60 protein-coding genes, 4 tRNA genes and 1 pseudogene (2 of these 65 cut by a window edge) are annotated in these 54475 nt (G+C 70.6%); 22 read left to right on the forward strand and 43 right to left on the reverse strand.

Annotated features, from left to right (window positions below; genetic code table 11):
- From ABZ622_RS01815 to ABZ622_RS01840, 6 genes are all read right to left on the reverse strand, one after another.
- Positions 1-285, reverse strand: partial view of a hypothetical protein gene (locus tag ABZ622_RS01815; RefSeq protein ID WP_360539322.1) — the start only. Its footprint begins 618 nt before the window's first position; only the first 285 of its 903 coding nucleotides appear in the window; it begins with the start codon at positions 283-285; its stop codon lies off the left edge, out of view.
- Between the two features lie 162 nt (positions 286-447).
- Positions 448-1170, reverse strand: a complete 723-nt coding sequence (rplA, locus tag ABZ622_RS01820) for a 50S ribosomal protein L1 (RefSeq protein WP_266913369.1) — start codon at positions 1168-1170, stop codon at positions 448-450.
- A gap of 79 nt (positions 1171-1249) precedes the next feature.
- Positions 1250-1684: a 50S ribosomal protein L11 gene (rplK, locus tag ABZ622_RS01825; RefSeq protein WP_003967000.1), complete on the reverse strand. Its 435-nt coding sequence runs from the start codon at positions 1682-1684 to the stop codon at positions 1250-1252.
- Positions 1685-1860: 176 nt separating this feature from the next.
- Positions 1861-2736 (reverse strand): transcription termination/antitermination protein NusG, encoded by an 876-nt coding sequence (gene nusG, locus ABZ622_RS01830; RefSeq protein ID WP_360539325.1) that lies wholly within the window; start codon positions 2734-2736, stop codon positions 1861-1863.
- Positions 2737-2809: 73 nt separating this feature from the next.
- Positions 2810-3097: a preprotein translocase subunit SecE gene (secE, locus tag ABZ622_RS01835; RefSeq protein WP_093540775.1), complete on the reverse strand. Its 288-nt coding sequence runs from the start codon at positions 3095-3097 to the stop codon at positions 2810-2812.
- 106 nt (positions 3098-3203) lie between these two features.
- Positions 3204-3276 (reverse strand) — tRNA-Trp (locus ABZ622_RS01840).
- A 225-nt stretch (positions 3277-3501) separates the two neighbouring features.
- Here ABZ622_RS01840 and ABZ622_RS01845 point away from each other — a divergent pair.
- Entirely contained in the window at positions 3502-4728 is a 1227-nt protein-coding gene (locus tag ABZ622_RS01845) for a pyridoxal phosphate-dependent aminotransferase (RefSeq protein WP_360539327.1), read from the forward strand.
- A 124-nt stretch (positions 4729-4852) separates the two neighbouring features.
- A complete protein-coding gene (locus ABZ622_RS01850; protein ID WP_266913377.1) occupies positions 4853-5875 on the forward strand; it encodes an adenosine deaminase in 1023 nt (340 codons plus the stop codon).
- 8 nt (positions 5876-5883) lie between these two features.
- On the opposite strand, the gene ABZ622_RS01855 is transcribed toward ABZ622_RS01850, so the two are convergent.
- Positions 5884-6489, reverse strand: a complete 606-nt coding sequence (locus ABZ622_RS01855) for a TetR/AcrR family transcriptional regulator (RefSeq protein ID WP_124716954.1) — start codon at positions 6487-6489, stop codon at positions 5884-5886.
- 87 nt (positions 6490-6576) lie between these two features.
- Here ABZ622_RS01855 and ABZ622_RS01860 point away from each other — a divergent pair, with 87 nt between their 5' ends.
- A complete protein-coding gene (locus ABZ622_RS01860; protein ID WP_360539329.1) occupies positions 6577-7212 on the forward strand; it encodes an NAD(P)-binding oxidoreductase in 636 nt (211 codons plus the stop codon).
- A gap of 45 nt (positions 7213-7257) precedes the next feature.
- Here ABZ622_RS01860 and ABZ622_RS01865 read toward each other — a convergent pair whose 3' ends face one another.
- The 8 genes from ABZ622_RS01865 to ABZ622_RS01900 all read right to left on the reverse strand — a co-directional run bounded on the left by ABZ622_RS01865 (position 7258) and on the right by ABZ622_RS01900 (position 12008).
- Positions 7258-8313: a UDP-N-acetylmuramate dehydrogenase gene (locus ABZ622_RS01865; RefSeq protein WP_360539331.1), complete on the reverse strand. Its 1056-nt coding sequence runs from the start codon at positions 8311-8313 to the stop codon at positions 7258-7260.
- 70 nt (positions 8314-8383) lie between these two features.
- Positions 8384-9814: an MFS transporter gene (locus ABZ622_RS01870; protein ID WP_360539333.1), complete on the reverse strand. Its 1431-nt coding sequence runs from the start codon at positions 9812-9814 to the stop codon at positions 8384-8386.
- 75 nt (positions 9815-9889) lie between these two features.
- Positions 9890-10438, reverse strand: a complete 549-nt coding sequence (locus tag ABZ622_RS01875) for a TetR/AcrR family transcriptional regulator (RefSeq protein WP_360540232.1) — start codon at positions 10436-10438, stop codon at positions 9890-9892.
- Between the two features lie 120 nt (positions 10439-10558).
- A complete protein-coding gene (locus tag ABZ622_RS01880) occupies positions 10559-10987 on the reverse strand; it encodes a MaoC family dehydratase (RefSeq protein WP_360539335.1) in 429 nt (142 codons plus the stop codon).
- The gene (locus tag ABZ622_RS01885; RefSeq protein WP_124716960.1) at positions 10987-11439 is read right to left on the reverse strand and encodes a MaoC family dehydratase N-terminal domain-containing protein; all 453 of its coding nucleotides are present in this window, start codon (positions 11437-11439) and stop codon (positions 10987-10989) included. Before ABZ622_RS01885 ends, ABZ622_RS01880 begins: the two co-directional genes overlap by 1 nt.
- A gap of 123 nt (positions 11440-11562) precedes the next feature.
- Positions 11563-11727: a 50S ribosomal protein L33 gene (rpmG, locus tag ABZ622_RS01890; RefSeq protein ID WP_003956487.1), complete on the reverse strand. Its 165-nt coding sequence runs from the start codon at positions 11725-11727 to the stop codon at positions 11563-11565.
- Positions 11728-11816: 89 nt separating this feature from the next.
- Positions 11817-11889, reverse strand: a tRNA-Met gene (locus ABZ622_RS01895).
- Positions 11890-11935: 46 nt separating this feature from the next.
- A tRNA-Thr gene (locus tag ABZ622_RS01900) sits at positions 11936-12008 on the reverse strand.
- Between the two features lie 301 nt (positions 12009-12309).
- Between ABZ622_RS01900 and ABZ622_RS01905 the strand changes: the two genes are divergently transcribed.
- Together ABZ622_RS01905 and ABZ622_RS01910 are read left to right on the forward strand one after the other, a co-directional pair.
- Positions 12310-13605, forward strand: a complete 1296-nt coding sequence (locus tag ABZ622_RS01905; RefSeq protein ID WP_360539337.1) for an amidohydrolase family protein — start codon at positions 12310-12312, stop codon at positions 13603-13605.
- Between the two features lie 34 nt (positions 13606-13639).
- Positions 13640-14296 (forward strand): SDR family oxidoreductase, encoded by a 657-nt coding sequence (locus tag ABZ622_RS01910; RefSeq protein WP_360539339.1) that lies wholly within the window; start codon positions 13640-13642, stop codon positions 14294-14296.
- A gap of 128 nt (positions 14297-14424) precedes the next feature.
- Here ABZ622_RS01910 and ABZ622_RS01915 read toward each other — a convergent pair whose 3' ends face one another.
- Complete coding sequence (locus ABZ622_RS01915) at positions 14425-14874, reverse strand: DUF523 domain-containing protein (protein ID WP_360539341.1); 450 nt, start codon at positions 14872-14874, stop codon at positions 14425-14427.
- Between the two features lie 64 nt (positions 14875-14938).
- Positions 14939-15020 (reverse strand) — tRNA-Tyr (locus ABZ622_RS01920).
- A 213-nt stretch (positions 15021-15233) separates the two neighbouring features.
- Here ABZ622_RS01920 and ABZ622_RS01925 point away from each other — a divergent pair.
- The 3 genes from ABZ622_RS01925 to ABZ622_RS01935 all read left to right on the forward strand — a co-directional run bounded on the left by ABZ622_RS01925 (position 15234) and on the right by ABZ622_RS01935 (position 17099).
- Positions 15234-15722: a YajQ family cyclic di-GMP-binding protein gene (locus tag ABZ622_RS01925; protein ID WP_030926258.1), complete on the forward strand. Its 489-nt coding sequence runs from the start codon at positions 15234-15236 to the stop codon at positions 15720-15722.
- A 161-nt stretch (positions 15723-15883) separates the two neighbouring features.
- On the forward strand, positions 15884-16384 hold the full coding sequence (locus ABZ622_RS01930) for a methylated-DNA--[protein]-cysteine S-methyltransferase (protein WP_360539344.1): 501 nt from the start codon (positions 15884-15886) through the stop codon (positions 16382-16384).
- 1 nt (position 16385) lies between these two features.
- Positions 16386-17099 carry an alpha-ketoglutarate-dependent dioxygenase AlkB gene (locus ABZ622_RS01935; protein ID WP_360539346.1) on the forward strand — a complete coding sequence of 238 codons (714 nt, stop codon included), beginning with the start codon at positions 16386-16388 and terminating at the stop codon, positions 17097-17099.
- On the opposite strand, the gene ABZ622_RS01940 is transcribed toward ABZ622_RS01935, so the two are convergent.
- Positions 17060-17332: a GlsB/YeaQ/YmgE family stress response membrane protein gene (locus ABZ622_RS01940; protein WP_124716966.1), complete on the reverse strand. Its 273-nt coding sequence runs from the start codon at positions 17330-17332 to the stop codon at positions 17060-17062. The genes ABZ622_RS01935 and ABZ622_RS01940 overlap by 40 nt on opposite strands.
- A 288-nt stretch (positions 17333-17620) precedes the next feature.
- Between ABZ622_RS01940 and ABZ622_RS01945 the strand changes: the two genes are divergently transcribed.
- Positions 17621-18022, forward strand: a complete 402-nt coding sequence (locus ABZ622_RS01945) for a YccF domain-containing protein (RefSeq protein ID WP_266621377.1) — start codon at positions 17621-17623, stop codon at positions 18020-18022.
- Positions 18023-18064: 42 nt separating this feature from the next.
- Here the strand turns inward: ABZ622_RS01945 and htpX are convergent, their stop codons facing one another.
- The 12 genes from htpX to ABZ622_RS02005 all read right to left on the reverse strand — a co-directional run bounded on the left by htpX (position 18065) and on the right by ABZ622_RS02005 (position 30050).
- Positions 18065-18928 (reverse strand): zinc metalloprotease HtpX, encoded by an 864-nt coding sequence (gene htpX, locus ABZ622_RS01950; RefSeq protein ID WP_360539349.1) that lies wholly within the window; start codon positions 18926-18928, stop codon positions 18065-18067.
- Between the two features lie 215 nt (positions 18929-19143).
- Positions 19144-19599: an MscL family protein gene (locus tag ABZ622_RS01955; RefSeq protein ID WP_360539351.1), complete on the reverse strand. Its 456-nt coding sequence runs from the start codon at positions 19597-19599 to the stop codon at positions 19144-19146.
- 94 nt (positions 19600-19693) lie between these two features.
- Entirely contained in the window at positions 19694-21346 is a 1653-nt protein-coding gene (locus ABZ622_RS01960) for an NADH-quinone oxidoreductase subunit N (protein WP_360539353.1), read from the reverse strand.
- Complete coding sequence (locus tag ABZ622_RS01965) at positions 21343-22890, reverse strand: NADH-quinone oxidoreductase subunit M (protein WP_360540234.1); 1548 nt, start codon at positions 22888-22890, stop codon at positions 21343-21345. Before ABZ622_RS01965 ends, ABZ622_RS01960 begins: the two co-directional genes overlap by 4 nt.
- A 27-nt stretch (positions 22891-22917) precedes the next feature.
- The gene (locus tag ABZ622_RS01970; protein WP_360539355.1) at positions 22918-24918 is read right to left on the reverse strand and encodes an NADH-quinone oxidoreductase subunit L; all 2001 of its coding nucleotides are present in this window, start codon (positions 24916-24918) and stop codon (positions 22918-22920) included.
- Positions 24915-25322 (reverse strand): NADH-quinone oxidoreductase subunit NuoK, encoded by a 408-nt coding sequence (gene nuoK / locus ABZ622_RS01975; RefSeq protein WP_360539357.1) that lies wholly within the window; start codon positions 25320-25322, stop codon positions 24915-24917. The genes ABZ622_RS01970 and nuoK overlap by 4 nt, the downstream gene beginning before the upstream one ends.
- Positions 25322-25933: an NADH-quinone oxidoreductase subunit J gene (locus tag ABZ622_RS01980; RefSeq protein ID WP_360539359.1), complete on the reverse strand. Its 612-nt coding sequence runs from the start codon at positions 25931-25933 to the stop codon at positions 25322-25324. The genes nuoK and ABZ622_RS01980 overlap by 1 nt, the downstream gene beginning before the upstream one ends.
- Positions 25930-26583, reverse strand: coding sequence for an NADH-quinone oxidoreductase subunit I (locus tag ABZ622_RS01985; protein ID WP_360539361.1), 654 nt, complete (start codon positions 26581-26583; stop codon positions 25930-25932). The genes ABZ622_RS01980 and ABZ622_RS01985 overlap by 4 nt, the downstream gene beginning before the upstream one ends.
- The gene (locus ABZ622_RS01990; protein ID WP_072485588.1) at positions 26583-27551 is read right to left on the reverse strand and encodes a complex I subunit 1 family protein; all 969 of its coding nucleotides are present in this window, start codon (positions 27549-27551) and stop codon (positions 26583-26585) included. The genes ABZ622_RS01985 and ABZ622_RS01990 overlap by 1 nt, the downstream gene beginning before the upstream one ends.
- A complete protein-coding gene (locus tag ABZ622_RS01995) occupies positions 27548-29029 on the reverse strand; it encodes an NADH-quinone oxidoreductase subunit C (protein ID WP_360539364.1) in 1482 nt (493 codons plus the stop codon). Before ABZ622_RS01995 ends, ABZ622_RS01990 begins: the two co-directional genes overlap by 4 nt.
- A complete protein-coding gene (locus ABZ622_RS02000) occupies positions 29026-29658 on the reverse strand; it encodes an NADH-quinone oxidoreductase subunit B family protein (protein WP_360539366.1) in 633 nt (210 codons plus the stop codon). Before ABZ622_RS02000 ends, ABZ622_RS01995 begins: the two co-directional genes overlap by 4 nt.
- The gene (locus tag ABZ622_RS02005) at positions 29649-30050 is read right to left on the reverse strand and encodes an NADH-quinone oxidoreductase subunit A (protein ID WP_360539368.1); all 402 of its coding nucleotides are present in this window, start codon (positions 30048-30050) and stop codon (positions 29649-29651) included. Before ABZ622_RS02005 ends, ABZ622_RS02000 begins: the two co-directional genes overlap by 10 nt.
- A gap of 169 nt (positions 30051-30219) precedes the next feature.
- Between ABZ622_RS02005 and ABZ622_RS02010 the strand changes: the two genes are divergently transcribed.
- From ABZ622_RS02010 to ABZ622_RS02035, 6 genes are all read left to right on the forward strand, one after another.
- A complete protein-coding gene (locus ABZ622_RS02010) occupies positions 30220-31503 on the forward strand; it encodes a sensor domain-containing protein (RefSeq protein WP_360539370.1) in 1284 nt (427 codons plus the stop codon).
- Between the two features lie 195 nt (positions 31504-31698).
- Positions 31699-33054 carry a sensor domain-containing protein gene (locus ABZ622_RS02015; RefSeq protein WP_360539372.1) on the forward strand — a complete coding sequence of 452 codons (1356 nt, stop codon included), beginning with the start codon at positions 31699-31701 and terminating at the stop codon, positions 33052-33054.
- Between the two features lie 331 nt (positions 33055-33385).
- A complete protein-coding gene (locus ABZ622_RS02020) occupies positions 33386-34045 on the forward strand; it encodes a response regulator transcription factor (RefSeq protein WP_360539374.1) in 660 nt (219 codons plus the stop codon).
- Between the two features lie 318 nt (positions 34046-34363).
- Positions 34364-36319, forward strand: coding sequence for a 2-oxoacid:acceptor oxidoreductase subunit alpha (locus ABZ622_RS02025; RefSeq protein ID WP_360539376.1), 1956 nt, complete (start codon positions 34364-34366; stop codon positions 36317-36319).
- Positions 36312-37370 carry a 2-oxoacid:ferredoxin oxidoreductase subunit beta gene (locus ABZ622_RS02030; RefSeq protein ID WP_360539378.1) on the forward strand — a complete coding sequence of 353 codons (1059 nt, stop codon included), beginning with the start codon at positions 36312-36314 and terminating at the stop codon, positions 37368-37370. Before ABZ622_RS02025 ends, ABZ622_RS02030 begins: the two co-directional genes overlap by 8 nt.
- 112 nt (positions 37371-37482) lie before the next feature.
- The gene (locus tag ABZ622_RS02035; RefSeq protein ID WP_360539380.1) at positions 37483-39438 is read left to right on the forward strand and encodes an APC family permease; all 1956 of its coding nucleotides are present in this window, start codon (positions 37483-37485) and stop codon (positions 39436-39438) included.
- On the opposite strand, the gene ABZ622_RS02040 is transcribed toward ABZ622_RS02035, so the two are convergent.
- Positions 39426-39866, reverse strand: a complete 441-nt coding sequence (locus tag ABZ622_RS02040) for a helix-turn-helix domain-containing protein (RefSeq protein ID WP_360539382.1) — start codon at positions 39864-39866, stop codon at positions 39426-39428. The genes ABZ622_RS02035 and ABZ622_RS02040 overlap by 13 nt on opposite strands.
- 120 nt (positions 39867-39986) lie before the next feature.
- On the opposite strand from ABZ622_RS02040, the gene ABZ622_RS02045 reads away from it, so the two are divergent.
- The 3 genes from ABZ622_RS02045 (at position 39987) to ABZ622_RS02055 (ending at position 43625) form a co-directional block, all read left to right on the forward strand.
- A complete protein-coding gene (locus tag ABZ622_RS02045; RefSeq protein WP_360539384.1) occupies positions 39987-40847 on the forward strand; it encodes an SDR family oxidoreductase in 861 nt (286 codons plus the stop codon).
- 134 nt (positions 40848-40981) lie between these two features.
- Positions 40982-41962, forward strand: coding sequence for an EamA family transporter RarD (gene rarD / locus ABZ622_RS02050; protein ID WP_360539386.1), 981 nt, complete (start codon positions 40982-40984; stop codon positions 41960-41962).
- Positions 41963-42032: 70 nt separating this feature from the next.
- Complete coding sequence (locus ABZ622_RS02055) at positions 42033-43625, forward strand: FAD-dependent monooxygenase (RefSeq protein ID WP_360539388.1); 1593 nt, start codon at positions 42033-42035, stop codon at positions 43623-43625.
- A 13-nt stretch (positions 43626-43638) separates the two neighbouring features.
- Here ABZ622_RS02055 and ABZ622_RS02060 read toward each other — a convergent pair.
- Together ABZ622_RS02060 and ABZ622_RS02065 are read right to left on the reverse strand one after the other, a co-directional pair.
- A pseudogene (locus ABZ622_RS02060) lies at positions 43639-43807 on the reverse strand (GNAT family N-acetyltransferase); the annotation flags it as partial.
- Between the two features lie 23 nt (positions 43808-43830).
- On the reverse strand, positions 43831-44445 hold the full coding sequence (locus tag ABZ622_RS02065) for an ABATE domain-containing protein (protein WP_360539390.1): 615 nt from the start codon (positions 44443-44445) through the stop codon (positions 43831-43833).
- A gap of 22 nt (positions 44446-44467) precedes the next feature.
- On the opposite strand from ABZ622_RS02065, the gene ABZ622_RS02070 reads away from it, so the two are divergent.
- Complete coding sequence (locus ABZ622_RS02070; RefSeq protein ID WP_360539392.1) at positions 44468-44917, forward strand: VOC family protein; 450 nt, start codon at positions 44468-44470, stop codon at positions 44915-44917.
- Here ABZ622_RS02070 and ABZ622_RS02075 read toward each other — a convergent pair.
- Together ABZ622_RS02075 and ABZ622_RS02080 are read right to left on the reverse strand one after the other, a co-directional pair.
- Complete coding sequence (locus ABZ622_RS02075) at positions 44880-45260, reverse strand: hypothetical protein (RefSeq protein WP_360539394.1); 381 nt, start codon at positions 45258-45260, stop codon at positions 44880-44882. The two genes, ABZ622_RS02070 and ABZ622_RS02075, sit on opposite strands and share 38 nt — an antisense overlap.
- Positions 45257-45517 (reverse strand): hypothetical protein, encoded by a 261-nt coding sequence (locus ABZ622_RS02080; RefSeq protein ID WP_360539396.1) that lies wholly within the window; start codon positions 45515-45517, stop codon positions 45257-45259. Before ABZ622_RS02080 ends, ABZ622_RS02075 begins: the two co-directional genes overlap by 4 nt.
- Before the next feature lie 94 nt (positions 45518-45611).
- Here ABZ622_RS02080 and ABZ622_RS02085 point away from each other — a divergent pair, with 94 nt between their 5' ends.
- Together ABZ622_RS02085 and ABZ622_RS02090 are read left to right on the forward strand one after the other, a co-directional pair.
- Positions 45612-46451, forward strand: a complete 840-nt coding sequence (locus ABZ622_RS02085) for a helix-turn-helix transcriptional regulator (RefSeq protein ID WP_360539398.1) — start codon at positions 45612-45614, stop codon at positions 46449-46451.
- Positions 46448-46657, forward strand: coding sequence for a DUF397 domain-containing protein (locus ABZ622_RS02090; protein WP_360539400.1), 210 nt, complete (start codon positions 46448-46450; stop codon positions 46655-46657). The genes ABZ622_RS02085 and ABZ622_RS02090 overlap by 4 nt, the downstream gene beginning before the upstream one ends.
- A 112-nt stretch (positions 46658-46769) precedes the next feature.
- On the opposite strand, the gene ABZ622_RS02095 is transcribed toward ABZ622_RS02090, so the two are convergent.
- The 3 genes from ABZ622_RS02095 to ABZ622_RS02105 form a co-directional block, all read right to left on the reverse strand.
- Complete coding sequence (locus tag ABZ622_RS02095; RefSeq protein WP_360539402.1) at positions 46770-47177, reverse strand: hypothetical protein; 408 nt, start codon at positions 47175-47177, stop codon at positions 46770-46772.
- A 289-nt stretch (positions 47178-47466) separates the two neighbouring features.
- Entirely contained in the window at positions 47467-47874 is a 408-nt protein-coding gene (locus ABZ622_RS02100; RefSeq protein WP_360539404.1) for a VOC family protein, read from the reverse strand.
- An 11-nt stretch (positions 47875-47885) separates the two neighbouring features.
- Positions 47886-48827, reverse strand: coding sequence for a nitroreductase/quinone reductase family protein (locus ABZ622_RS02105; RefSeq protein WP_360539406.1), 942 nt, complete (start codon positions 48825-48827; stop codon positions 47886-47888).
- Between the two features lie 291 nt (positions 48828-49118).
- Here ABZ622_RS02105 and ABZ622_RS02110 point away from each other — a divergent pair, with 291 nt between their 5' ends.
- Positions 49119-49979, forward strand: a complete 861-nt coding sequence (locus ABZ622_RS02110) for an HAD family hydrolase (RefSeq protein ID WP_360539408.1) — start codon at positions 49119-49121, stop codon at positions 49977-49979.
- Here the strand turns inward: ABZ622_RS02110 and ABZ622_RS02115 are convergent.
- From ABZ622_RS02115 to ABZ622_RS02135, 5 genes are all read right to left on the reverse strand, one after another.
- Complete coding sequence (locus tag ABZ622_RS02115; RefSeq protein WP_360539410.1) at positions 49958-50404, reverse strand: hypothetical protein; 447 nt, start codon at positions 50402-50404, stop codon at positions 49958-49960. The two genes, ABZ622_RS02110 and ABZ622_RS02115, sit on opposite strands and share 22 nt — an antisense overlap.
- Positions 50405-50444: 40 nt before the next feature.
- Positions 50445-51038 carry a TetR/AcrR family transcriptional regulator gene (locus ABZ622_RS02120; protein WP_360539412.1) on the reverse strand — a complete coding sequence of 198 codons (594 nt, stop codon included), beginning with the start codon at positions 51036-51038 and terminating at the stop codon, positions 50445-50447.
- A gap of 215 nt (positions 51039-51253) precedes the next feature.
- The gene (locus tag ABZ622_RS02125) at positions 51254-52141 is read right to left on the reverse strand and encodes an ABC transporter permease (RefSeq protein ID WP_360539414.1); all 888 of its coding nucleotides are present in this window, start codon (positions 52139-52141) and stop codon (positions 51254-51256) included.
- Between the two features lie 16 nt (positions 52142-52157).
- A complete protein-coding gene (locus ABZ622_RS02130; protein ID WP_360539416.1) occupies positions 52158-53141 on the reverse strand; it encodes an ABC transporter ATP-binding protein in 984 nt (327 codons plus the stop codon).
- 122 nt (positions 53142-53263) lie between these two features.
- Positions 53264-54475, reverse strand: the 3' portion of a protein-coding gene (locus ABZ622_RS02135) for a DUF2092 domain-containing protein (RefSeq protein WP_360539418.1). 69 nt of this gene lie beyond the right edge of the window; only the last 1212 of its 1281 coding nucleotides appear in the window; its start codon lies beyond the right edge, outside the window; its stop codon occupies positions 53264-53266.

Raw genomic sequence — 54475 nt, forward strand, 5'->3', positions numbered from 1 at the left:
CGTGATCTCCATGGTGCCGGTGAGACCGTCGGTCCAGTCGATGGCACCGGTCTGCTCCATGGACATGGTGGTGCCCATCTGAGTGGTGCCCTCGACCTTCGCGGAATTCTCCCCGCCGGTCTTCTTCTGCACGTCGAGCAGCGCGGCTATCGGGTCGGCCTTGACGACGCCGCTGCCCTGCTTGTCGCTCTTGCCGCTGTCCGATCCGCTGCAGGCCGCGACCGACGTCAGCGCCGCTGCCGCCGCCACCGACAGACACACGCGTCGCACGGTACTGGTCCTCATGTCAGCTTCCACCCCTCGTTCGGCTCTCTCGGGGCCTCACGCTAACGCACGGGTCCGACAGAGCCTCCGGCAATACGGATACAAGGACGGGCCCCGCACCTCGAAAGGTTGCGGGGCCCGTCAATGTCACACGTGACGCGGCTTGCTGCCGAGCGCTGGGGCTCAGACGGCGGCCGGGTCCTCCTCGACGAGGAGGTTACGGGTGCGGTTGGCGTCCAGCGGGATGCCGGGGCCCATCGTGGTGGCCAGCGTGGCCTTCTTGATGTAGCGGCCCTTGGCGGCGGACGGCTTCAGACGGAGGATCTCCTCCAGCGCCGCCGCGTAGTTCTCCACCAGCTTGGTGTCGTCGAACGACGTCTTGCCGATGATGAAGTGCAGGTTCGAGTGCTTGTCGACGCGGAACTCGATCTTGCCGCCCTTGATGTCGTTGACAGCCTTCACGACGTCGGGGGTGACGGTGCCGGTCTTCGGGTTCGGCATCAGACCACGCGGACCGAGCACGCGGCCGAGGCGGCCGACCTTGCCCATGAGGTCCGGGGTGGCGACGACGGCGTCGAAGTCCAGACGGCCCTTCGCCACCTCGTCGATGAGCTCGTCGGCGCCGACGATGTCGGCTCCAGCGGCTTCCGCGGCCGCAGCACGGTCACCGGTCGCGAAGACCAGGACCCGGGCGGTCTTGCCGGTGCCGTGCGGGAGGTTCACGGTGCCACGGACCATCTGGTCGGCCTTGCGAGGGTCAACACCCAGGGCAAACGCGACCTCGACGGTGCTGTCGAACTTCGTGGAGGCGGTGTCCTTGGCGATACGGACGGCCTCGAGCGGGGCGTAGTTGCGCGCCCGGTCGATCTTCGCGTCCGCAGCGCGGAGGTTCTTGCTGCGCTTCACTTCTACTCCTGTGGTTTCAGAGTGTGGAGTCGTGGTGCGGACCAGCGCTTGGTCCTACCACTGAGGGGGTGGGGCTGAATCAGCCTTCGACCGTGATGCCCATGGAACGGGCGGTGCCGGCGATGATCTTCGACGCGGCGTCGAGGTCATTGGCGTTCAGGTCGGGGAGCTTCGTCGTGGCGATCTCGCGGACCTGGGCGGCCGTCAGCTTGGCAACCTTGGTCTTGTGCGGCTCGCCGGAGCCCTTGTCCACACCCGCGGCCTTGAGGATCAGCTTGGCGGCCGGCGGAGTCTTGGTCACGAAGGTGAAGGAACGGTCTTCGTAGACCGTGATCTCCACCGGCACGACCATGCCACGCTGCGACTCGGTCGCGGCGTTGTAGGCCTTGCAGAACTCCATGATGTTGACGCCGTGCTGGCCGAGCGCGGGGCCGACCGGCGGGGCCGGGTTGGCCGCACCGGCGTTGATCTGGAGCTTGATAAGCCCCGTGACCTTCTTCTTCTTGGGAGGCATTGCTCTCTCCGGGTCCTAGTGAGAGTGTTTCGCCGCCTTCCGGTCATCCGGATGGAGGCATACCGCACAACGATAACGGGTATAGCTGCGCGACCAAAAACCGAGCAGGTCAGACGGGCTTTGCAGCCGGTCTGACCTGCTCGGTAGGCATGTGCCCAGAGACTGGCGGAAAACCGCTAGTTCTTCTGGATCTGGTCGAAGCTGAGCTCGACCGGGGTCTCGCGGCCGAAGATCTCGACGAGACCCTTGACCTTCTTCGAGTCGGCGTTGATCTCGTTGATCGTCGCCTGCAGCGTCGCGAACGGGCCGTCGGTGACGGTGACCGAGTCGCCGACCTCGAAGTCGAGCACCTGAACCTCGACCTTGCGGGCCGGAGCCGGCTTGCCCTCAGCCTCGGCGGCCTCGCGGGCGGCCTTCTCCTCGGCCTCCGGGGCGAGCATCTTGACGATCTCGTCCAGGGTCAGCGGGTACGGGTCGTAGGCGTTGCCCACGAAGCCGGTGACGCCGGGGGTGTTGCGGACGACGCCCCAGGACTCGTTCGTCAGATCCATGCGCACCAGGACGTAGCCCGGGAGCTTGTTCTGGCGGACGTTCTTGCGCTCGCCGTTCTTGATCTGGACGATCTCTTCCTCGGGCACTTCGGCCTGGTAGATGAAGTCCTCGACGTTGAGCGAGACGGCGCGCTGCTCCAGGTTGGCCTTCACACGCTTCTCGTAACCGGCGTACGTGTGGATGACGTACCACTCGCCGGGAAGGCCGCGCAGCTCGTCGCGCAGGGCGGTGACGGCGTCGACGGGCTCGGCCGGCTCGGCCTCTTCCTCGTCGTCCTCGTCGCTCTCGGATTCGGCGTCGGCCTCCGCGGCCTCTTCCTCTTCCACGTCCTCGGCGTGCAGGGCGGCCTGCTCGGCGGGCTCACCCGCGGCGGCGTCGGCAGCTTCGGCCTGGTCCGGCTCCTCGGCGTCCGCCGCCTCGACGATGTCGAGCTCGTCCTCGGCGGACTCGAAGGCGCCCGCCGTCGGCTCGACGGCGTCGTTCAGGTTCGGGTCAGACACGGTGGCTGCTTCTTCCTGGATACAAATGGGTGGAACATGCGAAAGGGGCGCCCATGAGGCGCCCTCCGCGGGATCAGCCGAAGACGTACTTGATGACCCGCTGGAATCCGAAGTCAATCACGGTAACGAGACCGATCATGACGACGACGAAGACAATCACCACAGTGGTGTAAGTCGTCAGCTGACTACGAGTCGGCCAGACGACCTTGCGCAACTCGGCGACGATCTGGCGGTAGAACAGCGCGAGGCGACCCAGAGGGCCCTTCTTTCCGCGCTTGCCGCCCTTCCGGGTCTTCTTCTTCGACTCGGGTACTTCATCCTCGGCATCAGGCATGTCGATGGAGCCCACGGCGTCCGTCACGCTTCTCACCTGATTCCGGGTCGTGGCCGTGCCGCGCCCGGTGGAGCCGCACGGCGGTGCATAGAAGTACGTACATGCGCACACATCCTGGCGAAGGAGTGTGTAGCAGGGCCGGAGGGACTTGAACCCCCAACCGCTGGTTTTGGAGACCAGTGCTCTACCAATTGAGCTACGACCCTTTGTGGTTTCCACCAACCTACCGCATCTCCCCGGATGCCCCGGGTGCAGGAACAGTGCGGCTGGTGAAGGCCAACGACAGGTGAGTGTACGTGTTCAGCGGCCCGGCGTCGAACAGATAGCTCCCGACCGCTCCTGGTCGCATGTTGTCCGCATGCTGTCCGAGTCGTGTCCGGTCCCTGAAACCGCTGTGCCGACAGGGATCACGGTCTGGAACCATGGGGGCCATGAGCGCTGCAACTTCCCCCTCCGAGCGCCGGGTCTCCGCCCGCATCGGTGCGATCTCCGAGTCCGCCACCCTCGCCGTGGACGCCAAGGCCAAGGCCCTCAAGGCCGCCGGCCGTCCGGTGATCGGCTTCGGTGCCGGTGAGCCCGACTTCCCGACCCCCGGCTACATCGTCGACGCCGCGGTCGAGGCCTGCCGCAACCCGAAGTACCACCGCTACACCCCGGCAGGAGGGCTCCCGGAGCTCAAGGCCGCCATCGCGGAGAAGACGCTGCGCGACTCCGGCTACGAGGTCGACGCCTCGCAGATCCTGGTGACCAACGGCGGGAAGCAGGCCATCTACGAGGCGTTCGCCGCGATCCTCGACCCGGGCGACGAGGTCATCGTCCCCGCCCCGTACTGGACCACCTACCCCGAGTCGATCCGGCTGGCCGGCGGTGTCCCGGTGGAGGTCGTGGCCGACGAGACCACCGGCTACCGGGTCTCCGTCGAGCAGCTGGAGGCGGCGCGCACCGAGCGCACCAAGGTCGTCCTGTTCGTCTCGCCCTCGAACCCGACCGGCGCCGTGTACAGCGAGGCGGACGCCGAGGCGATCGGCCACTGGGCCGTCGAGCACGGCCTGTGGGTGCTGACCGACGAGATCTACGAGCACCTGATCTACGGGGACGCGAAGTTCACCTCGCTGCCCGCGATCGTGCCCGAGCTGCGTGACAAGTGCATCGTGGTCAACGGCGTCGCCAAGACGTACGCGATGACCGGCTGGCGGGTGGGCTGGATCGTCGGCCCGAAGGACGTCGTCAAGGCCGCGACCAACCTCCAGTCGCACGCCACGTCCAACGTCTCCAACGTGGCCCAGGTCGCCGCGCTGGCCGCCGTATCCGGGAGCCTGGACGCGGTCGCCGAGATGCGTACCGCCTTCGACCGGCGCCGGCGGACCATCGTGCGGATGCTCAACGAGATCGACGGGGTGCTGTGCCCGGAGCCCGAGGGCGCGTTCTACGCGTACCCCTCGGTGAAGGAGCTGCTCGGCAAGGAGATCCGCGGCAGGCGCCCGGCCACCTCGGTCGAGCTGGCGGCGCTGATCCTGGACGAGGCCGAGGTCGCGGTCGTACCGGGCGAGGCCTTCGGTACGCCGGGCTATCTGCGCCTCTCGTACGCGCTGGGCGACGACGACCTCGTCGAGGGCGTCTCGCGGCTCCAGAAGCTGCTGGGCGAGGCCAAGGCCTAGTACGTCCCGCGTTCCCGCACGAGCGACCCCCCGGCCCCGGCCGGGGGTCGCTCGTGCGTTCGGGGGTCAACTCGATGGGGAAAGCGGCTACCGCTCGACCCCGGGTGTGCGGCAGGATCTTGGAATGGAGCGTGATGTACGGCTGTTGCCCAAGGCCCACCTGCACCTGCATTTCACCGGGTCGATGCGGCCGACGACCCTGCTCGAACTCGCCGACAAGTACGGCGTGCACCTGCCCGATGCCCTGACCGGCGGCGAGCCGCCGAAGCTGCGGGCCACGGACGAGCGCGGATGGTTCCGCTTCCAGCGGCTCTACGACATCGCCCGGTCCTGTCTCCGGTCCCCCGAGGACATTCAGCGGCTGGTGCGCGAGACGGCCCAGGAGGACGTCGCGGACGGCTCGGGCTGGCTGGAGATCCAGGTCGACCCCACCTCGTACGCGCCGCTGCTCGGCGGGCTGATCCCGGCGATCGAGATCATCCTGGACGCGGTGGACAGCGCCTCGCGCGGGACGGGGCTGCCGATCCGGGTGGTGATCGCGGCGAACCGGATGAAGCATCCGCTGGACGCCCGGACGCTCGCCCGGCTCGCGGTGCGGTACGCGGACCGGGGCGTGGTCGGATTCGGGCTCTCCAACGACGAGCGCCGCGGGATGGCCCGGGACTTCGACCGGGCCTTCGCCATCGCCCGCGAGGGCGGCCTGCTGGCGGCGCCGCACGGCGGTGAGCTGTCCGGCCCCTCCAGCGTCCGGGACTGCCTGGACGACCTCGACGCGGCCCGGATCGGGCACGGCGTACGCGCCGCCGAGGACCCCCGGCTGCTGCGCACGCTGGCCGAGCGCCAGGTGACCTGCGAGGTCTGCCCGGCGTCGAACGTGGCGCTGGGCGTCTACGAGAAGCCGGCCGACGTACCCCTGCGCAAACTGTTCGAGGCCGGGGTGCCGATGGCCCTGGGCGCGGACGATCCGCTGCTCTTCGGTTCCCGGCTGGCCGCGCAGTACGACCTGGTGCGGCGCCACCACGCGTTCACGGACGAGGAGCTGGCGGAACTGGCCCGGCAGTCGGTCCGGGGCTCCGCCGCACCGGCTCCGGTGCGGGCGCAGCTCCTGGCGGGCGTCGACGACTGGCTGGCGAAGCCCGCGGGGTAGATCTCCGGTTACGCGCCGACGCCGCGCATCAGCGTGCTCGCCAGGGACGCGGCGAACTCGTCGAGGGGCTGCGGCGGTTCTCCGCCCGCCGCGGCCTCGTAGGCGAAGGCGCGTTGCGCGCAGGCTCCCAGCAGCAGCGACGCGGCCGCGTAGGTGTCCGCGTCGGCGCGGACCCGGCCGGCCGCCTGTTCGGAGCGCAGATAGGCGTCCAGGCCCCTGATGGGCATGTGCGGGCCGGTGCCGAGCTCCCGCATCGCCTCGTTGTGGCGTTCCTTGAGCCTGGGCTCGGCGTACAGCGAGGCGGCGATCGGGAAGCTCTGCTCGTAGAAGAGCGCGGCCTGGCGGGCGATCTCGGTGAGGTTCTGCTCGACGGTCCGCTCCCCCGCCCCGGGTGACACGACAAGCCGTTTCAGCAGCGGGTTGAGCCTGGGAAGCCGTTCCTTGAGCACGGTCACGAACAGCTCCTCCTTGCTCGCGAAGTGCTTGTAGAGCGCGGCCTCCGAGCAGCCCGCGGCTCTGGCGATCTCCTTGGTGGTGGCGCGGGCCAGGCCGATGGTGAGCATCAGCTGATGGGCGGCGTCGATGATGCGGACGCGGGCCGGCTTCTGCTCCATGCGTACTCCAACGAGGCTTGACGACGTGGTGAGTATCCACTCACTCTAGGGGTGAGTGAATACTTACCCACCCTGGGAGGGTGCGCAATGAGGATCACGGTGTTCGGCGCCACGGGCGGCGTCGGTCAGGAGATCGTCCGCCAGGCGCTGACGGCGGGCCACGAGGTCACGGCGGTGGTCCGCGACCCGGCGCGGCTGCCCGTCCCGCTCTCCGAGGTTCAGGTCCACGCCGCGGCGCGCTTGGACGACCCGGAGGCGCTGCGCGAGGCGGTCGCGGGCCGGGACGCGGTGCTCTCCGCGCTCGGCTCGCGCGGCCGGAGGGCGGGCGGGATCGCCGAGCGGCTCACCGGCTCGGTGCTGGCGGCGATGGAGGCGGAGGGGATACGGCGGCTGCTGGTGGTCAGCGCGGCCCCGGTCGGCCCCCGGCCGGCCGACGACCCGCCGGTGGACCGGCTGGTCCGCAAGGTGGTCGGGACGATCCTCAAGGAGGTCTACGCGGACCTGACGCTGATGGAGGCCGCGCTGGCCCGGAGCGCGACGGACTGGACGTCCGTACGGCCGCCGAAGCTCACCGACGGGCCGCTGACGGGGAAGTACCGGACGGCCGTCGGCGGCACCGTGCGCAGCGGCCGGACCATCTCGCGGGCCGATGTGGCGCACGCGATGCTGGCGCTGATCGACGACCCGGCGTCGGTGAAGCAGGGGGTGGGCGTGGCGTACTGAGCGGGACGGGGCCGCCCCACCCCGCCCTGCCCTGCCCTGCCCTGCCTACAGGCTCACGCCGACCGTCACCGGTTCGTTGACGAGCGTGACGCCGAAGGCATCGCGGACTCCGGCGACGACCTCGCGGGCGAGCGCGAGGAGGTCCTCGGTGGCCGCCTCGCCGCGATTGGTGAGGGCGAGCGTGTGCTTGGTGGAGATACGGGCCGGTCCGGTGCCGTATCCCTTGGTGAAACCGGCCTTGTCGATGAGCCAGGCCGCGGAGGTCTTGACGCGCCCCCCGTCCGCGGGGAAGGCGGGGGGCGTCGTCCCCGGGCCGAGCCGGTCCGCTGCGCGGGCGAAGAACGCCTCGTACTCCGCCTCCGTCAGGATCGGGTTGGTGAAGAAGGAGCCGGCCGACCAGGTGTCGTGGTCCTCGGGGTCCAGCACCATGCCCTTGCCGGCGCGGAGCCCGAGCACCGTCTCGCGGGCGGCCGCCGCGGGCACCCGCTCGCCCTGTTCGACGCCCATGGCGCGGGCCGTCTCGGCGTACTTCAGCGGCGCGGAGAGACCGCCCGCGTCCTCCAGCTCGAAGCGGACCCGCAGCACCACGAAACGGTCGGGTTCGGCCTTGAAACGACTGTGCCGGTACGAGAACGCACACTCGGCGTTCGCAATGGTCACCGTTTCCTCGGTGCGCCGGTCGTAGGCGACGACCTCCGTGATGGTGGAGGAGACCTCCTGGCCGTACGCGCCGACGTTCTGGATCGGGGTCGCGCCCGCGGAGCCCGGGATCCCGGCCAGGCACTCGATGCCCGCGAGACCGGCTTCGACGGTACGGGCCACGGCGTCCGTCCAGATCTCACCGGCGGCGAGCTCCAGTGTCGTGCCGTCCAGCGCGAAGCCCTCGGTCGCGATGCGCAGGGCGGTGCCGTCGAAGCCCTTGTCGCCGATGACCAGGTTGCTGCCGCCGCCGATGACGAGGAGCGGGGTGCCGCTCCCGTCCGCCTCGCGCACGGCTTCGATCACCTCGGCGTCGGTCGTCGCCGTGAGGAGGCGGGTGGCGGGGCCGCCCAGCCGGAAGGTGGTCAGGGGGGCGAGGGGGGCGTCATGGAGTTCCTGCACGGGGACAAGGGTACGGTCCGTGCCCCCACCGCTCGGGCGGGGCACGGACCGCACGCGCGGGACCTGCGGCTCAGGCGGCGGCGCGGACGAGCTTCTCGGCCGCCGCGGGCTCCTGTGCCTGGGCGCTGCGGCGGCCCGGGATCAGCAGGGCGGCGAGGGCGGCCAGCGCCACCGCGCCGGAGCCGATCCACACCGCCGGAACGGTCCCGTCCGTGAAGGACTGCGCGGATTCGAAGCCGCCCTGCGAGGAGAAGACCGTGGCGAGCACGGCGATCCCGAGGGCTCCGCCGACCTCGCGCAGGGCGTTGTTGGCACCGGAGGCGATGCCCTGTTCCGCGGGGCGGACGCTGGACATCACGAGGCTGGCGGCGGGTGCGAAGTAGAGGGCCATGCCGACGCCGCCGACGATCAGACCGGGCAGCTGCGAGGTGTACGAGGCGTCGGGGCCGATGACCATCGCGAAGAGCGCGAGGCCGGCCGACTGGAGCACGAGACCGGCCACGACCACCGGGCGCCCGCCGAACCGGTCGGAGAGCATCCCCGCGACGGGTGCGACCAGCATCGGCATTCCGGTCCAGGGCAGCATCCGCAGGCCCGCCTCGGTGGGCGAGTAGCCCAGCACGCCCTGGAGGTACTGGCTGAGCAGGAAGATCGACCCGAACATGCCCAGGAACATCAGCATGCTCGCCATGTTGATCCCGAAGAACGCGCGGTCCCGGAAGAGCCGCATGGGCAGCATGGGGCGCTTCGCGCGAAACCCGTGGCGTACGAAGCCGGCGGTGAGCGCCCCGCCCACGATCAGCGCGATGAGGACGGTGGGGCTGGTCCAGCCTTCGGAGTTGGCGTTGACCAGCCCGTAGACGATGCCGAAGAGCCCGCCGCTGACCAGAAGTGTGCCGGGTATGTCGAGCCGTGCGTCCGGGGCGTACGACTCGGTCAGGCGCAGCCGGGCCAGCGGCAGCAGGGCCAGGCCGACCGGGACGTTCAGCCAGAAGATCCACTGCCAGGACAGGTGCTCGGTGAGGCTGCCGCCGATCAGGGGCCCACTGGCCACGGCCAGGCCGGTGACGGCGCTGAAGATGCCGAGCGCGGCACCCCGGCGGGCGGGCGGCACGGCGGCGGTGAGCAGGGTGAGCGTCAGTGGCATCATGACCGCCGCGCCGACGCCCTGGACCGCCCGGAAGGCGATCAGTTCGTTGATCCCGGACGAGAGGGCGGCCGCGGCGGAGGCGCCGGTGAAGACGGTGAGCCCGGCGAGGAAGAGCCGGCGGCGGCCGAACCTGTCGCCGAGGGCCGCTCCGAGCATCAGCAGGACGGCGAAGGTGAGGGTGTAGGCGTTCACCGTCCACTCCAGCTCGGCCAGCTCGCCGCCGAGGCTCTCGCGGATGGAGGGCAGGGCGGTGGTGACGACGAGGTTGTCGAGGGCCGCCATGAATCCGGCGACGCTGGTGATGACAAGGGCCCAGACCGCTCTCGAACGGCCTGCTGTGTGCTGGTTCACTGCTCCCCCTGGGGGTTAGTTATCAATGACTAACTTCTCTGGGCAGAAAACCGGGCGGAACCCGGGTCGCGCCGTTCAGGCGGTCGGCCTGGCCTCGTCGTAGACCCCCGACCAGACCCGGTGCCCGGCCGGGAAGCCGAGCGAGGCCAACGTGTTGATGAGCATGCCGAACGCCCAGAACGTCGCCGTTGCCTTGTCGTCGGCACCCAGGGCGAGATGGGTCTCGTCCCACATCTCCAGCCAGGCGGCACGCACCGCGTCACCCACCTCACGGTCCCCCGAGGCATCGGCACTCGCGACGGCCGCGTAGGCATGCATCTGCAACTGGAGCTTGTCGGGGTCCTCGACGATGAGCCGCTGATACGCGGCGGCCATCGCCCTCACCGCCGCTTCGCCCTCAAGCCCCTCGGCAGCCTCGGCGAAGACCTTGCGGGTCTCCGTGAGACATCGTTCGACGGCCGCGAGGAAGATGGCCTGCTTACCGGGGAAGAGCCGGAACAGGTACGGCTGCGAGACACCCACGCGCTTGGCGATCGCCTCGGTGGAGGTGGCGCTGTACCCGCCGCGAGCGAACTCGGTGATCGCCGCACGGATGACACTCTCTCGCCGCTCTTCCGCACTCATCCTTGCCATGCCGACAAGTTAGTACTCAATCACTAACTTGGTCAAGCGGCCTGCGTCCACCCGGCATGCGTAAGGGGCACCGCCCATTGGACGGTGCCCCTTACGCCATGCTCGACGGCCTCAGCCGAGCCGCACCACGGCACGGGACATGCCCAGCACCTTCTTGCCCTCGTTCATGGCTGTCAGGTCCACCCGCACCTGCTTGTCGTCCAGCAGGGCGGCCACCTTGGCGCTGACCTCGATCAGCGCGCCGTCCTCGTCGTTCGGCACGACGACCGGCTTGGTGAACCGCACCCCGTACTCGACGACCGCACCCGGGTCACCGGCCCAGTCCGTGACCACGCGGATCGCCTCGGCCATGGTGAACATGCCGTGCGCGATCACGTCCGGCAGGCCGACCTCGCGGGCGAACTTCTCGTTCCAGTGGATCGGATTGAAGTCGCCGGAAGCGCCCGCGTACTGCACCAGCGTCGCCCGGGTCACCTTGAAGGACTGCGCCGGCAGCTCCGTACCGACCTCGACCGACTCGTATGCGACCTTCGCCGTCATCACGCCTCCTCGGCGGCGCGCGCCACCAGCTTCGTCCACGCGGTCACGACGTGCTCACCGGACTCGTCGTGGACCTCGCCACGAACGTCCAGGATGTCGTTGCCCGCCAGGGACTTGATGGCCTCGATCGTCGAGGTGACCGTCAGCCGGTCCCCCGCCCGCACGGGACGCACATAGGCGAACTTCTGGTCGCCGTGCACCACCCGGCTGTAGTCCAGACCCAGCTGCGGGTCGTGGATCACCTGCCCGGCCGCCTTGAACGTGATGGAGAAGACGAACGTCGGCGGCGCGATCACATCGCTGTGGCCGAGCGCCTTGGCGGCCTCGGGGTCGACGTACGCCGGATTCGGGTCGCCCACCGCCTCGGCGAACTCGCGGATCTTCTCCCGGCCGACCTCGTACGGCGGGGTGGGCGGATAGGTCCGCCCCACGAAGGACTGGTCGAGCGCCATGGGCTCGCTACCTCCTGATGAAAGATGAACAGGCCGAAGAAATGATGAACAGGCCGAAGGACAGCCTTCATACAACGACACGAGGCCGCCCCCAATGGGGACGGCCTCGTGTACGAGCCTGTTTCAGCGCGTTTCGCGGTGCGCAGTGTGCGAGTTGCAGCGCGGGCAGTGCTTCTTCATCTCAAGACGGTCCGGGTTGTTACGCCGGTTCTTCTTGGTGATGTAGTTCCGCTCCTTGCACTCCACGCAGGCCAGCGTGATCTTCGGGCGGACGTCGGTGGCAGCCACGTGAGTGCTCCTTGGACGGACGGATGGACGGATGAACGCAAAAAAGAGTAGCCGATCGAAGGACCGACCCCACAATCGGCTACCGTAAGTAGCGGTGACCGGACTTGAACCGGTGACACAGCGATTATGAGCCGCTTGCTCTACCGACTGAGCTACACCGCTTTGATGAATGAGTCCCCCCGCCGAAGCGGGGTTTCCCGATCACCAGAGCCCCAATGCGGAATCGAACCGCAGACCTTCTCCTTACCATGGAGACGCTCTACCGACTGAGCTATTGGGGCGAGCGATGACGACATTACACGGTCCCTCGCCGATCGCCCAAATCCGTTTCGGGCCCCCATCCGGAGCCCTTGATCGACGCCCCGCCGATCCCTTGATCGAGAGCCCCCAGGACCGCCCACCGGCCGCCTGAGCAGCGCCTCGGTCGCCCCGTGGAGCACCACCGGCACGGTCGTGCACACCCGCCCCACGCGTCCCCGGGGCCACGCCGGTACGACTATTCCGCTCCTCCTCGAACCGGGCCGAACACGCCCCTAGGCTCGACTCACTCTGCGTGATCTTGTCCCCATTCCCAGGAGCGCGATGCCCGACAGCCAGCCGTGGCAGCCGGACGACCAGGCCGCCGACGCGGCCGGTGCGACCGGCAGCCCGGACACCGCCGCCCCGGCCGGCCTGGTGCTCTGCGGCGCCCGTCTCACCGACGGCCGCGTCGTGGACGTACGGCTCGGCGGCGGCCGCATCGAGGCCGTCGGCACGGCGGGCAGTCTGGCCGCACCCGGTCCGCGGCTGGACCTGCGCGGCTATCTGCTGCTCCCCGCCCCCGCCGAACCCCACGCCCACAGCGACACCGCGCTCACCGCCGACGGCGCGGGCCCCGGCGCCCCGGGCCCGGCGTCGCACCGCCCGGAGGACATCCGGCGCCGCGCCACCGAGGCCGCCCTGCTCCAGCTCGGCCACGGCGCCACCGCGCTGCGCTCGCACGTGCGGATCGGGGACGTCCAGGGCCTCGCCCCGCTCGAAGCCGTGCTGCAGGCGCGCCGTTCGCTGCGCGGACTGGCCGACCTGACCGCGGTCGCGGTCCCCCGGCTGCTCACCGGCGTCGCGGGCGCGGGCAACCTGGCCATGCTGCGCGACGCGGTGAAGATGGGGGCCGACGCGGTCGGCGGCTGCCCGGACCTCGATCCGGACCCGGCGGGGTACGCGGAGGCCGTGCTGGAGGTCGCCGCCGAGCAGGGCTGCCCCGTCGACCTGCACACGGACAGCGACGACCCGGCCCAGCTCGGCCGGCTGGCCGCCATGGCCGGAGGGCTGCGGCCCGGCGTCTGTCTCGGCCCGTGCGCGGGCCTCTCCCGGCTCCCCCCGCGGGCCGCGGCCCGCGCCGCCGACCAGCTGGCCGCGGCCGGGGTGACGGTGATCTGCCTCCCTCAGGGCGGCTGCTGCGGCGTGGAGGGCTGGGGCACCGCTCCCGTACGGCTGCTGCGGGCGGCCGGGGTGCGGGTCGCGGCGGGCAGCGGGGCGCTGCGGGACCTCGCGAACCCCGTGGGCCGCGGTGATCCGCTGGAGGCCGCCTACCTGCTGGCCGCGCAGCACGGGCTGCCGGCCGCGGAGGCGTACGAGGCGGTGTCCTCGGCCGCCAGGACGGCGATGGGGCTGCCCGGGGTCAGGGTCGAGGCGGGCTACCCCGCCGAACTGCTCGCGGTGCGCGGGGAGCAGCTGTCCGGGGTGCTCTCGCTCGCCTACAGCCGGGTCGTGGTGCATCGCGGCCGGGTGGTGGCGCGGACGAGCTCGGTACGCGAGTACTGCGACTCCGAGACCGTCGTCGCCCTCGATCTGCCGCGCCAGGGGAGAACGGATTCCGGTTCCTGCGGCGGGCCCTGAGCGCGGCGGCCCGCCGCGGCGTACGGTCGTGACCATGCGCATTGTCATCGCAGGTGGACATGGTCAGATCGCGCTGCGGTTGGAGCGGCTGCTCACCGCGCGCGGGCACGAGGCCGTAGGCGTCATCCGCAATCCGGACCAGGGCAAGGACCTCCGGGACGCGGGTGCCGAGCCGGTGGTCCTGGATCTCGAATCCTCCTCCGCGCAGGAGGTGGCCGAGGCGCTGCGCGGCGCCGACGCGGTGGTCTTCGCGGCCGGCGCCGGCCCGGACAGCGGCGCGGAACGCAAGGAGACGGTGGATCGCGGGGCGGCGGTGCTGTTCGCCGACGCCGCCGAACTGGCGGGCGTGCGGCGCTATGTCGTGGTCTCGTCGATGGGCGCCGACCCCGACCACCCGGGCGACGAGGTCTTCGACGCGTATCTGCGGGCCAAGGGGGCGGCGGACGCGTACGTGCGCTCCAGGACCGGGCTCGACTGGACGATCCTGCGCCCCGGCATGCTGACGAACGACGCGGGCACGGGGACGGTCCTGCTGACCGCGTCGACCGGCCGCGGTCCGGTGCCGCGCGACGACGTGGCGGCGGCGCTGCTGGAACTGCTGGAGACGCCGGCGACGGCGGGGCTGACGCTGGAACTCATCTCCGGGAACGTGCCGGTGTCGGTGGCGGTGAAGGACATCGCGGGCAACTGACGACCGGGCGGGCCGCCGTACGCGGATGCCGCGTACGGCCCCGAGCGGGCACGGCGGGCGGGTCTGCGCGGGTGCCTCAGACGGGCCCTGCGCGGTTGCCGAGGGCGGCCGTACGCGGGTGCTCCGGGTCAGTCGCGCGGTGCCGGGCGGACGGTGATGCCGTTGCGCTCCAGCAGCGCGGCGGTCACACCGTCGCCCTCGCGGAGCTCGCCGGTGAACGTACCGTCATAGACCGTTCCGCGCCCGCAGGAAGGGCTGCGCGCCATCAGCAGCGCCTCGGTGCATCCGGTCCGGCGCGCGGCCGCCAGCGCCCGCTCCGCGCCGTCCAGGAACTCGTCCGTCACGTCGTGCCCGGTGTCGTCGACGACCCGGGCCCGGCCGTCCAGCACGTCGTGGCCGTCGCCGCCGACGATCTCGGCGGGGCGGCGCGGGGTGGGCAGTCCGGCGGAGACCTCGGGGCAGAAGGCCACGGGGCGGCGGTCGCCGATGGCCGCGGTCACCGAGCCGGAGGCCTTGCCACGGCCGTCGAAACGGCAGGGCACGCCCTGCAGGCAGGCGCTGACCAGTACGGATTCCATGTCCACGGCCCCTCGCAGCAGAGAACAAAGAAGGCCCCTGTCCTGAGACAGGGGCCTTGCCATGTGGCGGCGCCAGGGTTCGAACCTGGGTAGGCTGAGCCGGCAGATTTACAGTCTGCTCCCTTTGGCCACTCGGGCACACCGCCAGGGATTGCTGCCTTCGAGAACCGCTTTTCGGCGGCGCTCCGTGGCAACGACGTAAACGATACCCGATGCCCAGGGGTGGTTCGCCACCGGATTGATCAGCGGCCCGATCGGGTGCGGGTGGCTAGGCTTTGATCGGCGTCGCGGGGCCGTCAGGCCCGTTGCCGCCCTTATGCACCGCGTTCCCGAACCCCCGATACAAGGAGCCACACGTCATGGCCGACTCCAGTTTCGACATCGTCTCGAAGGTCGAGCGGCAGGAGGTCGACAACGCCCTCAACCAGGCCGCCAAGGAAATCTCGCAGCGTTACGACTTCAAGGGCACCGGCGCCTCGATCTCCTGGTCCGGCGAGAAGATCCTCATGGAGGCGAACGGCGAGGAGCGGGTCAAGGCGATCCTCGACATCTTCCAGTCCAAGCTGATCAAGCGGGGCATCTCGCTGAAGTCGCTGGACGCGGGCGAGCCGCAGCTGTCCGGCAAGGAGTACAAGATCTTCGCCACGATCGAGGAGGGCATCTCCCAGGAGAACGCCAAGAAGGTGGCGAAGATCATTCGCGACGAGGGCCCGAAGGGCGTCAAGGCGCAGGTCCAGGGCGACGAGCTGCGGGTCAGCTCGAAGAGCCGGGACGATCTGCAGGCCGTACAGGCGCTGCTGAAGGGCCAGGACTTCGACTTCGCCGTGCAGTTCGTGAACTACCGGTAGGTCCAGCCCTTCGCCGGAGTGCGGAGCGGGACACACCGCTCCGCACCCGGGGTGCGGTGTCCGAAAACCGCCGGTCATGGCGGAGCGGGGCACGCAGACTTGTCCATGTCGGGCGACGATCCGGTCGAATCCCGGCATGAAGTGCAGGAAAGGGACGAGTCATGACCATGTACGCAACGGTCGACAGCCCGCTGGGTGAGCTGCTGCTGGTCGGCGAGGAGACCACCGGCGGGGTGGCGCTCGCCTCGCTCTCGCTGCCCGGCCAGAAGGGCGCCGCGGTCGTCCAGGACGGGTGGGTCCGCGCACCGGAGGCGTTCGCGGGGATCGCCGCTCAGCTGCGGGAGTACTTCGCGGGCCGGCTGACCCGCTTCGACATCGAGTACGCGGACGGCGTGGGCACCGACTTCCAGCGCCGGGTGTGGTCCGCCCTGGACACCGTCCCCTACGGGGAGACCGTGTCGTACGGGCAGATCGCCGAACGCGTCGGCAGCGCCGGGGCGGGCGTACGGGCCGTGGGTACGGCGATCGGGCGCAATCCGCTGCTGGTCGTGCGGCCGTGCCATCGGGTGATCGGCTCGGACGGGGCGCTGCGGGGTTACGCGGGCGGCCTGGAGCGCAAGGAGCGGCTGCTGCGGCTGGAAGGCGCCCCGGCGGTGAGCTGAGATGTCCGGACTCTTCCCGAGGCCCCGTGCCGTCGTCGCGCCGGGGGCCGTGCATGTGCCCGAGTGGCTGTCACCGGAGCGGCAGCGGGAGTTGGTGGCGACCTGCCGGGAGTGGGCGCGCGGGCCGGTGCCGCTGCGGCACACGGTCCTGCCGGGCGGCGGGGTGATGTCCGTACAGACGGTCTGTGTGGGGTGGCACTGGCAGCCGTACCGGTATTCACGCACGGCCGACGACGTGAACGGGGCGCGGGTGGCCGAATTCCCCGACTGGCTGGCCGAATTGGGCCGCGAGGCGCTGGTGGCGGCGTACGGGGACGAGAGTCCGGTACGGACGTACGCGCCGGACACCGCGCTCGTCAACTTCTACGACGGGGCGGCGCGCATGGGCATGCACCAGGACAAGGAGGAGCAGTCCGGTGCTCCGGTGGTGTCGCTCAGCATCGGCGACACCTGTGTCTTCCGCTTCGGGAACACGGAGAACCGTGGAAGGCCCTACACGGATGTGGAGTTGGCCTCCGGCGATCTGTTCGTCTTCGGCGGGCCGTCGCGTTTCGCGTTCCACGGCGTGCCGAAGGTCTGCCCCGGTACCGCCGATCCCGCGACGGGGATGAGCCGTGGCCGGCTCAATCTGACCCTGCGCGAGACCGGGTTGGGCACCTTCGGTACGGACGGGCGTCAGTGGCGTTCGCGGGAGTTCCCGAACAGCAGTCGGTAGGCGATCAGCAGGACCAGTGAACCGCCGATGGCGGCGACCCAAGTGGCCATGTCGAAGAAGTCGTTGGATATGGGGCGGTCGAGGAAGCGCGACGATATCCAGCCACCGAGAAAGGCGCCGACAATCCCGATGAGGGTGGTGCCGACCAGGCCGCCCGGGTCGCGGCCCGGCAGCAGGACCTTGGCGATGACTCCGGCCACCAGCCCGAGAATGATCCATCCGATAATGCTCATGCGTGCGAACCTACCCGTCACTCGTTCTTGGAATCCAAGACGCCCGCGCCGGTCGGGCGGTTGCTCGCGGGGCCTGTGAACGGGCTGTGCGTCCGGACGCGCGGGCCGGCTTGCGGGGCGGACTCGTGCAGGGCTTCGAGCAACTGCCCGGGGCCGTTCCTGCGTTCATGGTTGATGACGGCACTGGCGGTGGGGCGGAGTCGAAGGGGGGCGTTACTCCTGTCCGTGACCAGGGCTGATACTGACCAAGCAGGGCGATGACGGGCAACACCCGGAAGGCGAGTGACCATGAAGCTCATACAGCTGATCCTGAACATCCTGTGGGTGGTGTTCTGCGGATTCTGGATGGCCCTCGGCTACCTCCTCGCCGCGATCATCTGCTTCGTGCTGATCGTGACGATTCCGTTCGGCATCGCTTCCCTCAGAATCGCCGGTTACGTGCTGTGGCCGTTCGGGCGCACGACCGTGGAGCGGCCCGACGCGGGGGCGCCGTCCTGCGTCGGCAATGTGATCTGGCTCGTCTTCGCCGGGTGGTGGCTGGCGCTGGGGCACCTGATCACCAGCATCCCGCTGTTCGTGTCGATCATCGGGATCCCCTTCGGCTGGGCGAACCTGAAGATGATCCCGATCTCGCTCATGCCGCTGGGCCGCGAGATCGTCCCGAGCGACGAGGCCTTCGGAGCCCGCTGAGGGACACCGGCCCCCGCACCTGAGGCCCCAGGAGCGGGGGCCTCAGGTGCGGGGGCCGGCCATCTGCTCCAGCCGGGCGATGCGCTCCGCCATCGGCGGATGCGTGGAGAACAGCTTGGACATGCCCTGGCCGGGGCGGAACGGATTCGCGATCATCATGTGGCTCGCGGTCTCGATCCTCGGCTCCGGGGGCAGCGGCAGCTGTTTCGTTCCTGCGTCGAGCTTGCGCAGGGCACTGGCCAGGGCCAGTGGGTCGCCGGTCAGCTGGGCGCCGGAGGCGTCCGCCTCGTACTCGCGGGAGCGGCTGACGGCCAGCTGGATGACGGAGGCCGCGATCGGGCCGAGGATCATGATCATCAGCATCCCGAAAATCCCGGGCCCGTCGTCGTCGTTGGACCGGCCCACCGGGATCAGCCAGGCGAAGTTGACCAGGAACATGACGACGGAGGCGAGCGCCCCGGCGACGGACGAGATCAGGATGTCCCGGTTGTAGACATGGCTCAGCTCGTGTCCCAGGACGCCGCGCAGCTCCCGCTCGTCCAGGATCTGCAGGATGCCCTCCGTGCAGCAGACCGCGGCGTTGCGCGGATTGCGTCCGGTGGCGAAGGCGTTGGGGGCCTGTGTCGGGGAGATGTAGAGCCGTGGCATGGGCTGGCGGGCGGCGGTGGAGAGCTCGCGGACCATGCGGTAGAGCTGTGGCGCCTCGAATTCGCTGACGGGGCGGGCCCGCATGGCCCGGAGCGCCAGCTTGTCGCTGTTCCAGTACGCGTAGGCGTTGGTGCCGATGGCCACGAGGAGCGCGACGATCAGGCCTGTACGTCCGAAGAAGCTTCCGATGACGATGATGAGTGCGGACAGGCCCCCGAGGAGTACGGCGGTTCTCAGCCCGTTGTGCCGGCGGTGCACGGTACGCCCTCCAAGTGGTGCGGCAGGGGAACCCTTTGCTTGGTGGTCTCCACTCCCCCAGTGGAGCCTCCCGTACCGGTCAACGCCAGGCGGGAGGAGCTAGTTCCCTTGTGCGCACCACCGCAGGGCCGGACCTGTCCGGCGCTTGTGGCCGGATCAGGCTCTGGGCCGTACGGGTCAGTGGCCGTACGTGTGCCGGTCGGCCCCGGCTCTGCTCAGCGCTGGGCGGGGAGCCCGGCGACTTCGAGGGCCGTGGGGTCCGGCTTGATCTCGCTGGTGCAGTGGGCGCAGCGGGAGGCGATGGCCGGGATCTCGGTGTAGCAGCGGGGGCAGTCGCGCGTGGCGGCCTTGATGTCGAGCTTCTCCGCCTTGACGAAGCGGGCCTGGACCTTCGCCATGGGCACGACGACGCAGAAGTAGAGAACGGCGGCGGTGATCAGGAAGGCGATGGCGGCGGCGAGGAACTTCCCGTACGGGAAGATGGTGCCCTCGACCGAGAACTCCGCCGAGCTGAAGTCACCGACGGAACCGGTGGCGAGGCCGATCAGCGGGGTGATGAAGGCCGTGCTGAATCCGGTGACGACCGCGGTGAACGCCGCTCCGACGGCCAGACCGATGGCCATGGAGATGACGTTTCCGCGCAGGATGAAGTCCTTGAACCCGTTCAGCACCGCTCTTGCTCCTCTGTAATGCGTAGGTGTGGGGGGTGTGCGGGCAAGACCTTGCCCTGTACGGGCCGTTCCGGGCAAACCGATCTTCGGTATGTCAGAAGAGATTGACGGCGGCGAACCGGAGGACCGTCTGCGGAGCGCCCGAGAGCACCACGCCCGCCACGGTGGTGAGCGCGATCGCGGCGGTGAGGGATGCCGGGACTCGGTGCCTGGTGGGAGCGGGTGCGACCGCCTCCGGCCGGGTCTCGTCGTGCGGCTGTGCCGGGGCTTCTCCCGGGGCCGCTGCCGTGGACTTCTCCGGGGCGCGGAAGAGTGTCGCGGTCCACTGGAGGTAGTAGTAGAGCGCGATCACCACGTTGACGGCCATGACGACGCCGAGCCAGCCGAGTCCGGCGTCGACGGCCGCGGAGAAGACCGTGACCTTGGCGAAGAGGCCGATGATGCCGGGCGGCAGACCGGCCAGGCAGAGCAGGAAGAAGGCCATCGCCAGGGCGGCGAGGGGGCGGGTGGCGTACAGGCCGCGGTAGTCGGTGAGCCGGTTGCCGGGGCTGGTACGGGCGACCAGGGCGGCGACCGCGAAGGCCCCGAGGTTCACGACGGCGTACATGAGGGCGTACGCGACGGTGGAGCCGATGTGCTCGTCGCTGGAGTACGCGGCGGCGGCGATCGGCACCAGGAGGTAGCCGGCCTGGCCGACGGACGACCAGGCGAGGAGCCGCACGGCGCTGCGGGCCCGGCCGGCGTTCTGGCGCAGGGCAGCGACGTTGCCGATCGTCATGGTGAGCGCGGCGAGGACGGCGAGGGCCGGTCCCCAGACGTCGGCGTACGCCGGGAACGCGATCACGGTGACGAGGATGAGGCCGGAGAAGCCGACCGCCTTGCCGACGACCGAGAGGTAGGCGGCGATCGGCAGGGGGGCGCCGATGTAGGTGTCGGGGACCCAGAAGTGGAAGGGCGCGGCGGCGGTCTTGAACGCGAAGCCGACCAGGGTGAGGGCGACGCCCGCCTTGGCGAGGGTGTCCAGCTGACCGGGTACGTCGTCGAGCCGGGAGGCGATCTCGGTGAGGTGCAGGGTGCCGGTGGTCGCGTACACGAAGCTGACGCCGAGCAGCATGACGGCGGTCGAGACGACGGAGGAGAGGAAGAACTTGAGCGCCGCCTCGGAGGACCGCCGGTCGCCGCGCTTGATGCCGACGAGGGCGAACGCGGGCAGTGAGGCGACTTCGAGGGCGACGACGAGGGTGGCGAGGTCGCGGGCGGCGGGCAGGAGTGCGGCGCCGGAGGCGGAGGACAGCAGCAGGAACCAGAACTCCCCGGCGGGGAGTTTGCGGGTGTCGCCGACCGAGAGCAGGGCGGTGAGCAGGGCGCCGCCGAGCACGAGGGCCTGGATGACCAGGGCGAAGTGGTCGGCGGTGTAGCTGCAGGCACCGGCGCCGCCGGATCCGGTGGCAGCCTCGTTGAGGCAGAAGGTGGAACGGTCGCCGGCGCGCAGCGGGACGAGGAGGGCCAGGGCGGCGACCAGCCCGCCGATGGTCAGCGCGCCGAGGAGCGGCTTGCGGTGCTCGGGCAGGAAGAGGTCGGTGACCAGGACGATCAGGGCCATGGCCGCGACGACGACCGGGGGTGCGATCGCGAGCCAGTCGACGGTCTGGATGAGGCTGGTGGTGTTCTCGGCCGCGCTGGTGAGGAGGTGCGGGGTGGCGAGGTCCGTGGTGACGACACCCGGGGTGACGACGGCTGGGGTCACGACTTGCCTCCTGCGAGGAGCTTCTGCACGGCCGGATCGGTGAGGCCGAGGAGGACGGCGGGCCACAGACCGGCGAGGACGGTGAGCGCGACGAGCGGGGTCCAGGCGGCGAACTCGTATGTCTGGACGTCGGCGAGCTGCGGCTCTTCGCGCTTCTCACCCATGCAGACCCGGCGTACCACCAGGAGCATGTACGCGGCGGTGAGCAGGGTGCCGAACGCGGCGATCGACATGAAGGTGAGGAAGGCCGGGCGGCTGAGGCCGTCGGCGGGGTCGAAGGAGCCGAACAGAGCGAGCATCTCGCCCCAGAATCCGGCGAGCCCCGGCAGTCCGAGGGAGGCGACGGCGGCGAAGGCGAGGAGGCCGCCGAGGCGGGGGGCCCGGCCGTAGAGCGCGGCTCCGGTGGCTCCGGAGAGGGTGTCGAGGTCGGCGGTGCCGTACCGGTCCTTGACCGCGCCGACCAGGAAGAACAGCAGGCCGGTGATGAGGCCGTGGGCGATGTTGGCGAAGAGCGCGCCGTTGACTCCGGTGGGTGTCATGCTCGCGATGCCGAGGAGTACGAAGCCCATGTGGCCGACGGATGAGTACGCGATCAGGCGCTTGAGGTCGCCCTTGGAGCCGGGGCGGACCAGCGCCAGGCAGGCCAGCGATCCGTAGATGATGCCGACGACCGCGAAGGCGGCGAGGTACGGCGCGAAGGTGTGCATCCCGTCGGGGGTGATGGGAAGCAGGATGCGGACGAATCCGTACGTTCCCATCTTCAGCAGGACGCCCGCGAGCAAGACCGAGCCGACGGTCGGTGCCGCGGTGTGGGCGTCCGGCAGCCAGCTGTGCAGCGGCCACATCGGGGTCTTCACGGCGAGCCCGACGCCGATCGCGAGAACGGCGATGACCTGCACGGACGAGGTGAGCCCACGGCCGTTGTCAGTGGCGAGTGCCACCATGTCGAAGGTGCCGCTCTTCAGTCCGACGAGGAGCAGGCCCAGCAGCATGACGACCGAGCCGAGCAGTGTGTAGAGGATGAACTTCCAGGCGGCGGCCTGCTTCTTCGCACCGCCCCAGCGGGCGATGAGGAAGTACATCGGGATGAGGACCATCTCGAACGCCAGGAAGAACAGCAGCAGATCGAGGACGGCGAAGGTCGCGAGGGTGCCGGACTCCAGAACGAGCAGAAGTGCGACGAAGGCCTTCGGGGAGGGGCCGGCGGGCATCTTGAAGTAGCTGTACAGCGCGCAGAGGAAGGTCAGCAGCGCGGTCAGTACGAGAAGGGGGAGCGAAATGCCGTCGATGCCGAGGTGGATGCGGACGTCGAGCGCCGGGATCCAGCTGATGTCGGTGGTGGCCTGCATCTTCGACGGGTGGTCGTGGTCGAAGCCCGCGGCGAGCACGATCGCGGCGACGAGGATCGCGCCGGTGACGGTCACGCCGTGGCGGAGCACGGCCTGGTCGGGGTCCTTTCCCTTCAGTCCGGGCGGGGCCGGCAGAAGGGCGGCGACTGCGCCGATGAGCGGGATGACGACGATGAACGCGAGAAGGAACTGCATCACGGATTCACTGATATCGATCACGGCTCACGACCCGGCGTTGACGTTGGCAAAGACGACGGCGGCGATCGCCAGGACCAGCGAACCGGCGAGCAGTGCGCTGAGGTAGGTCTGCACGTTGCCGGTCTGCGCACGGCGGACGGCGGCGCCGAGCCCGCGTGCGACGGCTCCGGAGCCGCGTACGTAGGTGTCGACGACCTCGCGGTCCAGGAAGCGGACGAGCCTCGCCGCGGCCTGGACGGGGCGGACGAACAGCGCCGTGTACAGGGCGTCGAGGTGGAAGCCCGCGGCGGCCGGGCGGTGCAGCGGGCCGAGCAGCAGGCGGCCGGGGTCGGCCGGGTCGGGGGCGTCGCCGACGGCTCCGTAGGCGGCGGTGTGTGCCGTCATGGCCTGGGCCTCGACGAGGGCGGGTTCGGCGTCGGGGTGGGCGACGACGGTGCCGACGGAGGTGCGGGCGGCGAGCGCCGAGGTGTGGCGCCAGGCGCCATAGGTGACGAGGCCGCCGACGAGTCCGACACCCGTGGAGAGGACGGCGGTGGTCACGGACGGGGTGAGGGCGTGTCCGTCGAACCAGTCGGTGATCGCGCCGACGGTCAGTCCGAAGGCGATGGTGGGGACGGCCAGGACCCAGAGGACGGCGGTCATCGCGACGGGCTGCCTGCCATGGTCGGGGGCCTCGGCGCCGCGGCCCCGGAAGGCGAGGAGCCAGAGGCGGGTGGCGTAGGCGGCGGTGAGGACGGCGGCGAGCAGTCCGGCGACGAGCACGGTCCAGCCGGCGGCGGCCGGGGCGACGTGCCGGTCCCCGAACGCGGTGTGCTCGGCGGCGACGAGGACGGCTTCCTTGGAGAAGAAGCCGGCGAACGGGGGGATGGCGGCGAGCGCGAGCAGGGCGACGGTCATCGTCCAGTAGGCGTCCGGGACGCGCTTCGTCAGGCCGCCCATGCGGGACATGGCGGCCAGTGAGTTGGTCCCGGCAGCGTGGATGACGACGCCGGCCGCGAGGAAGAGGACGGCCTTGAACGCGCCGTGGGACAGGAGGTGGAAGACGGCGGCCCCGCGGTCGCCGACGGCCAGGGCACCGGCCATGTAGCCGAGCTGACCGATCGTCGAGTAGGCGAGGACCCGCTTGATGTCGTCCTGGGCGAGGGCGGCGAGCCCCGAGCCGATCATCGTGATCGCGGCCATCACGGCGAGTACGACGAGGGCGGCGCCGGACTGGGCGAAGACGGGGAGGAGCCGGGCCACGAAGTAGATGCCGGCGGCGACCATCGTCGCGGCGTGGATGAGCGCGGAGACGGGGGTGGGGCCGGCCATCGCGTCGGGCAGCCAGGTGTGCAGGGGGAACTGCGCCGACTTGCCGGCGACGCCCGCGAGGAGCAGCAGCGCGATGAGGGTGGGGTGGTCAAGGCCGCCGTGGGCGACGGCGCCCAGGATGCCGGTGATGCGGAAGGTTCCGGTGTCGGCGGCGAGCGCGAACAGGCCGATCAGGAAGGGGACGTCGCCGAGCTTGGTGACCAGGAAGGCCTTGAGGGAGGCGGCGCGGGCTTCGGGCGTCTCCCAGTAGTGGCCGACGAGGAAGTACGAGCAGATGCCCATGATCTCCCAGCCGACCAGCAGCACCATCAGGTCGCCGGAGTAGACGACGAGCAGCATCGCGGAGGTGAAGAGGGAGACGAGGGCGGCGTACGAGGGGTAGCGGGGGTCGTCGCGCAGATAGGCGGTCGAGTAGATCTGCACGCAGGTCGCGACGAGTCCGACCAGCACGGCGACGAGGACGGCGAAGCCGTCGAGGTGCAGGGCGAGGTCGATCGGGACCGAGCCGGTGGGGGTGAGCTGGGTCGCGGCGTCGATGGCCCGGCCGCCGCCCTGGCGGGCCGCGACGACGGCCGCGATGACGGCGGCGGCGAGGGTGGGCAGTACGGCGAGGGGCCGTACGAAGCCGGGGGCGGTGCGTCCGAGGAGGAGGCCGGCCGCGGCGCCCAGGAACGGGAGGAGGGGGACGAGGACGGCGAGGGTCGTGGTGGTCACGCGGTGGCCTCTGCCTTCTTTGCCTTCCCTGCCGCAGCAGTGGCCTGGTCTTCGGTGCCGGTGTCGGACTCGTCGTCCGGGAGGGCTTCGGCGGCGTCGGTCTCGGCGGTGTCGCGGAGCCGGTCGATGTCCGAGCTGCCGCGGTTGCGGTACACGGCTAGGACGATCGCCAGACCGATGCCGATCTCGGCCGCCGCGATGGCGATGGTGAAGAGGGCGAGGGCCTGGCCGGAGTGCAGGGCGTCGCGGAGCCAGACGTCGAAGGCGACCAGGTTGAGGTTGACGGCGTTGAGCATCAGCTCGACGGACATCAGCACCAGGATCGCGTTGCGGCGGGCGAGTACTCCGTACAGCCCGGTGCAGAAGAGGAGGGCGGCGAGCACGGCGGGATAGGCGAGGTGCATCAGCTCTGCTCCTTACCGCGCTTGCGGGACAGGACGATCGCGCCGACGAGGGCGGCGAGCAGCAGGACGGAGAGTGCTTCGAAGGGCAGCACCCAGTGCCGGAAGAGGAAGGAGCCGGTCGCCTCGGTCGAGCCCTGGGCCGGTCCGTCCAGGTCGATCCAGGTGGTGCGGAAGGCGTCGACGACGACCCAGACGAGCGCGCCGGCGGCGGCGACGGCCACGGCGAGGGCCGCCCAGCGGTTGCCGGAGTCGGCGTCCGGGGAGCGGCCGATGGGGGCTCTGGTGAGCATCAGCCCGAAGAGAAGGAGGACGACGACGGAACCGACGTAGATCAGTACCTGCACCCAGGCGATGAACTCCGCGGTGAGCAGGAGGTACTCGACGGCGAGACCGCCGAGCGCCACGACCAGCCATAGGGCGGCGTGCACCAGCTGCTTGGTCGTGACGGTGACGAGGGCCGCGCCGAGGGTGGCGATGCCGACGAGGAGGAAGGCGATCTCGACGCCGGTCGGGGAGAGGAAGCCGGAGGGGGCCGGGGCGTCCGGGCGGGCGGCGAGGAGGAGGGAGTGGGCGGAGTGTGCGGAGTGCGCCGCGGTGGCTGCGAGTGTCACTCCTCCCCCTCTGCTTTCTGCTGGGCCTGGTCGGGCTGGTCGGGCTGGTGGGTTTGCTGCTGGGGCTGTTGGGCCTGCGGGGCCTGCTGGGCTTCCTGGGCGCGCTGGGCTTCGAGTTTCTCCGCTGCCTTGCGGGCGGCGGCGATCTCCTTCGGCTCCTCGGCGCCCGGGTCGAGCGCGGGCGGTTCCGGCACCGTCCACATCCATTCGCGGAGTTTGTCGCGCTCATGGGTGAGTTCGAGGATGTCCGTCTCCGCGTACTCGAACTCCGGCGACCAGAAGAGCGCGTCGAAGGGGCACACCTCGATGCAGATACCGCAGTACATGCAGAGCGAGAAGTCGATCGCGAAGCGGTCGAGGACGTTGCGGCTGCGTTCGCGCCCGCCCGGGGCCGCGGCGGGCACCGTCTCCTTGTGGGAGTCGATGTAGATGCACCAGTCCGGGCACTCGCGGGCGCAGAGCATGCAGACCGTGCAGTTCTCCTCGAACAGCGCGATGACGCCTCGGGAGCGGGGCGGGAGCTCGGGCTGGACGTCCGGGTACTGCGCGGTGACCGTCTTCCTCGTCATCGTCCGCAGGGTGACGGCCAGGCCCTTGGCCAGGCCGGATCCGGGGATGCGGGGACGGGAGTGCGGGGGCGGCACGGCCATCAGCTGATCGCCACCTTCACGATGCCGGTGAGCGCGATCTGCGCGAGAGCGAGCGGGATGAGTGTGGTCCAGGCGAGCTTCTGCAACTGGTCCTCGCGGAGCCGGGGGTAGGACACCCGCAGCCAGATGACGACGAAGGCGAGTACGGCGGTCTTGAGCAGCGTCCAGACCCAGCCGAGTCCGTCGGCGCCGAACGGGCCGTGCCAGCCGCCGAGGAAGAGGACGGTGGTCAGTCCGCACAGCACGACGATGCCCGCGTACTCGGCGAGCAGGAAGAGCGCGAAGCGCAGGCCGGTGTACTCGGTGTACGCGCCGAAGATGATCTCGGAGTCGGCGACCGGCATGTCGAACGGCGGGCGTTGCAGCTCGGCCAGGCCGGCCACGAAGAAGACCAGTGCGCCGACGATCTGCCAGGGCAGCCACCACCACTCGAAGGCGTCGAGGATGCCCGGGAGGGAGACGGTGCCGGCCGCCATCGCGACCGAGGCGGCGGCGAGCAGCATCGGCAGCTCGTACGCGAGCAGCTGGGCGGCGGTGCGCAGGCCCCCGAGGAGGGAGAACTTGTTGGCCGAGGCCCACCCGGCCATGAGCGAGCCGAGCACGCCGACGCCCATCACGGCGAGCACGAAGAAGATGCCCGCGTCGACGACCTGTCCGACCGCGCCCTCGCCGGGGCCGATCGGGATGGCGACGAGTACGAGGAGGTACGGGAGGAGTGCGACGGCCGGCGCGAGCTGGAAGATACGGCGGTCGGCCCCGGCCGGGACGATGTCTTCCTTCTGCGCGAACTTCACGCCGTCCGCGACGAGCTGGGCCCAGCCGTGGAAGCCGCCCGCGTACATGGGGCCGAGGCGGCCCTGCATGTGGGCCATCACCTTGTGCTCGGTCTGTCCCACGACGAGGGGGAGGACCATGAACACGGCGAAGACGATGACCAGGCGGAGGGCGACGTCGAGTACGTCGTTCACGCGGTATCGCCTCCGGCGGGGTGGTTGGGGGGTGCTGGGGTTTCCGGAGCCTCTGAGGTTTCTGCGGTTTCCGGGGTCTCCGAGGGGGCGGGCTCGGGCTCAGGGGTGACGTCGGTTTCGGGAGTGGCGTCGGTTTCGGTGTCGGGGGTGGGGGTGGAAGTGCCGCTGCGCGGGGCTTCTCCCCTGCCCGCCCCTTCCCGAACCGGGGGCTCCGCCCCCGGGCCCCCGCTCCTCAAACGCCGGAGGGGCTGGGAGGTACCTGTGGAGGGCTCGGCGGAATCCGCGTCGAAGGCCGGGCGAGCGTGGTGCCACGGGGCGTCGCCGGCCCCGGCACTCGCCTCCGCCGTAGCCCCGGCGCCCGGCTCGGCCCTCGTCCCGGACTCCGGCCCGGTCTCCGTAACCGCCTCCGCCCTACGCCCCGCCCCGGTCTCCGTAACCGGCTCCCCCTCATCCCGCGCCCGCTGCTGGCTCGCCGAGCCCTCGCTCGCGCTGCGGGTGCGACGCGGGGTCGAGGAGCGGGGAGTCGTGGGGCCGGGCGTCGCAGGGCCAGGGGTCTCAGGGCCAGGAGTCGTGGGACCGGGCTCCGCAGGGCCGGGAGTCGATTCCGGGCCTGCGCCCGTACCGGCTCCCGCGCCGATGCCCGTACCAACGCCCGTGCCCGTGCCAGTGCCCGCGTCCGAGCCGACGCCTGCGCCGACGCTCGTACCCGCGCCCGCTTCCGCAGCCGTCGCCGCCGTTCGCTGGGCGGCCGAGCCCTCGCTCGCGCTGCGGGTGCGGCGTGCCGGGCGGTCGCCTGCTGCGCGTGGGGTGCGGGTCGGGCGGGAGGGGGCGGGTGGGAGCTGGCCCTTGAGGGGGCCCCATTCGTTCGGGTCGGGGACGCCGGGTGGCAGCATCGTGCGTCGCTTCGGGCCGCCGTGTTCCGACTCGCCCGGCTCCTTCGCGCCGGGCCATGCCTTCGCGACGCGTGCCGCCAGTACGAAATCCTTGCGCAGCGGGTGGCCCTCGAAGCCCTCGGGGAGCAGCAGCGGCACCAGGTGCGGGTGGCCCTCGAAGCCGATGCCGAACATCTCGTGCGTCTCGCGCTCGTGCCAGGCGGCGCCCGCGTAGACGTCGATGGCGGTCGGCAGGACCGCCGCCTCGTGCGGAACCGTCGTACGGACCAGGAGCCGGCGGATCCGGCCCTCGGCCAGGGCCGCTACATGGGCGCAGACCCGGAAGCCGGTGCCGGGTTCGTCGACCGCGCTCAGCCAGTCGAAATACGTGCAGCCCAGCCGGTCGCGGGCCGTTTCGAGGGCTGCGATCCAGGAGGCGGCCGGTACGTCGACGGTCAGCAGGTCGTACGCGTACTCCGCCGTCGCGTCCTCGCCGAAGAGCTCGGCGGCGGCGTCCGGCAGGCGGTCGTAGGCATCAAGGGTCTCAGGGGCCTCGGGGGCCTCGGGGGCCTCGTCGGCCTCGTCGGGGGTCGGAGTGGTGGTCATGCGTCACCCCTCCCCGGGGCCGGCGGGGCGGCCACCAGGCCGCTACGGAGTTCGGTGGTGGAGGGGCGGCCGCCACCCGTCGCGTACCGCTCGCCCAGTGACTCGCGGGCGATCTTCTCCTGGAGCTTGAGGATGCCCTGGAGGAGCGCTTCCGGCCGGGGCGGGCAGCCGGGTACGTAGACGTCGACCGGGATGATCTGGTCGACGCCCTTGGTCACGGAGTACGAGTCCCAGTACGGGCCGCCGCAGTTGGAGCAGGCCCCGAAGGAGATGACGTACTTGGGCTCGGGCATCTGCTCGTAGAGCCGCTTCACGGCCGGGGCCATCTTGTCGGTCACCGTGCCGGAAACGATCATGAGGTCGGCCTGGCGCGGGCCTGGCGCGAACGGGATCACGCCGAGCCGGATGAAGTCGTGCCGGGCCATGGAGGCGGCGATGAATTCGATGGCGCAGCAGGCGAGCCCGAAGTTGAAGACCCAGAGGCTGTAGCGGCGGCCCCAGTTCAGGACCACCTTCATCGGCTCCGGCGCCAGGCGCGACAGGACGCCGAGCCGCTTGGGCTCCGGCAGGAAGGTCGGCACGGGCTGGGATTCGGATCCCTCGCCGGCCTGTGGGCTGGTCACGTCCATTCGAGGACGCCCTTCTTCCATGCGTAGAGCAGTCCTACGGCCAGGAAACCGAGGAAGATGAACATTTCGACGAGCGTGGTCGCCCCGTATCCGGGTGCGGCGAATACCGTCGCCCACGGAAACAGGAAGATCGAGTCGACGGCGAAGATCACGTACAGGAAGGCATAGACGTAATAGCGGACCTGGGTATGTGCCCATCCTTCACCCACCGGGTCCACACCGCACTCGTACGTCAGGAGTTTCTCCGGCGTCGGGACCACGGGGCGCAGCAGCCGGCCGGCCCCGAAGGCGACGGCGACGAACAGCACGCCGATCACGGCGAGCAGTCCGACCGCTGAATAGGCGTGGAAGTAGTCCGACGCGAGAACGGTCGATTCCGGCAGCTCCGTCACGTCCGCCCCTCGCTCCCTCGAATCCGTCCGGTGATCCGTACGCACGGGAGTCTAGGCCCTGTTAAAGAGAGGGTAAGCAGCCGCGTCGGACCAGGGGTGGGGTTATCCCCACTTCACCGCACCCACGGGCCCCATGGCGTGCGCCGGTCCGGCCCGGCAGGCTGGGCATATGACCATGAGCCCCACGGTGCCGGACAACGACCGGCCACCACCCGCCAGACTCATCCCCGACCCGTGGACCTGGAAGGAGATCGGCCATCTTCTGGCCAATCTCCCGCTGACCATTGTCTGGTTTGTTTACACGGTGTTCATGATCGGTGTCGGTGTGGCACTCGCGGTCACGGTGATCGGTCTGCCCCTGCTCGCCGTCGGGCTGCACGGGGCGCGGCTGATCGGCAAGGCCGAGCGGGGCCGGGCGCGGGCGATGCTCGGGGTGTCGGTCGACGAGCCGAGCCCGATGGAGCTGTCCCGCCGGGACAGGGGGTTCTTCGCCTGGCTGTGGTCGAGCCTCAAGGATCCGGTGGGCTGGCGGACGGTGCTGTACTCCTTCGTCCGGCTGCCCTGGGGCGTACTCACCTTCGGGGTGACGCTCGTGAGCTTCCTCGTGCTGTGGCCGCTGCTCCCCCACATCACACGGCTCCTCAGCAACGGGGACCGGGCGATGGTGCGCGCGCTGCTCTCGCCCTCCGACGAGCTGGAGCACCGGATCGCCGAGCTGGAGGCGGACCGCGGAGTGGTCGTCGACACCGCCGCGGCCGACCTCCGACGCATCGAACGCGACCTCCACGACGGCGCCCAGGCCCGCCTCGTCGCCCTCGCCATGGGCCTCGGCCTGGCCAAGGAAAAGCTCACCGACGACCCCGAAGCCGCCGCCCGCATGGTCGACGAGGCCCACGGCGAGGTCAAGGTCGCCCTCCAGGAACTCCGCGACCTCGCACGCGGCATCCACCCCGCCGTCCTCACCGACCGCGGACTCGACGCCGCCCTCTCCGCCATCGCCTCCCGCTGCACCGTCCCCGTCACGGTCGGCGTGGACCTTCCGGGGCGCCCCGCGGAGGCCATCGAGGGGATCGCGTACTTCACGGTCTCCGAGCTGCTGCAGAACGTGAGCAAGCACAGCGCGGCGCGTTCGGCGGCCGTCGAGGTGTGGCGCTCCGGGGACCGGCTGCTGCTCCAGGTCACCGACGACGGCCGGGGCGGGGCCCGGATGGACGGCGGTACGGGAATGGCGGGGCTGGCCGAGCGGCTGGGCGCCGTCGACGGGCTGTTCGTCCTCGATTCACCGGTCGGCGGACCCACGACGGTCACGGCGGAGCTGCCCTGGCGGGACCGTGAGCGGACGCCCGCACAGCAGCCCGCACAGACACCCGAGCAGAAGCACGAGCAGAAGCGTGAAAAGAAGCGTGAGCAGAAACGCGAACAGGGACGTGAGCGGACGCGCGCGCGGAAGTGAAGACGTAGGGCTCCGAGCCCGGACGCGCGGAGGTGGGGAAAACCCCCGGTCGAAGAGGGATACCCCCCTCATGGTGCGCCGGTCCGCGAAACAGCACTCTTGTCATGACGGCCGGAACGGGCACCGAGCAGCCGACCGGGCATCGAGCACCTGGCTACCCAGCACTCTCACAAACCACCGAAACGGACAGCACCCATGGTCACGGCATACGGACCGGACACTCGGGACCACCAGCGGTCCGGAGCCGGTTTCGGGAACCATCCCCCGGTGAAGCACTTCTTCCCCGCCGCGCTGCGCGCGCCCGTCGAGGGCCGGACCTGGCGCGAGTTCACCTATCTGCTGCTGGGCCTGCCGATCTGCCTGGTCCTGTTCAGTCTCTCGATCACCCTGGCGACGCTGGGTGTCGGATTGCTGATCACCTTCCTCGGGGTGCCGATCCTGGCGGGCACGCTGGCCATGTGCCGGGGCTTCGGCGCGATGGAGCGGGCCCGGGCGCGCGGACTGCTGAGGCTGGACGTGGCGGCCCCGGCGCCGGTGCGCGGCAAGACCGGCGGCCTGATGTCCTGGATGGGCGCGGCCCTCAAGAGCGGGGCGTCCTGGCGCCATCTCCTCTACACCCTGTTGTACCTCCCGTGGGCGACCTTCGCCTTCGTCGTCTCGGTGACGTTCTGGACGTGTGGGTGGACCGCGTTCACCTACCCGCTGTGGCAGTGGATCTTCCCGGCGTACGTGAACAGCAACGGCATTCAGCTGTACGCGGACCGGGGCCACGAGGTCCACCTCGACTCCTCCGTCGAGATGGCTCTGACCAGTGCGGTCGGCCTGGCGTTCGTTCTCGTCACGCCGTGGATCATCCGTGGTCTGGTGAGCGTGGACCGGGCGTTGGTGGCCGGGCTGCTCGGGCCGTCCCGGCTGGCGACCCGTGTCTCGGAGCTGGAGTCGGACCGTGGGGTGGTCGTCGACACCGCCGCGGCCGACCTCCGACGCATCGAACGCGACCTCCACGACGGCGCCCAGGCCCGCCTCGTCGCCCTCGCCATGGATCTGGGCCTGGCCAAGGAAAAGCTCACCGACGACCCCGAAGCCGCCGCCCGCATGGTCGACGAGGCCCACGGCGAGGTCAAGGTCGCCCTCCAGGAACTCCGCGACCTCGCACGCGGCATCCACCCCGCCGTCCTCACCGACCGCGGACTCGACGCCGCCCTCTCCGCCATCGCCTCCCGCTGCACCGTCCCCGTCACGGTCGAGGTGGATCTGGCCTCCCGGCCGGCCCAGGCGATCGAGGGGATCGCCTACTTCACGGTCTCCGAGCTGTTGCAGAACGTGAGCAAGCACGCACGCGCGACCCGCGCCTCGGTCGACGTGTGGCGGGCGGCGGACCGGCTGATGCTCCAGGTGACCGACGACGGACGCGGCGGCGCCGACGTGGCGGCGGGCAGCGGTCTCGCCGGGCTGACCGAGCGGCTGGACGCGGTGGACGGCGTGCTGGTCGTGGATTCCCCGCAGGGCGGTCCGACGCGGATCACGGCCGAGCTGCCGTGGCGTGGCTGAGACCGGACGGAATCCACGCGGCCGAGGCCGGAAGGAATCGACGTGATGGGACGGACGGAATCCGCGTCGCGAGAACGGACGGAATCCGCATGGCCAGGGCGGACGGAATCCGCGTCGCGAGGACGGACGGGATACGCGAGGTGAGACGGATGGGATACGCGCAGTGAGGACGGGTGCCGCCCGCCCGTGAAATCCACCCGGGGGCGGGCAAGGTCCACCCATGAAGTCCACCCGGCGGCCGAGGACACCACACCGCCGATGCTGGGATGCTGGAGATGTACGGGCGTGACCAGCAAACAGTGGGGGCAACGGCTTCATGGTGGAGGACAGGGTGCGAGTAGTCATCGCCGAGGATTCGGTGCTGCTCCGGGAAGGACTCACCCGGCTGCTGACCGATCTCGGGCATGACGTCGTCGCCGGAGTCGGTGACGCCGAGGCGCTGATCAAGACGGTGAGCGACCTGGCGGGGCAGGACGCGCCGCCCGATGTGGTGGTCGCCGATGTGCGGATGCCCCCGACCCACACCGACGAGGGTGTCCGGGCGGCCGTGCGGCTGCGGAAGGACTACCCCGGAATAGGGGTCCTGGTCCTTTCGCAGTACGTCGAGGAGCAGTACGCGACCGAGTTGCTGGCCGGGTCCAGCCGGGGCGTGGGATACCTGCTGAAGGACCGGGTCGCCGAGGTCAGGGAGTTCGTGGACGCGGTGGTCCGGGTGGCTCAGGGCGGTACGGCGCTGGACCCTGAGGTGGTGGCTCAGCTGCTGGGCCGGAGCCGTAAGCAGGACGTCCTGGCCGGGCTGACCCCGCGCGAGCGCGAGGTGCTCGGCCTGATGGCGGAGGGGCGGACGAACTCTGCGGTGGCCAGGCAGCTGGTGGTGAGCGACGGTGCCGTGGAGAAGCACGTCAGCAACATCTTCCTGAAGCTGGGGCTGTCACCCAGTGACGGGGATCACCGCCGGGTACTGGCCGTATTGACCTACCTGAACTCCTGACGAACTGACACCCTGTCAGATATCTGGTCGAGGTCACCACGGGAGCCGGTCGCGGCTGTCGTGGCGGCCAGGTCCGGGGGTGGACTCACCCCCGGACCGGAGAGCGCGGCCTAGCACCAAAGGATGACTGCACAGCGTCTTCATCGAACGGCTGGGGGGCTTGCAAAACATGACAAACCAGCATCAAGTCGCGTCCCAAAATGGCGTCCACCATGTGATCGGTCCAGGGAAGGCGACCCTTACCGACGTAGGGTGGGCAGTGGGACCGTCGGCGGGCCGGCGGGACCAGAGCCGCCGCCCCGAGGGAGGTCCAGTTCAGTGACCAGCCAGGTCAGTAGCCCAGCCGAACAGGCCGATGAGGCCAGCGAGGCGCTCGTCGGGGGGCAGCGTGCCCCCCGCTCCGATCATGCGGATGCCGGCGACAAGGAGATCCGCCGCCTCGACCGGGTGATCATCCGTTTCGCGGGTGACTCCGGAGACGGTATGCAGCTCACCGGTGACCGCTTCACCTCGGAGACCGCGTCGTTCGGGAACGACCTTTCGACCCTGCCGAACTTTCCCGCCGAGATCCGCGCCCCCGCAGGCACCCTGCCGGGGGTTTCTTCGTTCCAGCTGCATTTCGCGGACCACGACATCCTCACGCCGGGCGACGCGCCGAACGTGCTGGTGGCGATGAACCCGGCCGCGCTGAAGGCGAACATCGGCGACGTGCCGCGCGGCGCGGAAATCATCGTGAACACCGATGAGTTCACCAAGCGCCCGATGGCGAAGGTCGGCTACGAGACCTCCCCGCTGGAGGACGGTTCCCTGGACGGCTACAGCGTCCATCCGGTGCCGCTGACGACGCTCACGATCGAGGCACTGAAGGAGTTCGGGCTCTCCCGCAAGGAGGCCGAGCGGTCGAAGAACATGTTCGCGCTGGGCCTGCTGTCGTGGATGTACCACCGCCCGACCGAGGGGACCGAGGCGTTCCTTCGGGCGAAGTTCGCGAAGAAGCCGCAGATCGCCGAGGCGAACGTGGCCGCGTTCAGGGCGGGGTGGAATTTCGGGGAGACGACGGAGGACTTCGCCGTCTCCTACGAGGTGGCACCCGCCTCGCAGGCCTTCCCGCCGGGCACGTACCGCAACATCTCGGGGAACCTGGCGCTGTCGTACGGACTGATCGCCGCGTCGCGCCAGGCGGACCTGCCGCTGTATCTGGGCTCGTACCCGATCACCCCGGCCTCCGACATCCTGCACGAGCTGAGCCGGCACAAGAACTTCGGCGTGCGCACGTTCCAGGCCGAGGACGAGATCGCGGGGATCGGGGCGGCGCTGGGCGCGGCCTTCGGCGGTTCCCTCGCGGTGACGACCACGTCCGGTCCGGGAGTGGCGCTGAAGTCGGAGACGATCGGGCTCGCCGTCTCCCTGGAGCTGCCGCTGCTCGTGATCGACATCCAGCGCGGCGGCCCGTCCACGGGTCTGCCGACCAAGACCGAGCAGGCCGACCTGCTCCAGGCGATGTACGGGCGCAACGGCGAAGCCCCCGTCCCGATCGTGGCCCCCAGGACCCCGGCCGACTGCTTCGACGCCGCGCTCGACGCCGCCCGGATCGCCCTGACCTACCGCACCCCCGTCTTCCTGCTCTCCGACGGGTATCTCGCCAACGGCTCCGAGCCGTGGAAGATCCCCCAGACCGGGGAGCTGCCCGATCTGCGGGTCCGGTTCGCGACCGGCCCCAACCACGAACTGGCCGACGGCACCGAGGTGTTCTGGCCCTACAAACGCGACCCGCAGACCCTGGCCCGCCCCTGGGCGGTGCCCGGCACGCCCGGTCTCGAACACCGCATCGGCGGCATCGAGAAGCAGGACGGCAGCGGCAACATCTCCTACGACCCCGCCAACCACGACCTCATGGTCCGCACCCGCCAGGCCAAGATCGACGGTATCGAGGTCCCCGACGTCGAAGTCGACGACCCGGACGGAGCCCGGACCCTCGTCCTGGGCTGGGGCTCCACCTACGGCCCCATCACCGCCGCCGTCCGCCGGCTCCGCGCCGCCGGACAGCCCATCGCCCAGGCCCACCTGCGCAACCTCAACCCCTTCCCGAAGAACCTCGGCGAAGTCCTCGGCCACTACGACAAGGTCATCGTCCCCGAGATGAACCTCGGCCAGCTCGCCACCCTCATCCGGGCCAAATACCTCGTCGACGCACACAGCTACAACCAGGTCAACGGCATGCCGTTCAAGGCCGAACAGCTCGCAACGGCCCTCAAGGAGGCCATCGATGCCTGACACCAACGAGCTCCTGCACCTGGTGCCCAGGGCCGAGGCCAAGCAGTCCATGAAGGACTTCAAGTCCGACCAGGAAGTCCGCTGGTGCCCGGGCTGCGGGGACTACGCCGTCCTCGCCGCCGTGCAGGGCTTCATGCCCGAACTCGGACTGGCGAAGGAGAACATCGTCTTCGTCTCCGGGATCGGCTGCTCCTCCCGCTTCCCGTACTACATGAACACCTACGGGATGCACTCCATCCACGGCCGCGCCCCCGCCATCGCCACCGGACTCGCCTCCTCCCGCCGCGACCTGTCCGTCTGGGTCGTCACCGGCGACGGCGACGCCCTCTCCATCGGCGGAAACCACCTCATCCACGCCCTGCGCCGCAACGTGAACCTCAAGATCCTCCTGTTCAACAACCGGATCTACGGCCTCACCAAGGGCCAGTACTCCCCCACCTCCGAAGTCGGCAAGATCACCAAGTCCACCCCCATGGGCTCCCTCGACGCCCCCTTCAACCCGGTCTCCCTCGCCATCGGCGCCGAAGCCTCCTTCGTCGCCCGCACCATCGACTCCGACCGCAAACACCTCACCAGCGTGCTGCGCGCCGCGGCCGACCACCCCGGCACGGCGCTGGTGGAGATCTACCAGAACTGCAACATCTTCAACGACGGCGCCTTCGAAGCCCTCAAGGACAAGGAACGCGCCCAGGACGCGGTCATCCGCCTCGAACACGGACAGCCCATCCTCTTCGGCACGGACAACGGCAAGGGCGTCGTCCGCGACCCCGCCACCGGCGACCTCCAGGTCGTGACCGTCACCGAGGACAACCGCTCCCGCATCCTCGTCCACGACGCCCACAACCCCTCACCCACCACCGCCTTCGCGCTCTCCCGCCTCGCCGACCCCGACACCCTCCACCAGACCCCCATCGGCGTCCTGCGCGACATCGACCGCCCCGTCTACGACACCCTCATGGCCGAACAGCTCGACACCGCCGTCGAGCAGAACGGCAAGGGCGACCTCGCCGCGCTCCTCGCCGGCAACGACACCTGGACCGTCGCCGGCTAGGGCGTACCCGGCAGGTCGAAGCCGGACCACGCAATCGCCGGACGGGCTGAATTTCGGCCCGTCCGGCGATTGCGTCCCGGGCGGGCGGCCGACCGCCGCGCACGATGTGCCCATGACCCTGGACCGTCCCGCGTACCGCATCAAGCGGCGTCTGCTCGGCAAGCCGCTCACCACCGAGCGCATCAGCGAGGAGAAGCTGAACAACCGGACGGCGCTCGGGGTGCTCGCCTCCGACTGCATCAGTTCGTCCGCGTACGGCTCCGAGGAGATGCTCCGGGTCCTCGTGCCCGTCGTCGGGGCCGCCGCCTTCACCCTGCTGATGCCGGTGACCGGCGCCATCCTGCTGGTGCTGCTGCTTCTGACGCTCTGTTACAGCGATGTCGTCATGATCTACACCCGGGCGGGCGGCTCCTACGTGGTCGCGCGGGAGAACTTCGGTCCGGACATCGCGCAGATCGCCGCCGTGGCGCTGCTCGTCGACTACATCGTGACCGTCGCCGTCCAGGTCTCGGCGGGCACCAACGCCCTGATCTCGCTGGCCCACCTGGTCGGCACCGACTTCACCGGCCTCGACCACCTCCAGATCCCGGTGTCCGTCGGGGTCATCGTGCTGCTCGCGTACGGGAATCTGCGCGGGATCCGTGAGGCGGGCCGGGCCTTCGCGCTGCCCGCCTATCTCTTCATGGCCGCCGTCGGTCTCGTCCTCCTCGTCGCCGCGGTGCGCGGGCTCACCGGCGAACTGCCGCACGCCGACCTGCACGCCGCCGGGGTCGTTCCGCTCGGCACCCCGGGCGACGGCTGGCTCTACGGCGCCTCGCTCTTCATCGTGCTCCGCTCGTTCGCCAACGGCGGCTCGTCCCTCACCGGGCTCGAAGCAATCTCCAACGGCATCTCCGCGTTCCGCGAGCCGCAGGGCCGCAACGCCCGCCGCACCCTGATCACGATGAGCTGTGTGCTCGGCGTACTGGTGCTGGGCGTCTCCACGCTGGCGCACTTCACCCATGCCGTGCCCTACGCCGACGGCACCCCGACGGTCATCGCGCAGGAGGCCCATCTGGCCTTCGGCGGCGGACCGATCGGGACGGTCGGGCTGATCTTCGTACAGCTGGCGACCGCGCTGGTCCTGTACACCGGGGCCAACACACCGTTCACCGGCTTCCCGTTCCTCGCCAGCTTCGTCGCCGAGGACCGGTTCCTGCCGCGGCTGCTGACCCGGCGCGGGCACCGGCTGGCGTTCTCCAACGGCATCATCGCGCTGACCGTCGTCTCGCTGGCGCTGCTGCTGGTCACCGGGGCCAGCGTGGACAGGCTGGTGGCGCTGTACGCGATCGGCGTGTTCACCGCCTTCACCATGGCCGGGGCCGGTCTCACCGCGTACCACCTGCGGCGCCGCGAGCCGTACCGCCGGGTGAAGATCGCGGTCAACGGGCTCGCCGCGGTGATCTCGGCCGCCGTCGTGCTGATCTTCGCGGTCACCAAGTTCACCGAGGGGGCCTGGCTGGTCGTGGTGGTCTTCCCCCTCGGGGTGTGGGCGCTGACACGGATCAACCGCGAGTACCGGCGCGAGGCGACGGCGCTGCAGAGCATGCAGCCGCCGGGGGCCGACCGGCCCCGGGACCTGCGCCATCTGGTCTTCGTGCTCGTCGAGACGCTGGACCTGGCGACGATCAAGGCGCTGCGGTACGCGCACGAACTGCGCCCGGACGAGATCCGGGCCGTGCACTTCGCGATCGACGAGGCGCACGGCCGGCGGCTGGCCGCCCGGTGGGAGGCGACGGCCGCCACGTCGGTCCCGCTGGAGCTGGTGGAGTGCCCGGACCGGCGGCTGCGCCATGCGATGAAGGAGCTCGCCACCCGCACCACGCAGGACGGCAGGACCTCGCTGACGGTGCTGGTGCCGCGGCGGACGTACTCCCATGTGCTCGGCAAGCTGCTGCACCGGGGCACGGGCGAGCAGATGGCGAAGACACTGGCGACGCTGCCGCACGTGGCGGTGACGATCCTGCCGTTCGACGTGTCGCGTGCGCTGCGTGAGCTGGAGGAGGGGCGCGCCCCTCAGCCGGACTGACCACTCGGGGCGTACGCGGCGTGCGGAGCGTGCGCCGTACGTTCGTCGTGCGCCTTCTGCTCGTCGTACGCCTCGCGCGCCACCTGTACCGCGCTCAGGCGGCGCTCGGTCCAGCGGCCCAGTGCACACACCAGCTCGGCGGCCTCACGGCCCAGCTCGGTGAGCGAGTAGTCGACCCGGGGCGGGATCACCGGCCTCGCCTCCCGGTGCACGATGCCGTCGCGCTCCAGCGTCCGGAGTGTCTGGGTCAGCATCTTCTCGCTGACGCCGCCCACCTCGCGGCGCAGTTCGCTGAAGCGGTACGGGCGCTCCAGCAGTGCGATCAGGATCAGGACACCCCAGCGGCTGGTGATGTGTTCGAGCACCAGCCGCTGGGGGCACATCTGACCGTTCGCATCGGGCCACGCCCCCAGGTCACTTACCTTCATCCCAGTACCTTACTTCAAAGTGGGTACTTTCGATTGGTAAGTGCACCCCTTATGGTGAGTGGTACGAGCCCGAACCGCGAGCCCGAACAAGGACAAGCGCCACCGAAGAGGAGAAACCCCATGAGCATCGTCGTCACCGGAGCCACCGGAGAGCTCGGCCGCCTCGTCATCGAGGAACTGCTGGCCACCGTGCCCGCGAGCGAGATCGCCGCCGTCGTGCGCGACGCGGAGAAGGCGGCCCCGCTCGCCGCCCGCGGCATCGAGCTCCGCGTCGCGGACTACGACCGGCCGGAGTCCCTCAAGGACGTCTTCCGGGCCGGCGACCGGGTCCTGCTCATCTCCGGCAGCGAGGTCGGCCGGCGCGTGCCGCAGCACACCGCGGTCATCGACGCGGCGAAGGCGGCCGGCGTCGCCCGGCTCGCGTACACCGGCGTACTGGGCGGCCCCGACGCCGACTTCCGGCTGGCCGCCGAGCACAAGGTCACCGAGCAGCTGATCCTCGACTCCGGGCTGCCCCACACCTTCCTGCGCAACGGCTGGTACACCGAGAACTACACGGCGAACCTCGCCCCGGTCCTGGCGCACGGCGCCGTCGTCGCCAACGCGGGCGACGGCCGGGTCGCCTCCGCCACCCGGGCCGACTACGCCGCCGCGGCCGCCGCCGTACTGACCGGCGAGGGCCACATCGGCGCGGTCTACGAGCTGAGCGGCGACGTCGCCTGGTCGCTGGCGGAGTACGCGGCGGAGATCTCGAAGGCCACCGGCAGGGAGATCGCGTACCGGAACGTGCCCGCCGCCGCGCACCAGGAGATCCTTGTCGGCGCCGGCGTACCCGAGTTCTTCGCGGAGATCCTCGCCGACGTGGACGAGGCGATCGCGCGCGGTCTGCTCGCCACCACGAGCGGCGACCTGGCCCGGCTGATCGGCCGTCCGACGACGCCGCTCGCCGCGACGGTGGCCGCCGCGGTGGCCACGGCGTAACACCGCTCCCTCGCGGCACCGTTCCCTCGTACCCCAGGGGCCTCGTGTCATGACCGTATTGCGATACGGGCATGACACGGGGCCCTTCCCGGAGCTACCTTCATGCAGTTGACACAGACATGCCTGGAGGGCCCGTGAAGGGGATCGACGAACAGCGGGCGGGACTTCTGTCCGGCATCGGCGCGTACGGACTGTGGGGACTCGTCCCGCTCTTCTGGCCGCTGCTGAAGCCCGCCGGCGCGATCGAGATCCTCGCGCACCGCATGGCCTGGTCCCTCGTGGTCGTCGCCGTCGCACTGCTGGCGCTGCGCCGCTGGTCCTGGATCGGCGAGCTGATCCGGCAGCCGCGGAAGCTCGGTCTGATATCGGTGGCCGCGGCCACGATCACGGTCAACTGGGGTCTGTACATCTGGTCCGTGAACAACGGCCATGTCGTCGAGGCGTCGCTCGGCTACTTCATCAACCCGCTGGTCACCATCGCCATGGGCGTCCTGCTCCTGGGCGAACGGCTGCGCCCCGCGCAGTGGGTGGCGGTCGGCACCGGAGTCGCGGCGGTACTGGTGCTGGCGATCGGTTACGGACGGCCGCCGTGGATCTCGCTGATCCTGGCGTTCTCCTTCGCGACGTACGGACTGATGAAGAAGAAGGTCAACATGAGCGGCCTGGAGTCGCTCACCGCCGAGACCGCGGTGCAGTTCCTGCCCGCGCTCGGCTTCCTGCTGTGGCTGGGCGCCCGGGGCGAGTCGACGTTCACCTCCGACGGCGCCGGCCACGCGGCGCTGCTCGCCTCGACGGGCCTCGTCACGGCCGTCCCGCTCGTGCTGTTCGGCGCGGCGGCGATCCGGGTGCCGCTCTCCACCCTGGGCCTGTTGCAGTACCTGGCGCCGGTCTTCCAGTTCGCCCTCGGCATCGTCTACTTCCACGAGGCGATGCCGCCGGAGCGGTGGGCCGGTTTCGCACTGGTGTGGCTGGCGCTCACGCTCCTGACGTGGGACGCGTTCCGGACGGCTCGGCGGTCGAGCATCCAGGTGCGTCAAGCCCGTCAGGCGGCGCGGCGGCAGGTACCGCACCCGAAGCCGTCGAACGACGAACCCGCCCCGCAAGCACAGAATTAGTTACCTGGTTGCTTTTTTAACTTGGTTACGTTTTCCTGGGAGTCCACGGAACCGCGACCGAGGAGCCCGCATGCCCGCAACCCCGCACGAAACCCCGCCTGCCACCACGCCCGTCACCACCCCTGCCACCACGCCCGTACTGATCGTCGGCTCGGGCCCGACCGGTCTGACGCTCGCCTGCGATCTGGCGCGCCGTTCCATCGGTGTACGGATCATCGACAAGTCCGTCGATTTCCCGCGCAGCTCGCGGGCGAAGGGCCCCAACCCCCGCTCCCTGGAGGTGCTGGAGGACCTGGGCGTCGTCGACCGGGTGCTGGCCGCGGGATCGGGACCGCTGCCGATGCGCAAGTACCGGAACGGGCAGGCGATCGCCGACACCGATCCGTTCGAGTCCTCGCACCCGACGCCGGACGCCCCGTACGCCCACGGCCGGCTCATCGCCCAGTGGCAGCTGGAGGAGATCCTGCGGGACCGCCTCGCGGAGTACGGCGTGCGGGTGGAACTCGGATCCGAGGCGGTCGCGCTGTCGGAGGGCCCCGGCTCCGTGACCGTCGCGCTCGCCGACGGCCGGAGCATCGGGGCGCGGTACGTGGTGGGCTGCGACGGCGGCCACAGCCCGGTACGCAAAGTGCTCGGCGTCCCGTTCGAGGGGAAGACCACCGAGGAGCAGGCGATGGTCTGCGGGGACGTGGAGGCGGACGGCCTCGACCGCGGCCTCTGGCACCAGTGGTTCGACGAGGACGGCGCCGTGATGATGTGCCCGATCCCGGGTACGGCCTCGGGCTGGTGGTTCCAGGCGGGGCCGGAGCGCGACGCGGCGGGGGCGCTCGTACCGCCCTCCCTGGAGAGCTTCCGGCGGCTGTTCGCCAAGCACGCCCGGCTGCCGGCCGAGCTGCTGACGCGGGCCACGCTGCTGTCGACGTACCGGGTCAACGAGCGTATGGCCGACCGCTACCGGGTGGGGCGCGTGTTGCTGGCCGGGGACGCCGCGCATGTGCATTCCGTCGCGGGCGGGCTGGGCATGAACACCGGCATCCAGGACGCGTACAACCTGGGCTGGAAGCTCGCCCGGGTCGTCGACGGCCGCTCGGGCCCCGGCCTGCTGGACACCTACGAGGAGGAGCGGCTGCCCGTGGCCTCCTGGACCCTGGACATCACCGCCGAGCGGCTGCGGGAGACCCTGGACGCGATCCGGCGGCCGGGCGGCGGCCTGGACTCGGCGGTCTCCGCCGACACGACGGGCCTGGGCCTCGGCCACCCCTGGAGCTCCCTTTCCGCCCCCGGCTCCACCCCTCGCCTGCGGGCCGGCGACCGGGCCCCCGACGCCCCCTGCCGCGACACCGCGACGGGCGGGCCGACCCGCCTGTTCGAGGCGTTCGCGGGCCCGCACTTCACCCTGCTGGGCTTCGGCCCGGACACGGCCGAGGTGCTACGGGCGACGGAGGCGGCGTACGGCGACACGGTGCGGGCGTACGGCGTGGACGCGGGAGCCCCGGCCGACCTGACCGACGACGCGGGCCACGCGCACACGGCGTACGGGGTCGGGCCGGGCACCGCTCTCCTCGTCCTGGTCCGCCCCGACAACCACGTGGCCCTGATCGCCCCGGCCACGGAGAGCGGCGCGATCGGCGACTACCTCGACCGCCTGGCCGGTCCGGCCTGACGGCGGGGCGCCCCTACGGCTGCGGGCGCTGCGCGGGCTCCGGATCGGTGGCCGGCCGGGCGTGCAGCTCGACGTCGTACCGCAGCGAGCTTCTGCCGCTGGAGCCCCTCCACCGCGAACCCCGCCGCGCGGGCGACCCGGCACGACGCCGGGTTGTCCGTACGGTGGCCCAGCTCCAGCCGGTCCGCCGCACGCCCCGCAGGCATCACGCCTCCTTCGGGGCGTGCCGGGCGCGGTGCGCCCGGACCTTGTGGAGGTTTCCGCAGCGCTCCATCGCGCACCAGCGCCGTCTGCCCGGCCGCGAGGTGTCGACGAAGAGCAGCTTGCAGTTGTCGGAGCCGCATTCGCGGATGCGGTCGGCGTAGGGACCGGTGAAGAGCTCCACCGCGTCACGGGCGACCGTCGAGAGCAGAGCCGTTCCGGTGGCGTCCGGGGCCACGGCGAGGGACCCGCTGCCGGGGTCGATACGGGGGACGAGCGGCGGCTCGGCCGCCACGGCGTTCACCACGGCAAGATCGGGCCGGGCGAGGGCGCGGCCGTGCGCCCGGTCGACGGTCAGATTCCACAGCGCGGCGCGCAACTCGTGTGCCCGCGCCAGCTCTTGTGCACTCACCGACAGCGACAGACCGCCCGGCAGCCGGCTCTCCCCCGCCCAGCGCACCAGGTCCTCGGGGGCGTGCAGCACCTCGTACGCCGCGTAAAGCGCGTACCCGCCGGTGGGCAACAGCTCCAGGCACAGGGCCCCGGGATCGAAGCGGTAGGGGCGACCCTCCGGCGTGCGAAGTACCAGCCCCGGCACGTCCGTTGACGACTCGCTCATGTAACCACTATAAACGGTTTCCATGACTCTGGACTGGAAAGTCGTCATCGACTCGACCGACCCGCACGCCCAGGCCGCTTTCTGGGGCGAGGCCCTCGGCTACACCGTCGAGGACCACAGCGTCCTGATCGAGCGGCTGCTCGGCTTCGGCGCGGTGCCCGAGGACCTCACTCTCGTGGCCCATGACCGCCGCGCCTGGCGCGACCTCGCGGGGGTCCGGCACCCGGACGACCCGTACGACAAGGACAGCGGGGCGGGCCTGGGGCGGCGGCTCCTCTTCCAGCGCGTCCCGGAGCCCAAAACGGCGAAGAACCGCCTCCACCTGGATGTGCACGCAGGCCCGGAGCGCCGCAAGGCCGAGGTGGAGCGGCTGTTGGGGCTGGGCGCGACGGTGCTCCGCGAGGTGGCGGAACAGAGCGGCACCTGGACGGTGCTCACCGATCCCGAGGGGAACGAGTTCTGCGTGCAGTGACACCGACAGGCGCGGGACGTACGGACAGCGTGTACGTGCAGTCCGCGTCGGGGACGACGACGAGGAGCGGGGCGCCGCTCTTGATGTGCGCGTGGGCGGCGCGTTGGCTCTCGCGGTCCTCGTACCAGGCACGGAGTTCCGCGAGGTGGTCGTCGAGGCCGAGCCGGTCCACGATCCACAATGCCTGCCCGCCGAGCCAGCGCAGTGCGAGGACGGGGGAGATGGTCCGGAAGGTGCCGAGGACGTACCGCGCCGTTCCTCCGGTGCCGTACACGAGCCCTTCGGCGACCGCCGCGCACTGGTAACTCACCTGCTCGGGCAGCCCGTTCGAGTCATCAGTCACAGGATCCGCCCCTCACTCCGGGCATTGCACCGCACGACCTCGGCCCGCAGCCGCTCCATCGGACTCGGCGCTCGCAGGCTCGCGGGTTCCGCCTCCCACTCCGCACCGCCGCAGACCGGTCGTAACGACCAGCGCGGGCCGGCCACACCCCGGAACTCACCCACCCGGTCGCTACGACCGGCATCCACCAACAGGGTTCCGGTGGGCGGGACTTGCGGGGGCTCCTGGTCGCTCGGGGGGTTATTTTCCGCACACACGAGCCACTCCTCTCCGTAACCATTTCGCTACCAAGTGAGATCAGCGTGGCCTAGGGTCGAGGGAGTCATCAACGTTCGAGATGCGGAGGACACGTTGGTAAACCGCAAGGAGTTAAACCCCGACGCAGGCCCTGAAGCGGCCTACGGGGCCCGTCTTCGCAGTTCGCGCGAGGCTCGCGGCTGGAAGCAGGACGATCTCGGTGAGCTGATCGGCTACTCGGGCAGGCACATCTCGGCGGTAGAAACTTGCTGCAAACCGCCAACCCGCAAGTTTTCGGTCGCCGCCGACGCCGTATTCGGGACCGAGGGGACGGCAGACTCGTTCGAACGCGCGTGGAACGAGATCCGGCACGGTGTGCTGCTGCAGGGGTTCCCCGAGTACGTGGGCTACGAGGGTCGCGCGGTGGAGATCCGGCTGTACGAGGTCGGGATCGTTCCTGGCCTGCTCCAGACACCGGAGTACGCACAGGTGTTGGCAGACAGCGCCGTGCGGCGGGGCGCGATCACCTCCCAGCAGGCCGACGAGCGCGTCGCGTTCCTGGCGGAACGACAAGCGGCACTGGAACGACCCAAGCCCCCCATGCTGTTCGTGACCATGGACGAGAGCTGCATCCGTCGGCCCGTCGGCGGGGCCGACGTCATGGACGCCCAGCTGGCACGGCTGCAGGAGTTCGCCGAGCTGCCGAACACGCTGCTGCAGGTGGCACCGTACGAAATAGGAGAGCGACGGACGTTTGATCTGCCGGTCAATCTCCTGACGCTCTCGGACCGGTCCGTGATCTGCTACGCCGAGTCCCAGTCCAAGGGGCATCTCGACCGTGAAAGCGCGTCCGTACTGCCCATGTTGACGGCCTACCATCAACTGCAGGGCGAAGCGCTGTCACCGACAGCGTCCATGGCCATGATCAGCCAGTTGCGAAAGGGCACCCCGTGACGACCGAATCCCCCCGCTGGTACAAGTCCTCGTACAGCAACAATGGCGGCAACTGCATCGAGGTCGCCGCCAACCTCGTCGCCCCGCTCGGCGTGGTCCCCGTCCGCGACTCCAAGAACCCGGGCGGCCCGGTGCTGAACACCTCGGCCGCCTCGTTCGCCTCCTTCGTGGCGGGCGTCAGGACAGGAGCGTTCGGCAACGTCTGAACCAGCCGTCGCAACGACGAAAGCCCCGCCGCGCCCCCGATTGGGAGCACGGCGAGGCTTCGTCGCTCACGCTGTCGCCGCGATGTCCTGGCGCCACGGGCGGGAAGGCTCTCTAGCCGAGCAGGATCGAGTCCCACAGCTGGGCGTCCGAGCCGTTCCTCGGGTCCAGGACGACCGGCGGGAACTCGCCGTCCTCGTTCAGGGTGATGACCCTGTCCCTGTTGGGGACTCCGATGGTCCACTTGCCGCCACCGGCCGGCTCGATCGTCCACTGGCCGGGCTGCTGCGTCGCCGAGACGAAGACGTCGTCGCCCCGCTCGACGAGGGCGTAGTCACCGGGGCGTCCCGGTTCGGCGGGCCGTCCCTGTCCGGAGATGATCGTGCACAGGCCGTTCCCGGCCGGCTTCACCACCCACCGCTCGACGGAGGGGCCGGAGAGGTTCCGCACGGGGACATCGATCGGCGGGTAGATCAGCGGGACGGGTCCGATCCCCAGGCCCGTCCCTGCGGGGGAACCCACGTTGTGGAGTACGTACCTGTTGGCCTCGGGGATCTCCGCCCCCCGTCGCCGGAGCGATGGCGGAGTTCGCGTGCGCGGGCTTCGCCGCCGAGGGTGTGGCGGCGTGGGTGGGGGCGGCGACGGTGATGCTCAGGACGGCGAGCGCAGCGGCAGCCAAGATCTTTTTCATGGTCTGGGGAACGATCGCCACGGGGCCCGGTCACGACCGGAACAGGATCCGCAAGCCGCCTCCATCCGGGCGGTCGTACCGCTCACCCGGGCGGGCGGTACGAGCGGCCCCACCGGCCGGTCAGTCCCCCACCGCGTCCTGCGGGTACCAGCGCAGTTCGACGGTGTTGCCGTCCGGGTCACGGACGTACACCGACTGCGCTTCGCCCCGGGCGCCGGAGCGGGAGACCGGGCCCTCCAGCACGGTGAAGGTGCCCGCGTCGATGACCTCCTGCCAGTCCAGCGGCTCGACGACCAGGCAGATGTGGTCGACGTTCGACTCCTGGCGCGGCCGGCCCAGCAGGTCGATGATCACGCTCGGGCTGACCCGCACCGACGGGAACGGGAACTTCCCCGCCCGCCACTCGTCCACCTTGATCGGCTCCAGTCCGAGCGGACCGCAGTAGAACTCCAGGGATCGTTCGACGTCCTGCACATTGAGCACCAGGTGGTCGAAGTCCTTGACTCTGACTTTCGCTTTCGCCTGCACGGAACGGCCTTTCAGTCGGTCTGGGAGGTCGGTTCGGTCTGGGAGGTCGGTTCGGTCGCCGGTGGCCACGGGACACCGGCGAGCAGGGGCAGGATCTGTTCCTCCTCGTAGTCGAGATGCGCGTTCAGCTCCGTGGACATCCTGTCCAGTTCGGCGCGGAAGCGCTCGGGTTCGGCGATGCCGATGTCCGCCAGCAGGGTCACCAGCTCGCCCTGGATGCGGGCGACCGTGCGGTGTTCGTCGGCGAGCCGGGCGAAGGTGTCCGTCAGGTGCGGGTGGTAGCGGGCGATGCCGGGGAACAGGTGGTCGTCCTCGCTGGTGTGGTGGAACTCCAGGGCCTGGCAGAACGCCAGGCAGCGCTGCCTGATCTGGAGCCCGAGGCCCGGAGGAGGCGGTGCGCCGGGGCCCCGGTGGGCGGCCCGTGCGGCGAAGTGTGCGTCCGCCTCCGCCTTCACCTGGCGCAACTGGCCCCGCAGCCAGGTGTGGACCTCCATCACCTTGTCCGCGAGGGTGCTGACGTCGCGGAGCGGCTCCCAGCCCTCGGGCTCGGCGCGCTCCAGCACCACGACCGGGAGGAGCCGGGTGGTACGGGCCTGGTAGTCGGCGTAACCGGGCGCCGCCTGCACGGCGTGCGCGAACAGTTCCTCGCGCCGCGCCCCCTGTGCGGGGACCGCGAGGGCCTGGAACGTACGGGTGCCGAGCTCCACCCGGACCACGGGGTGGGCGAGCAGATTGTGGTACCAGTCGGGGTGGTGCGGGGCACCGAGGCTGGAGCCGATGACCAGCAGCGTCTCGCCGTGGCGTACGTAGCCGAGCGGTGTCGTGGTCTCCTTCCCCGACCTCGCGCCGGTGGTGGTCAGCAGGAGGAGGTCGCCGCCCTCGAAGGGGCCGCCGACCTTCCCGCCGTTGGCGCGGAACTCCTCGATGACGGATTCATTGAAAGGTGTGGGCATGCGTTCTGTGTCTCCGTGGGAACGGGTGAGCGCGATGCGCGGGCCCATGACGGTGCACGGTGCCGGGGCATGCGGAATGGAGGAGTGCGACCGGCGGTCGCGGCTGCGTCAGATGCAGGGCGCGGAGTGTGAACTCATGACGGGCCCCTCGGTGAAGGGTGTTCGCCCGAGCACCGGCCGGCCCACTGCTCTTTGGCCGGCGTCACGCGACACCGGGTCCATTACACGCACCCCGGCGGGGGCCTGTCAACGCGCGGCCGTCCGGGCTCCGGACGCTCTTAGTCTGGTGCCATGCCCATCCCACCCGCATATGCCCTCGTCGCCACCGACCTGGACGGCACCCTGCTGCGCCGCGACGACACCGTGAGCCCCCGCACCCGCGCCGCGCTCACCCTGGCCGCCCGCGCCGGGGCCCGGCATCTCGTGGTCACCGGGCGGCCCGTCCCCGGGATACGCGGGCTGCTCGCCGGACTGGGGTACCGGGGGCCTGCGGTGTGCGGGCAGGGGACCCAGCTGTACGACGCCGGGTCCGGGCGGCTGGTGCGGGCGCTCACCCTGGACCGGGAGGCGGCCGACACCGCGCTCGGCAAGATCGAGGCCCAGGTGGGGCCGGTCTTCGCGGCCGTGGACCAGGACGGGGCCGAGGGCCGGACCCTGATCGAGCCGGGCTATGCGATGCCCCATCCGACGCTGCCCGCCCAACGGACCCGGCACCGGCACGAGTTGTGGGCCGCGCCCGTCGTCAAGGTGCTCATCCGGCACCCGGAGCTGACCGACGACGCGCTGGCCGAGGCGGCCCGAGGGGCCGTCGGCGATCTCGCCACCGTCACGCACTCCGGACCCGGCACGGTCGAACTCCAGCCGTACGGCGTGGACAAGGGAACCGGTCTCGCACTGGCCGCCGAGTATCTCGGGGTGGCCGCGGACACCGCGATCGCCTTCGGGGACATGCCCAACGACCTGCCGATGTTCCGCGCCGCCGGGTACGGCGTGGCCATGGCCGGCGCCCACCCGGAGCTACGGGCCGCGGCGGACGAGGTGACGTCGTCGAACGAGGAGGACGGGGTCGCGGCGGTGCTGGAGCGGGTGTTCGGGGCCGGGCCGGGCCGCGCCATGCGGCGGCAGACCGATCAGAGCGACATCAGGCAGTAGAGCCGGTGCGGCTCGGGGCGGGCCCGCGCCTCCTCGGCCAGGTCCGCCAGCCGCGCGAGGAAGCCGGCCAGTTCGCCGGGCGGGCAGTCGCCGCCGAACTCCTCGATGCGCGACCAGGTTTCGGCCACCTCGGCGAACCCGCCGGGTCTCGCGGCCGCGAGCGCGTCGCGCAGCTCGTCGGTGAGCGTGACCAGCCAGCGGGAGTCGTCATCGGGTGAGCTGAGCAGCCGGTTGAACCGCGGGAGCGAGGTGACGTCGTCGTACGGCGTGCCCGTGAGCATGCTCTCGGCCCGGCCCAACTGCACGTACGGTTCGATTCCCTTGACCGGGAGCAGCGGGAGACCGGTTTCCTCGATCCCCCGGCCGAAGGCCGCCAGGGCAGCGGGGTCGTCCGGTGCGCTGAAGTAGTCGTACAGATTTCCCATGTGCCGCATGTTCGCACTCCCCTCTGACAGCCGCCCGGCCTCACGGCTCCGGCGGCACCCCGATCGCCCGCAGCACATGCGTGACCAGGGCCGCGATCTCCTCCTCGTCCTGGATCGGTTTGCGCAGGACGTGCCGGTAGTACATCGGGCCGTACAGCATCTCCACGGCCAGCGGAAGATTCGCGTCCGGCGGGATCTGCCCCTGCTCCTGGGCCCGGCGCAGGCGGGCGACCGCCTCGTCGCAGCGGGGGTCGACCAGCTTGGCCCGGACGGTCCGTGCGAGTGCGTCGTCGTGGTGCATCTCGGAGAGGATCCCGGCGTACGCGGGGCCGAACGGCGGCGTGGTGATGAGTTTCACCGCGCCGCTCAGATTGGCCCGCAGATCGGCGGCGATGTCACCGGTGTCGACGAACGGCGTCGTGTCGACCAGCGCGTCGGTGAACGCCTCCAGGATCACCGCGCTCTTCGACGGCCACCAGCGGTAGATCGTCTTCTTGCTGACACCCGCTCTGGCCGCGATGGCCTCGATGGTGACGCGGCCGTACCCCTTCTCCGTGCACAGTGCGAGAGCGGCCTCCAGGGTCGCTCTCCGTGATCTCTCGCTGCGGCGCAGTGAACTCGGCGATGTGATCATTCGGTGAGCATAAGCGTGTCCGAACCGGCCCTTGTTGACAGCCTGTCGCCAGAGGTCGAACAATACCCAAGCGGAAACGGAACGTGCCGTGTCGTGTCGTTCCGTCAATTCGCACCGTTCGTGCCGTTCGTGCCGCGACGAGCCGATCGGGGGACGGCTCGCCCGGCCGACGGCGCGGGCGGGCGTTGCACCCCGTGCACCGGGGCGTCCCCGTGTCAGGCGGTGATGTCCTTCGTGGTGAACCGGGCCCAGGCCGCTGAGCCGAACACTGCCGCGTACAAGCCCTGAAGCCCCAGGTTCTTGACCACTTCGTCCCAGTAGACGGGGGCGCGCAGCAGATCCGCGTACGACATCCAGTAGTGCGGGAAGAGATACGGGTGCATCGCGCTCAACTGCGGGATGCCGTCCACGATCTGCACGGTGATCAGCAGCCCGACGGTCGCCGCCATGGCCGCGATGCCGCTGCCGGTGAGGGTCGAGACGAACAGGCCGATCGCCGCGAACCCGATCAGTGACGCCGCGACCACCACCGCGATCAGCCCGGCCCGCAGCAGCCCCTCGCCGAAGCCGATCCGGGTCCCCGAGATGGTGGTGACCTCTCCGGCCGGGAAGAGCAGCAGGCCCACGACCAGCGCGGACAGGGCCACGACCAGGGTCGCCACCAGGCAGAACACCAGTACCGAGGCGTACTTCGTCAGCAGCAGCCTGGTGCGTCCCGCCGGGGCGACCAGCAGATAGCGCAGGGTGCCCGCGTTCGCCTCGCCCGCGACGGAATCGCCCGCGACGACCCCGACGGCCATCGGCAGGAAGACCGGGAGCGTCACCGCGAGGGCGGCGAAGACCAGGAAGAGCCCGTTGTTGGTGACCTGGGAGAGGAACGCCGGGCCTCCCCCGCCGCCGCCCGGTCCGGGCGAGGAGCCGTCGCCCGTCTCGATCCGCACCGCGATGCCGATCAGTACGGGCACGGCGGCCAGCACGCCGAGCAGTGCGAGGGTGCGCCAGCGGCGCAGCGTGGTGGTCAGTTCTGAGCGGAGGATCCCGAAGGTCCACAGCGGGCTCGGCGTCCTTCCCGCCGCGGCGACCGCGGCATCGGCCTCCGACATCGAAACCCTCTCGGCTTCAGCCCGCGACATCGAAACCCTCTCCGGTGAGTGCGACAAAGGCGTCCTCCAGCGAGGCACGTTCGACGCCGAAGGACCTCAGGCGTACGCCGGCGTGGACCAGCGCCGCGCTGAGGTCGGCGAGTTCGACGTCGCCCGGCGGGGCCTCGGCGCTCACCCGGTCGCCGTCGGCTGTGATTCCGGTGACGCCCAGTTCCTTGAGGACCCGGGCGGCGTCGCCGGGGTCGGGGGTGGTGACGGCCAGTCGGCCGCGGGCGCCCGCCGCCAGTTCCGCGACCGGGCCCTGGGTGAGCAGCCGTCCCCTGGCCATCACCGCGGCGTGCGTACAGACCTGTTCGATCTCGTCGAGGAGGTGCGAGGAGAGGAAGACGGTGGTGCCGTCCGCCGCCAGTTCCCTGACCAGGGTGCGGATCTCCCGCATGCCCTGCGGGTCCAGGCCGTTGGTCGGCTCGTCGAGTACGAGCAGCCGGCGCGGCTGGAGCAGCGCGGCGGCGAGTCCCAGGCGCTGTTTCATGCCCAGCGAGTACGCCCTGGCCTTCTTGCCGGCCGCCGCGGCCAGCCCGACCCGGTCCAGCGCCTGCTCCACCCGGGAGCGGCGGGTGCGCGGATCGGCGGTCGGGTCGGCGGAGTCGTACCGCAGCAGATTGTCCCGGCCGCTCAGGAAGCCGTACAGCGCGGGCCCCTCGATCAGCGCGCCGACTTGCGGGAGCACGGTGCGGGCGGCGGCCGGCACGGGCCGGCCCAGGAGCCGGGCGGTGCCGGACGTCGGGTCGATCAGGCCCATCAGCATCCGGATGGTGGTGGTCTTGCCCGAGCCGTTGGGGCCGAGGAAGCCGAAGATGCTGCCGCCGGGGACGCTGAGGTCGAGGCCGTCGACGGCGAGCTGGCCGCCGCGGTACCGCTTGGTGAGGCCCCGTGTCTCGATCACGGCCCCGGGCTCGGTGACCGCCCGCGGCTCGGTCACGGTCCCGGACTCTGTCATGCGTACTCCCCATGGGTCGGGCGGGGCCCGTCCGCCGGACGGGTGATGGCGGACCGCCCCACCGTACGGAGCGTACGGCGGGGCGGGTGAGCGGTGCGGGAAAGCGCGGGCGCGCCCCGGCTTCAGGAGGCGCTGTTCGCCGCCTTGACCAGCGCGTCCTTCGTGACCGCGCCGACGTACACCTTGCCGTCGTCCGTCATCAGGGCATTGACCAGGCGGGTCTTGAAGACGGTGCCCGAGCCGAACTTTCCGCTGACCTTGTCGCCCAGCGCGTCCAGGAACTGCTGGGCCCCGGCCGGGGCGTCGCCCGACGCCTTCGACGGGATTCCGGTGCCGCCCGGGGTGGTGATCTCAGCGATCGTGCTCCAGCCCTCGCCGATGATCTTCGTGTTCCCGGCGTCCTTCCCACCGGCGCCCAGCTGTGCGGCGTCGGCGCCCGGGATCAGGTCGCCGAGGCCCTTGCCGGCCTTGTGCTCCGCCTTCGCGTCGTCGGCCTCGGTCACCTCGGTGCCCTTGGGCGGGGTGAACGTGAACGAGGAGGCGTCCGGCTTCGAGAAGTCGACCTTGGTGAACCCGGCGTCGACGATGGCCTTGCCGCCGCTGCTCGGGAGCATCGTGAACTTCAGCGGCACACCGTTCGCCGCGTCGACCGCGACCGTGACCGAACCGATCGTGGAGCCGCTCTGCTTCGGCTTGACGACCAGCTTGTACGCGTCGCGTCCGGCGACCTGCGCGGTGCCGCCGACCGTCACCGACGTGGTGGGGCCGGCGGCCTTCAGCACCTGCTCGGCGAGTGCCTTCGGGGTGGTGGGCACGCCCTCGGGAACGGGGTGCCCGGACTTCTTCCCGGCGTCCCGGCCGGCGTCCTTGCCCGCCCGGTCCTCGGTGGCGTGGTACGCCTGGTCGGACTTGCTGTCGTACGCCCAGACCTGGTCGCCGTTGTGGATCAGGCTGTACTCGGACGCGTCGTCCAGGATCGAGACGCGCTGCTTGTCGGGGCCGTCGGCGGCCACCCGGAGGGTGTGGGTGCCGGACGCCAGTTCCGTCATCCGCTCCTGCGGGTCGGCGCCGGCGCCGCCCTTGCCGCCCGCGCCGCCCGGGGCGAAGGATTCGGCCAGCCCGCCGAGCGACGGGATGCCGAGGTCCGTGCTGATCTTCACCGTGCCGGAGAACTGCTCGGTGTCCGAGGCGGCGATCTTCTCGATGAGTTCCTGTGCGCCGATCTTCGGCAGATCGGGGTCGCCGCTGCTCGCGAGCGCCGGGACGAGCCCGATCGTCGCGGCCGCTACACCCGCCACCGCGACCGGGACGATGTAGCGCGCCGCCTTGCGGCG

The sequence above is a fragment of the Streptomyces sp. NPDC007164 genome (assembly GCF_040634135.1).
Lineage (GTDB): Bacteria > Actinomycetota > Actinomycetes > Streptomycetales > Streptomycetaceae > Streptomyces > Streptomyces sanglieri.

Excerpts from the sequence above, each read along its gene's own strand:
- rplK (WP_003967000.1), bottom strand. The coding sequence starts at position 1,684 with ATGCCTCCCAAGAAGAAGAAGGTCACGGGGCTTATCAAGCTCCAGATC.
- ABZ622_RS01845 (WP_360539327.1), top strand. The coding sequence starts at position 3,502 with ATGAGCGCTGCAACTTCCCCCTCCGAGCGCCGGGTCTCCGCCCGCATC.
- ABZ622_RS01850 (WP_266913377.1), top strand. The coding sequence starts at position 4,853 with ATGGAGCGTGATGTACGGCTGTTGCCCAAGGCCCACCTGCACCTGCAT.
- ABZ622_RS01855 (WP_124716954.1), bottom strand. The coding sequence starts at position 6,489 with ATGGAGCAGAAGCCGGCCCGCGTCCGCATCATCGACGCCGCCCATCAG.
- ABZ622_RS01860 (WP_360539329.1), top strand. The coding sequence starts at position 6,577 with ATGAGGATCACGGTGTTCGGCGCCACGGGCGGCGTCGGTCAGGAGATC.
- ABZ622_RS01875 (WP_360540232.1), bottom strand. The coding sequence starts at position 10,438 with ATGAGTGCGGAAGAGCGGCGAGAGAGTGTCATCCGTGCGGCGATCACC.
- ABZ622_RS01880 (WP_360539335.1), bottom strand. The coding sequence starts at position 10,987 with ATGACGGCGAAGGTCGCATACGAGTCGGTCGAGGTCGGTACGGAGCTG.
- ABZ622_RS01885 (WP_124716960.1), bottom strand. The coding sequence starts at position 11,439 with ATGGCGCTCGACCAGTCCTTCGTGGGGCGGACCTATCCGCCCACCCCG.
- ABZ622_RS01905 (WP_360539337.1), top strand. The coding sequence starts at position 12,310 with ATGCCCGACAGCCAGCCGTGGCAGCCGGACGACCAGGCCGCCGACGCG.
- ABZ622_RS01910 (WP_360539339.1), top strand. The coding sequence starts at position 13,640 with ATGCGCATTGTCATCGCAGGTGGACATGGTCAGATCGCGCTGCGGTTG.
- ABZ622_RS01915 (WP_360539341.1), bottom strand. The coding sequence starts at position 14,874 with ATGGAATCCGTACTGGTCAGCGCCTGCCTGCAGGGCGTGCCCTGCCGT.
- ABZ622_RS01925 (WP_030926258.1), top strand. The coding sequence starts at position 15,234 with ATGGCCGACTCCAGTTTCGACATCGTCTCGAAGGTCGAGCGGCAGGAG.
- ABZ622_RS01930 (WP_360539344.1), top strand. The coding sequence starts at position 15,884 with ATGACCATGTACGCAACGGTCGACAGCCCGCTGGGTGAGCTGCTGCTG.
- ABZ622_RS01935 (WP_360539346.1), top strand. The coding sequence starts at position 16,386 with ATGTCCGGACTCTTCCCGAGGCCCCGTGCCGTCGTCGCGCCGGGGGCC.
- ABZ622_RS01940 (WP_124716966.1), bottom strand. The coding sequence starts at position 17,332 with ATGAGCATTATCGGATGGATCATTCTCGGGCTGGTGGCCGGAGTCATC.
- ABZ622_RS01945 (WP_266621377.1), top strand. The coding sequence starts at position 17,621 with ATGAAGCTCATACAGCTGATCCTGAACATCCTGTGGGTGGTGTTCTGC.
- ABZ622_RS01965 (WP_360540234.1), bottom strand. The coding sequence starts at position 22,890 with ATGCAGTTCCTTCTCGCGTTCATCGTCGTCATCCCGCTCATCGGCGCA.
- nuoK (WP_360539357.1), bottom strand. The coding sequence starts at position 25,322 with ATGCACCTCGCCTATCCCGCCGTGCTCGCCGCCCTCCTCTTCTGCACC.
- ABZ622_RS01985 (WP_360539361.1), bottom strand. The coding sequence starts at position 26,583 with ATGGCCGTGCCGCCCCCGCACTCCCGTCCCCGCATCCCCGGATCCGGC.
- ABZ622_RS01995 (WP_360539364.1), bottom strand. The coding sequence starts at position 29,029 with ATGACCACCACTCCGACCCCCGACGAGGCCGACGAGGCCCCCGAGGCC.
- ABZ622_RS02000 (WP_360539366.1), bottom strand. The coding sequence starts at position 29,658 with ATGGACGTGACCAGCCCACAGGCCGGCGAGGGATCCGAATCCCAGCCC.
- ABZ622_RS02010 (WP_360539370.1), top strand. The coding sequence starts at position 30,220 with ATGACCATGAGCCCCACGGTGCCGGACAACGACCGGCCACCACCCGCC.
- ABZ622_RS02015 (WP_360539372.1), top strand. The coding sequence starts at position 31,699 with ATGGTCACGGCATACGGACCGGACACTCGGGACCACCAGCGGTCCGGA.
- ABZ622_RS02030 (WP_360539378.1), top strand. The coding sequence starts at position 36,312 with ATGCCTGACACCAACGAGCTCCTGCACCTGGTGCCCAGGGCCGAGGCC.
- ABZ622_RS02035 (WP_360539380.1), top strand. The coding sequence starts at position 37,483 with ATGACCCTGGACCGTCCCGCGTACCGCATCAAGCGGCGTCTGCTCGGC.
- ABZ622_RS02040 (WP_360539382.1), bottom strand. The coding sequence starts at position 39,866 with ATGAAGGTAAGTGACCTGGGGGCGTGGCCCGATGCGAACGGTCAGATG.
- ABZ622_RS02045 (WP_360539384.1), top strand. The coding sequence starts at position 39,987 with ATGAGCATCGTCGTCACCGGAGCCACCGGAGAGCTCGGCCGCCTCGTC.
- ABZ622_RS02055 (WP_360539388.1), top strand. The coding sequence starts at position 42,033 with ATGCCCGCAACCCCGCACGAAACCCCGCCTGCCACCACGCCCGTCACC.
- ABZ622_RS02065 (WP_360539390.1), bottom strand. The coding sequence starts at position 44,445 with ATGAGCGAGTCGTCAACGGACGTGCCGGGGCTGGTACTTCGCACGCCG.
- ABZ622_RS02070 (WP_360539392.1), top strand. The coding sequence starts at position 44,468 with ATGACTCTGGACTGGAAAGTCGTCATCGACTCGACCGACCCGCACGCC.
- ABZ622_RS02105 (WP_360539406.1), bottom strand. The coding sequence starts at position 48,827 with ATGCCCACACCTTTCAATGAATCCGTCATCGAGGAGTTCCGCGCCAAC.
- ABZ622_RS02110 (WP_360539408.1), top strand. The coding sequence starts at position 49,119 with ATGCCCATCCCACCCGCATATGCCCTCGTCGCCACCGACCTGGACGGC.
- ABZ622_RS02115 (WP_360539410.1), bottom strand. The coding sequence starts at position 50,404 with ATGGGAAATCTGTACGACTACTTCAGCGCACCGGACGACCCCGCTGCC.
- ABZ622_RS02120 (WP_360539412.1), bottom strand. The coding sequence starts at position 51,038 with ATGATCACATCGCCGAGTTCACTGCGCCGCAGCGAGAGATCACGGAGA.
- ABZ622_RS02125 (WP_360539414.1), bottom strand. The coding sequence starts at position 52,141 with ATGTCGGAGGCCGATGCCGCGGTCGCCGCGGCGGGAAGGACGCCGAGC.
- ABZ622_RS02130 (WP_360539416.1), bottom strand. The coding sequence starts at position 53,141 with ATGACAGAGTCCGGGACCGTGACCGAGCCGCGGGCGGTCACCGAGCCC.